A 55,958-nucleotide genomic window follows, 5' to 3' on the forward strand; every position below is an offset into this window, starting at 1 on the left:
ACGAGCCGTCGAATGGTATGTAACCATCTACTTACTATGACGAGCATCGAAGACATCGTCGTCCAGCCCCCGCACACCGCGACCTGGCTGGTGCACATCGACCGCTCCATGTGGATAGGCGGGGTCAGGGGCCTGATGCTCCAGGCCCTGCACCCCCTCGCCATGCGGGGCGTCTGGCAGAACTCCACCTTCCAGGAGGACCCGTTCGGGCGGCTGCGCCGTACCGCCGACTTCGTCGGCCGGGTCACCTTCGGCAGCCCGGCGGAGGCCGACGAGATCGGCCGCAGAGTCCGGGCCATCCACCGGACCCTGCGCATCGACGACCCCGACACCGGGAAGGTCCACCGCGTGGACGACCCGGAGCTGCTGCTCTGGGTGCACTGCGCCGAGGTCTCCTCCTACCTGTCCGTGGCGCGCCGGGCGGGCCTCGGGCTGACCGCCCGCCAGGCCGACCGCTACCTGGCCGAGCAGCGCCGCAGCGCGACCTACGTGGGCCTGCACGCCGAGGACGTGCCGGGTTCGCTGGCGGAGATGGGCGACTACTTCGCCGGGATGCGGACCAGGCTGAAGGTCACCCCCGAGGCCGCCGAGACCGTCCGATTCCTGCTCTGGCCCCGTCTGCCCGCCGAACTGCGCATGCTCAACCCCGGCAAGCCCGCCTACTTCCCTTTCGGCGCACTGTGCTACTACTCGCTGCCGCGCTGGGCCAGGCAGATGTACGGCGTGCTGCCCGAGGTGCCGCGCGCCACGGTGACCGCCGCACTGAAGGCGTTCCGGCTGGGCATGAACACACTCCCCGAGCCCGTCCACGACCGCGCGTTCATGCCGTACACCCGCGAGATGCTCACCGCGTCACGCGAACGGCTGGGCGCGGCCGGCTACGACGTGAGCCGGGGACTCAAGGGCCTGACCGATCCCCGCCGCTGGCCCTCGGGCGCCGTGGAGGCCGCCTGACCCGCCCGCGCCCGGAGCCGGCCCCGGCCTCGTGAACGGGCTCTACGGGCGGGGGCCCGGCGCCCCCGGCTCCTCAGCCGGCCAGACCGTCCCAGGGCTCCTTGTCCGGGGCCGCGGCCTGGCCGTCGGGGCAGTGGCGGCGGAAGTCGCACCAGGAGCAGAGCGGGCCGGTGTTCGGCGGGAAGATCGCGTCGATCTCCGGGGGGACGACCGGCGGCACGCGCTCGGCACCCGTGGCGCCCGCCGTACCGGATCGGGAGCGGGATCCGGCCGCTCCTCCGAAGGCCCGGCCCACGCCGCCCGCCCAGGCCTGGTAGCGCTCGTCCGCCTCGGCGGCCTCGCTCCCGATCTCCTCGGCGCGGCCCAGGTGGCGGGCGAGCGACTCGTCGGTGTGCTCCCATTCGACGACCGATCCGGTCGGCAGGTGGTGCAGCTCCACCTTCCGGCACGGCCGGCGCAGCATGCGGGAGGAGGCGATGGCGTAGACGGCCAGCGCCAGCGAGGACCGGGCGTCGTCGCCGGTCGGCGCGCGGCGGCCGGTCTTGTAGTCGACCACGACCAGCTCCTCACCCCGCCGGTCGAGCCGGTCGACGCGCCCGGACAGGGCCAGGACGGAGGTCCGCGTGGCCACGGTCCGCTCGACGCCGACGGGCTCGTCGGAGGGGTCGAGGGTCGTGGCGTACCCGGAGACCATCTCCCGCGCCCGGTCGCGCCAGGCGGACGACTGCTCGGCGTCCCGGAACCCGTCGCCGATCCACCCGTTCGCCAGCAGGACGCCCGCCATCGCCGGAGTGCGTCTGTCGTACGGCTCCCGCCACCAGGCGGCCAGGGCGTTGTGCACGCTCACGCCCACGCTGTTGTGGGCCCAGCGCGGCCCCCGCTGCGGGGTCGGCCGGTCCAGGTAGGTGAACCGGTAACGCCTGGGACAGTCCAGCCAGGTGTTCAGCCGCGACGGCGTGCATGTGTACAGCCGCCGCGGCATGCCCTCCAGGGGGAGCTGGTCCATCGAGGGCTAGTCGCCGTCGATGTTCAGGCGGATCCCGGCCGCGCGCGTCCCGTCGGTCAGCGGGCCCTCGTCGGCGGCCTCGGCGCCGCCGGTCAGCGAGCCGGACAGCCAGGCGTCGAACTTCGGCTCCAGCTCGCCGATGACCGTCTCCTCGCCGTGCGCGGGCAGCACGCGGGTGCTGTGGCGCAGGGTGAACAACCGCCCGCCGATCGTGGAGAGCTGGTCGGCCAGGGCGGGGTACTCGCCACCGATCTTGCCGGGGCCGTCGGCCAGCAGCGTCTTGCCGGTGAAGACCGCGTCCAGTTCCTCGCAGTAGAGCGAGATGGCGCCTTGGGTGACCCCGGGGGTGGTCATGACCTCCAGCTCGACGTCGGCGACGGCGAACACGCCCTCGTCCTCCAGCTCGATGTCCGGCCACGTGTCGGGCCAGGTCCGCCGCCACAGCGGCTTGTCCTTGGGATGCATGGCGACCACGGCCTCGTCCCGGGCGGCCACCTCGATGGCCGCGCCGACGTGGTCGGGCAGGCCGCCGGTGCAGATGACGGCGAGGACCTCCCGCTCACCGACCTGCTCCAGGATCTTCTCCGCGCCACGCGCGGGGTCGATGACGATGACCTCCTCATCGTCACCCACGATCCAGGTGTTGTTCTCGACCTTGTGCTCGACGCCGTCGACATCGACGACGCCTTCGGTCACCACTCGCTCGATACGCGCTGTCACGTCTCAGAACCTTACTGCCCTATCGATGGCGATGCTGCGCTGTGGTGATGGGCCGTGCTCCGCACGGCCGGCTCGGGGGCTGGTAACCGGCTCCCGCCCTCGTCACGTCCTCGCTCGTCCCTCACTGCGGGCGTTCCTCGGTCGGTTCACCGGCGCCCCCCTCTCGGGTCGGCGGAGACCGGTCATCCGGTCGCGAGGAGCGTGCGCACGGCGGTGATGATGAGCTGTACGGCGAGCGCCGACAGGAGCAGGCCCGCGATGCGGGCGGCGAGCTCGATGCCGTTCTCCTTGACGACCCGGACGATGACCACCGAGAACCGCATGAAGACCCAGAGCAGGATGTGCACGGCCGCGATGGCCAGCGCGAGGGCCAGGATGCCGCCGTTCTTGGACTCCGCCTGCCCGGAGAAGACGATCGTCGCGACGATCGCACCGGGCCCGGCGAGCAGAGGCGTGCCGAGCGGGACGAGCGCGACGTTGACGTTCGACTTCATGCTCCCGGCCGGCGGCTCGGTCTCCCCGGTCAGCAGTTGGAGGGCCACCAGCAGGAGCAGCAGGCCGCCGGCGATCTGCATGGCCGGCACCTCGACGTTCAGGTAGCCGAGGATCGCCTGGCCGAAGACCGCGAAGACCACGATGAGGCAGAACGCGACGATGGGCGCCTGCCAGGCGATGCGCCTGCGCTCCGCCGAGCTGCGCCCGCTGCTGTAGGCCAGGAAGAGAGGGATGACGCCGGGCGGGTCCATGATGACGAACATCGTGACGAACGCCTTGACGAAGAACTGGACATCGAACACGGGTCCCCCTGAGACCGTTCAGGGGGAGGCCGAGTGATGAGGTCAGCTTTCTCCTCCGACCAGGCGGGGGGAGAAGGCTCCGAACGGCAGGTCGAAGGCCTGGCCGTCGTCCCGCAGATCGCGCATGCAGAGCTCGGACAGCGCGATCATGCAGCCCGCCTCGGCAGGCCAGGCGATCGCCCACAGCCAGTCGCCCAGCGCCTCGCCCGCGTAGACAGCCCGGTCGGCCGGCGCCTCCACGCACCAGAGGGCGGCCGGATGCCCCTTCACCTCGATCTTCGCGTGCGGCGGGCCGGTGCCGAACCCGTCTCCCGGGTCGGGGCCGTCCAGCCCGGCGAACCCCGCGCCGAGCCCGACGCCGGGTTCCTCGGCGATGATCAGCAGATCGGCGGGGCCCCGGGTGACGGAGGGCCCGGAGAGCGCGACCACCGTGGCCCTGCCGCCCGTGCGCTCGTCGCCGGCCTCGGCGAAGCCGGTGACCAGCCACCCCTGCGGCAGCGGCCATGGCAGCCAGACCGGAACGCGTGCGCTCTGGCTGATCGCCTCCACAGCGGCGGACGACGGGTGTCTCGGCGGCTGCAGCGGCAGGACGTCACCGTGCGGGCCACACCGCCAGGCGCTTGACCAAGCACTCGGCGGACGGAGCGGCCCGAAGCAACGTGGACAGGTAGGCGAGGCTCTCACGACTACCCACGGTGCGCCTCCAGCCACCCTTGAGTCAAGAGTGCAACCCGTTATCCAGTCGTAATATTGTCCATGTGCGCGTAAATTGTGTGGGGGCAATCATTTTTAATGAATCCGGACAAATTCTCTTGGTTCGTCGCGGGCACCCGCCCGGGGAGGGGCTCTGGTCCGTTCCCGGCGGCCGGATCGAGCCCGGCGAGTCCGACGCCGAGGCGGTCGCCCGCGAGGTTCTGGAGGAGACCGGGCTGACGGTCTCGGTCGGCTCCCTGGCCGGCGTCGTGGACCGCCCCGGCCCCGGCCGCGTCGTCTACGAGATCCGCGACTACCTGGCCGAGGCCACCGGCGGCACGCTCGCCGCCGGTGACGACGCCGCCGACGCCCGCTGGTTCGACCCCGGCGAGCTGCCGGACCTGCCGCTGTCGCCCGGCCTCCTGGACGTCCTGGCCGGATGGGCGCTCATCGACCGGCCGCCAGGGTCGAGCGCCACAGGATGAGGTGGTCTGCGTCATAGGTGGTGGACCGTCCCAGGGCCACCACCCGGTCACCGGAGACCGCGACCGCGCCGAGTCCCTGGGCGCCCTCGCCGGCGAGCCGTCCCCGGGTGGGCGTGTGCCGCTGCCAGGACAGCCCGTCCTCGGAGGTCCAGGCCGCGCTGTCCCCCTCACCGGGCTCGCCCTGCCAGCCCACCGCCACCACGCCTTCCTGGGTCGCCGCCAGGTCCTGTACGGCGGCCGCCCGATCGGCCGGGAGCCAGGTCGTCCGCCACGTCGCCCCGTTGTCCCGGGAGACCGCGGCGAAGGCCCGGGGGCCGTCCTCGGTCTCCGCGCCGCCGGCCACGACCACCTGCCCGCCGTACGTGACCACGTGTCGCAGGATCGCCGCGCTCGCCCCCGCGGGCAGGACCGGTTCGCGCGCGCTCCAGTTGACCCCGTCGGCCGAGACCCACACCACGCCGGTCTCCCGCCCGGCCGTACCGGAGCCTCCGACGGCCATGTATCCGGAGGAGGTGGGCGAGACGTCGTGCAGACGCACACCGGCGCCGCCCGAGGGGAGCCTGCCCGCCCTGGTGTAGCGCTTCAGGTCGCTGGAGAACCACAGGACCGGGGTGGCCGAGGCCAGGTCGCGCTCCTCGCCGGCCAGCACGTATCCGGAACGGCCCGCCGCGACCGCGTGGGCGGCGAGGAAGGTGCGGCCGTCCCCCGGCGCGAGGGAGCCCATGACCGGGACCCTGCGCCAGTTCTGCCCGTCGGCGGAGGTGACGAGCAGGGGCTCGGTCGAGGCGACCCCGTTCATCGCGCCGCCCACGGCGAGCCAGCCCCGCCGGCCGTGCGCGACATCGTCGAGCGCCTGCCGGTACCGGCCGCCGAAGATCTGCGCGGGACCGCCGGCCCGCCATTCCTCGCCGTCCGCGCTCGTCCAGATCCCGGCGTCGCCGGAGGCCGTGCCGACGGCCACGAACACGCCGTCACCCGCGGCCACCCGCGCCGTCTCCCGCGCGACCCGGTTGAGCCCCGCGATCGCGTCCAGGGCGACCGGCCTCGCCTCGCCTCCCGGAGGGGCCGTGATGAGGACGAGCCGGTTGTCCTCCCCCACGGCCCGCCTGTCACCCCCGGCGACGAGCATGCCCTCGTCGGAGATCGCCAGCGCCCTCAGCGTGCCGGAGACCTCGCCGAGCTCGGTGGTCCTGGCCCAGTCGCGGCCGTCCTTGCTGGTGTAGACGGCGTAGCGCTCGGGGCCCGACTCCGCGACCGCGGCCACTCCCGCGGAGGAGGAGGCCAGGCGCTTCACCCCCGACCCCTGGGGATCCAGTCCGGTGATGGCGCCGCACGGGTCCCAGGTGCCGCCGTTGGCGGAGCAGTAGGCGCGGACCTCGCCCCTGGCGTCGCGCTGCTGGGTGGGAACGAGCACGAACCCCTTGCCCGCCGCGGCCAGGGAGCCCGTCCGCGGGGTCACCCCGTCCAGGACCTTCCCGGCCCGGAGCCAGGACCTCCCTCCGTCGCCGGAGCGCAGGACGACGGCGCCGGAGTCCTCGTCCGCCGGGTCGGCCAGCGCGACCACGGCGTCCCCCCGGGCCGCGACCGCCTGGAGGCCGCGCACGGACGGGCCGAGGTCGCGCGCCTCGACCCGGGTCCAGGCCCGCCCGTCCGCAGAGGTCCAGGCCGCGGCCCCGTAGGTGCCGTCGTCGAGGAAGGTGGCGCCGACCGCGACGAACCCGGAGGAGGTGCGGGCCAGATCCATGATCTGCCCCCCGGTCCCGAAGGCGGTCAGCCCCGCGGGGTTCTCCGCGCGCCACGACCGGCCGTCGACGCTGGTCCACAGCCCCGGCGCGGTGCTGAACGGCTCGTTCCCGGCGGCCAGCCAGCGGCCGTCACCGCCCGCCACCAGGCCGACGGTGGTCGGCGCGCCCTCCCGCCCCACCGGTCCGGCGACCTCGCCCAGTCGCCAGGTCGCGCCTCCGTCCGACGAGACCAGGAACAGCGGACGGGGCACGGGGCTGGTGGTGTCGCTGCCGACCGCGACCGTGGTGGAGCCGACCGAGACGACGTCGTTGAGCACCTGGTTGGCCCCGTCCCCGTGGCCGGCCGTCGGGGAGACGAAGGTCTCGTCCCCCAGCCGGAAGTCGTCCCCGACCAGGCTGAGGCCCGTGGCGAACGGGCTGCTCATCCAGCCCCACAGCACCAGGCCCCCGCCGACGGCGGCGGTCAGGACGAGGACCATCAGGAAGGGGATCACCAGCCCCCGGCCGCGCCTGCTCCGCGCCGGGCTGGAACGGCGCACGGCCGAGGGCGCCGTGGCCGAGCGGTGGTGCCGCCCTCCGTTGGGACCGCGCTTGCGGGGCGGGCCCTGGGCCACCAGGAGATCCGGCCGGGCCGGACGGCCTCCGGGCGGCCGCCCGACACGGCGCACCGGCTCGAAGTCGTCCTGCTCGTGCGGGTGAGGCTCGTCCTGCCCGTGCGGCGCGGGCGGATCGTCCTGCTCGTGCGGGGGTGGCGCGGGTGGCGTGCGCCCCTCCTCACGCGGCTCTTCCGGCTCTCCGGGAGCGGGGGCGGGGGCGGCGGGCGGCCCGGGCACCGGTTCCGGCTTCCGCACCGGCCATACCAGCTCGGAGTCCGCCGGACGCGCGGGCTCCCGCGCCGGGCCGGTGGGGGAGCCCCCCTCCCCGCGAGGTTCCCCCCGGGAGACGCGGGCGCGGGGTTCCCTGGGCGGCCCCGAGGCGACCAGCAGATCCGGCCGGTCGGCCCTCCTGCGGCGCGGCCCCGGTCCCGCTGCGGTCTCAGGAGGCTCGGACGACCCGGCCGGCGACGCTGCCGGCAGCCCTGCGGACGATTCTGCGGCGGGCGGACCGTCGGCGGAGGCGGTGCCGCCGGGGGCGGCGGGCGGCTCGGCGGGTGGCTCGGCGGGGGCCGGGGGGCGGGTGCCGTACGGCTGGCTGTAGGGGCGGCGGCGTTCACCGGAGGGCCGGGGAGGGTCCGCGTCGTCCGGGGAGGGAGCCGCGAAGGGCGGGGACACCCAGGGCGAGGACAGGGGCAGGCCCCGGGGGCGGTCGTCGGAGGGGCCGGGCGGGGTGTGCTGGATCGTCGGCGGGGACTGGTGGGGCTCCTGTGACCGGGACGGGTGTTCCGTGTCGTCGGGCACGCCGTCGTCGTCCGGCGGCCATTCTCGCGAGCGCGGGTCGTGAGGGCCCGAGGCCACGCTCAGCACCTCCTCGCAGGAAGCCTACGCGTCCGGATCCCCTGACTCCCGGACCGTTCCAGTTGTCCCATGGCGATCAACCGCCAACCCCTGCAGGAGCGGTGAATCCCAGGCGACCCTACTACTACCCGTCCCGTCGAAACGATCACCTCCGCCGCCCGGGCCCGCCGCGGCGGGCCGTACACCCTCCAGAGCAACACGTCAGGGCCGCTCTGGCGAGACCTCTCTAGGGAGATTCACCAACCAGACACCTGATTTGTCCCTCCTTACAGAGATAAATCCTGTTTCGTCTATCCAGGAGGCCACGATGAGCTCACCTGGATCTCCTGTCCCGGAGGGAACCGGATCGCGCCTCCTCCCGCGGAGGAGATCTCACCTGTGCGGATTACTTCACAGACACCCTCGCCGGTGGGACCTTTCATGGGGGGCAGGAAAACCCAACCCCAGGGAGCAGACCATGAAACGGCTGGGGCCCGTTCTCACGCTGGCCGTCGGCGCGGTGATGACCGTCGCGCTCGGCGTGCTCAGCGCGACCACTTCACCCACAACACAGAACGTCAACGCGCAGGGCGAGCCCGCCCCGGTGGCCGAGGCCACCTCGGAGGCCTCGGCGCCGCCCGCGCCCGTCAAGAGCGTCAAGCCCGTCCCGGCCAAGGCCGACTACGCGGGCCGGGTCCAGGGCAACGGCGGGCTCATCGCCGTCTCCATCCGCAACGGCAAGGCCGTCGGCTACTTCTGCGACGGCAGGATCGAGGCCTGGATGAAGGGGAAGGCCGCCGACGGCCGGGTCACCCTCTCCGGCCCCGGCAACGCCTCCGTCGTGGCGAAGCTCGGCGGCGGCAAGGCCTCCGGGACGCTGGAGTTCGGTTCCAGGAAGTGGGACTTCACCGCGCCCACCGTCAAGAAGCCCTCCGGCCTCTACCGGGCCAGCGCGATCGTCCGCGGCGCGCAGGTCCGGGCGGGATGGATCTATCTCGACGACGGCAGCAGGGTCGGCCTGACCCTCGTCGACGGCGAGCCCGCCGAGGTCGCGATCCCGGAGCCGGGTGAGAACGCCACCGTCAACGGCGAAGAGGTCGATCCCAAGGACGTCGACGAGTTCATCGGGGAGATCTCATGAGTGACACGAACGACACGCAGGTCTCCCGGCTTCCCGCGAGGCAGAACCTCGCCCCGCTGCTCGTCCCGCTCGTCGTGGGCGGACTGGTCGCGGTCGCGCTGGGCGTCTACGGGCGCGTCCACCCGCCCACGGGTTACGCGGTCGGTCCGGCCGGGTTCTCCGGGCCGCTGGCCATGAAGGCCTGGCTCACCACCGGCGCGTTCCTGCTCGCCGGAGTCCAGCTCTTCTCCGCCCTCGTGATGTGGGGCAAGATCAGGATGAACGCCCCGTGGATCGGCACACTGCACCGCTGGTCGGGCCGGGTCGCGTTCGTCCTGACGATCCCGGTGGCGTTCCACTGCCTGTACGCGCTCGGCACCCAGTTCGACGTGCCGCGCGTGATGATCCACTCGCTGCTGGGCTGCTTCTTCTACGGCGTCTTCACCGCGAAGATGCTGGCCCTGCCCAAGCGCGGACTGCCGGGCTGGACCCTCCCGCTGCTCGGCGGGCTGACGTTCACCGCCCTGACCGGGCTCTGGCTGACCTCGTCGCTGTGGTTCTTCACCACGATCGGGGTCAAGCTGTAGGCGGCGTGAAGGCGCTGGTGCGGGGGAACCCGGCCGCGCGGCCCTTGGCCGCCACCACCAGCGCCATCTTCCGGGACGCCTCGTCGATCATCTCGTCGCCGAGCATGACCGCGCCGCGCTTCTCCACCGTCGTGTAGTACTCGTACGCGTCAAGGATGAGCTCGGCTCGGTCGTAGTCCTCCTGGGAGGGAGAGAACACCTCGTTGGCCGCCTCGACCTGGCTCGGGTGCAGCACCCACTTGCCGTCGAACCCGAGCGCCGCCGCACGCCCGGCCACCTTGCGGTAGCCGTCCAGATCCCTGATCGCGAGGTACGGCCCGTCGACGGCCTGCAGGTCGTGCGAGCGGGCGGCCATCAGGATGCGCATCAGGATGTAGTGGTAGGCGTCGCCCTCGGTGTAGCCGGGCGGCTGCTCGCCCACCACGAGGGTCCGCATGTTGATCGAGGCCATGAAGTCGGCGGGGCCGAAGACCAGTGTCTCCAGGCGGGGCGACGCCCCCGCGATGGCGTCCACGTTGACCAGCCCGCGGGCGCTCTCGATCTGCGCCTCGATGCCGATCCGTCCCACCGGCAGCCCGTTGGCCTTCTCGATCTGGGTGAGCAGCGTGTCCAGCCAGACCACCTGGGTGGCGTCCTCGACCTTGGGCAGCATCAGGCAGTCGAGGAGCTCCCCCGCGCCCTCCACCACCTCGATGACGTCCCGGTAGGTCCACTGCGTGCCCAGGTCGTTGACCCGCACGACCCGGACCTTGCCCGACCAGTCGCCCTCGCGCAGGGCGGCCACGATGTTCTTGCGCGCGCCCTCCTTGGCCAGCGGCGCGACGGAGTCCTCCAGGTCGAGGAAGACCTCGTCGGCGGCCAGGCCCTGCGCCTTCTCCAGGAAGCGGGGGTTGCTGCCGGGGACCGCGAGACACGAACGTCGGGAGCGCATGGCCATACGGTAGCGGGCGCTCGGGCGTCCGCGGCAGGGCGGCCCCGTCCGCGAGACCGTCCGCGGCGGCGCTCTGCCCCGTGGCGGTGTCTATGGCGGTCATACAAAGTCTCACCACCGTTCTTGGCGCACCCCTTGAGCGGATTCCAGGAGGACTGTCCGAATAATGGGCACGACGCCTCGGTAAAGGGAGAGATACACGATGGCAAACGCCTCCTCGGTGGCCCGGCCCGCCGTACTGTCCGATCTGATCCCCGGTTCGCGGGTCCGCGACATCGCACTCGTCATCGGCGGTGCCGCCCTGACCGGCCTGGCCGCGCAGCTCACCTTCCCGATGTGGCCGGTTCCGGTCACCGGCCAGACCTTCGCCGTGGTGCTCGTCGGCGCGGCCCTCGGCATGAACCGCGCGGTGCTGAGCATGGCGCTCTACATGCTGGTCGGCATCGCGGGCGTGCCGTGGTTCGCGGGCGGCGCCTCCGGCTTCGGCGGTCCCACCTTCGGCTACGTCATCGGCTTCATCGCCGCCGCCGCCTTGGTCGGCAAGCTCGCCGAGCGCGGCGGCGACCGCACGGTGGCCCGCACGGTCGGCACGATGGTCCTGGGCAACCTGGTCATCTACGCCTTCGGTCTGCCTGTCCTCATCGCCGTCACCGGCCTCGGTCTCGGCAAGGCGCTCGCCGTCGGCGTGCTCCCCTTCCTGGTCGGCGACGCGGTCAAGATCGCTGTCGCCGCCGGGCTGCTCCCGGCGGCCTGGAAGCTCGCCCGCCGCTGATCCGGCGATCCCGTACGGCCTGCGCCCCGGACGTGAGGAGGCGCAGGCCGTACATTCATGCCATGAGCGTGATCGAAGAGGGCGCCAAGAAGTCGAGCATCCTGTGGCTGTCCCTGGACCGGCCCCGGCTGGCCTGGCACACCTGGCACGACGGCGCGATCTACGTGGTCACCGGCGGCGGCGAGCAGGAGCTCCCCGGGCTGGCCGGCGCGGACCGCGTGGAGGTGACGTTGCGGAGCAAGGACAACGGCGGACGGCTGGTCGTCTTCGACGCCTCGGTCGAGGTGGTGGACCAGGCCGCGGACGCCGACGCGGTGGCCGCGCTCGCCAAGGACCGGCTCAACGCCGCCGACGGCGCGGGCCTGACGGCACGCTGGGCCGCCGAGTCCCAGGTCGTACGGCTCACGCCCCGCAGCCCGGCCGCCTGACCCGCCTCACACCGCCGGGACCGGTTCCCTGACCTCCCGGACGGGCTCGGCCAGGCCGGTCGTGGCCCGCTGCGCGAGGTAGGCGCCGGTGAGCACGATGAGGCCGCCGATGATCTGGAAGACGCCCAGCGCCTCCCCGAGCAGCACCCAGGCGACCACCGCCCCGGCGATGACCTCCAGCGAGGCGACGGTGGAGCCGACCGCGGCAGAGAGACGGCGGACCGCGGTGACGCCGAGGATGTAGGCGATGACTGTGGCGATCAGGATCATCCAGAGCGCGGCCCCGAGCACCGGCAGGGTGTATCCCCCCTCGGGCGTGGCGGTCAGCGTGAACGCCGTCCACGGGATGTCCCACGGCCGGGAGATCGGGACGAGCACGGCGGCCGCGCCGAGCAGGCCCCAGGCGATGAGACCGAGCGGGTCCACGTCGTCGCCGAAGCCGTCGCTGAGCAGGAAGTATCCGGCGCAGCACGCCGCCGCGCCGAAGGCGAGCAGCAGGCCGAACGGGTCCAGGCTCAGGCCCGACCAGACCTCCACCACGATGCCGAGCCCCACGACGGCGACCACGGCCCCCGTGAACGCCGCGCGCGGCAGCCGTACCCGGCGGACGAAGCGCACCCAGAGCACGACGAGCACCGGCGAGGTGAACTCGATGAGCAGGGTGACGCCCACCGGCAACCTCGTGATCGCCGCGAAGTAGAGCGCCTGCACGCCCGCCACCGCGACCACCGCGTAGGCGAGGAAGAACAGCAGCCGCGAGCGCGGGATGCGCAGGGCTCGGGGCCTGACCACCGCCAGGATGCCGACGAGGAGCAGTCCCGCACCGGCCATCCTCGCCCAGACCGACTCGAGCGGCGCGAGCCCGGCGGCGGCGAGGTACTTGGCCATCGGCCCGGAGAAGGCGAAACACCAGGACGACGCGAACGCGACCAACAGGCCCGACTGCCTCATGCGACACCACCCATGTAACTACCGTTTAAGTCTTTTGATGCTGTCATGGTGGGGCAAGAACCGGCAAGAGGCGTCCGGCATATGGGCGTGCCATGGGGGCTCTGTCCGGGCATACGGCCTACGCTTCGAATGTGAGGATCTTCATCGCCCGGCTCGCCGGCACCCCGGTCTTCGACCCGGCGGGCGACCAGATCGGCCGGTTGCGCGACGTGGTGGTCGCCGTGGCAGGATCCGCGCCGCCGCCGGTGCACGGGCTGGTGGTGGAGGTCCAGCCGCGCCGCCGGGTCTTCGTGCCGATCACCCGCGTGCTCAACATCGAGGCGGGCTCGATCGTCTTCAGCGGCCGGATCAACATGCGCAGGTTCGAGCAGCGGGCCTCGGAGTCCCTGGTCATCGCCGAGATGCTCGACCTGTCGGTGGAGTCCGGCGGCGAGCGGATGACCGTGCTGGACCTGGCCATGGAGAAGGCCAGGAGCACGGAGTGGCTGATCACCAAGGTCGCCCTGGTCAAGGGCGGTCCCGGGCTGGGCCTGCGGCGGCGGGGCGCGAACCGGATCGTGGACTGGAGCGAGGTCAGCGGCTTCGGCGCGGTGCAGAAGGACCAGGGCGCGGCCGGCCTGCTGGCCGCCTTCGAGAGCGGACGCGCCGCCGACCTGGCCAGCGCCCTGCACACGCTGTCCGACAAGCGGCGGGCCGAGGTGGCCGCCGCACTGGACGACGTACGACTCGCCGAGGTCCTGGAGGAGCTCCCCGAGCCCGACCAGATCGGCATCCTCAGCCGCCTCGAACCGGAGCGGGCCGCCGACGTGCTGGAGGAGATGGACCCCGACGACGCGGCGGACCTGCTCCAGGACCTCCCCACGGAGCAGGCCGAGGCGCTGATGGCGCTGATGGAGCCCGAGGAGGCGGCCCCGGTCCGCAGGTTGCTGATCTACCCGGAGAACACCGCCGGCGGCATCATGACATCCGAGCCGATCATCCTCCCCCCCAACGCCACCGTCGCCGAGGCCCTGGCCCACATCCGCCAGCAGGACCACATCCCGGCCGTGGCCACCCAGGTCTACGTGTCCCGGGCGCCCGTCGAGACGCCGACCGGCAGGTTCCTCGGCCTCGTCCACTTCCAGCGCCTGCTGCGCGAGCCGCCGGCCACCCTGGTGGGAACGATCATGGACGACTCGCTCGATCCGATCAGGCCCGACTTCACCCTGAAGCAGGTGACCTCCTACCTGGCCAACTACGACCTGGTCGCGGTGCCCGTGGTGGACGGAGCGGGCCGCCTGGTCGGCGCGGTCACCGTGGACGACGTGCTCGACCACCTGCTCCCCGGCGACTGGCGGGAGCGGGAGATCGGCGGAGAAGGAGCATGAGCATGACCGACCGGCTCGACCAGCCCAGGGAACTGGGCCCGCGCCTGCGCCCGGCCTACGACCGCGAGGCGTTCGGACGGCTGTCGGAACGCATCGCCAGGTTCCTCGGCACCGCCAGGTTCCTCGTCTACATGACCGGGTTCGTCGCGCTCTGGATCCTGTGGAACATCTTCGCCCCCGGCGCCTGGCGCTTCGACCCCTACCCGTTCATCTTCCTCACGCTCATGCTCTCGCTCCAGGCCTCCTACGCCGCCCCGCTGATCCTCCTCGCCCAGAACCGCCAGGACGACCGGGACCGGGTCCAGAACGAGCACGACCGCCGGGCGGCCGAGCGCAACCAGGCCGACGTCGAGTACCTGACCCGCGAGATCGCGGCCCTGCGCATCGCTCTCGGCGAGGTGGCCACCCGCGACTACATCCGCTCGGAGCTCCAGCATCTCCAGGAGGAACTGCGAGAGGACCGCGACGCCGTCGCCTTCCGGCCGAACGGCGCCCCCTGAGACGCCCCCGTCGCGCTCCGGGGCTTCCGGCCGGAGCCCGCCGTGGCGAAGGACGGCGGGGCGGGCTCCGCCGGGTGGAGCCGCCCGCGCCCGAGTGACGAAGGCGGCTTCAGGCGGTCTCGGACTCCGGGAACAGCTTGGTGAGCATGGAGGCGCACTGGCGGAGCTCGTCACCGTCGAGGACGTCCAGGAAGCGGGTCCGGATGCCGCGCAGGTAGGTGGGAGTGGCCTCGGCCAGGCGCAGCGCACCGGCGTCGGTCAGCACCGCGAACAGCCCGCGGGCGTCACTGGTGCAGGCCTCGCGCTCGACCAGGCCGTCACGCTGGAGCCGGTCGATGAGCCGGGTCAGGCCGCTGCGCGAGAGCAGCACCCGCTCGGCCAGGTCGTTCATCCGCAGCCGCCGGTCAGGGGACTCGAACAGCTGGGTGAGCACGTCGTAGGAGGCCAGGGCCAGGTCGTGCTCTACCAGCAGATCCGCCTCCAGCAGCCGGGTGATGCGCACCTGGGCCCGCTGGAGCATGCGCCAGACCACCAGCTCCTCGGAGCTGATGGTCCCTCTTGACTCGCTCGCCGTCAGGGTCACGAAGTAACCTTAGGACGTTGCACGCGCATCTACACAATGAATTGTCCGGATCCAGCTCTTCTGGGCAGCTCCCGGAATTCATCGCACTCTCCCTGGGTTCGTACCATGGACTCACCCGTGGAACGCCTGGACGACAACAGACAAGGAGGGACGGCAACCCCCGTCGCCCTCAAGGTGGCGGTCTGATGCCGGCACTTTCGATGGCACCTACCCCGGAACTCGTGACGGCCGCCCTCGCAACCGTCAACGACCCTGAGATCCGTCGGCCGATCACCGAGCTCGACATGGTCAAGAGCATCGACATCTCCCCCGAAGGGGTGGTGCGCGTCGGCATCTTCCTCACCGTCTCGGGCTGTCCCATGAAGGACACCATCACCCGTGACGTCACCAGTGCGGTCTCCAAGATCGACGGCGTGACCGGCGTCCAGGTCGAGATGGACGTCATGAGCGCCGAGCAGCGCAAGACGCTCCAGACCAAATTGCGCGGCGACCGCGGGCCCGAGAAGGAGATCCCGTTCGCCCAGGCCGGCTCGCTGACCCGCGTCTTCGCGGTCGCCTCCGGCAAGGGCGGTGTCGGCAAGTCCTCCGTGACGGTGAACCTCGCCGCCGCCATGGCCTCCAGCGGCATGAAGGTCGGTGTCGTGGACGCCGACATCTACGGCCACAGCATCCCCCGCATGCTCGGCACCTCCGAGCGGCCCACCAAGGTCGAAGACATGATCATGCCCCCGGTGGCGCATGACATCAAGGTCATCTCGGTCGGCATGTTCAAGCCCGAGGGCAACACCCCGGTGGTCTGGCGCGGTCCCATGCTGGACCGCGCGCTGCACCAGTTCCTCGCCGACGTCTACTGGGGCGACCTCGACGTCCTGCTGATGGACCTGCCCCCGGGCACCGGCGACATCGCGATCTCGGTGGCGCAGCGCATGCCGTCCGCCGAGATCCTCGTGGTGACCACCCCGCAGCAGGCCGCCGCCGAGGTCGCCGAGCGCGCCGGATCCATCGCCGCCCAGACCCACCAGCAGATCGCCGGCGTCATCGAGAACATGGCCTGGATGTCGTGCCCGCACTGCGACGAGAGGATCTCGGTCTTCGGCGAGGGCGGCGGCCAGACCGTGGCCGACGCGCTCACCCGCACGCTCGGTGCCCGCGTGCCGCTGCTCGGCCAGGTCCCGATCGACATGCGGCTGCGCGAGGGCGGCGACGAGGGCAAGCCGCTCGTGCTCACCGACCCCGACGCCCCGGCCGCGGCCGAACTGCGCCGCATCGCGGCGGGCCTGAGCAAGAGGTCGGCCAGCCTCAAGGGCATGCAGCTCGGGATCTCCCCCACCCGGGGCCGCTAGTCCCGGCCCGCGAAAAGCGGAGAGGCGCCCCCGGAGGGGCGCCTCTTCCGTGTGTCTGCAGGCTCTTCGCCGGCCTCCGGGATCCCGTGGGGTTCAGGTGGCCTCGGGGTCGTACGGCGGGATCTCGCCGTAGCCGAGCTCGCCGGCCGCCTCGGCCACATAGGACGTGGCATAGGCCGGAGCGGCGATCGCGGCGGCGGACGAGGCGGCGTTCCAGTCGTCTTCCAGGTCGGCGGTCAGGTGCTTGCGGACGAAGTTCTTCGGGTGGAGATCCGCCGGATCGAAGTCGGCGAACTCGGGCCCCAGCCCCGTCCTCAGGTCCTCCTTGGCGCTGTTGGCCATCCGCCGCAGGTTGCGCAGAGTCCTGCCGGCCTGGGCGGCGGCCTGGGGCAGCTTCTCGGGACCGAAGACGAGCAGGGCGATGACCACCAGTGCCACGACCTCAAACCAGCCGAGTCCGAACACTGTGATCTCCTACGGGCTCAACGCCAAGGTCGGCGCTCCGGGACGTCTCCCGGAGCGGCTTCCAGACTAATGCCCCCAACGGCAAGCATGCACCCATAGCGCGCTGCTCAGGAAGGTTCAGGCGTCGGCGTGGCGACGTCGGCCTGAACGACCACGGTGGCCGTCTTCTCCTGGCCGCCGCGCTGGTACTTGACCTCCAGCTTGTCCCCGGGGGCCTTGCCCCGGACCAGGGCGATCAGCTCGTTGCCGTCCTGCAGCACGAGGCCGTTGACCTCCAGGATGACGTCACCCGGCTTGAGACCGGCCCTGTCGGCGGCGCCGCCGGGCGTGACCGGTTGGTTGCCCTCGACCGGCGAGCCCGCGATCCGGACCCCGACCCCCTGGTAGGCGGGGTCGATCATCACGCCGATCCGGGACTTGCTCGCCACCTTGTTGGTGACCAGTTCCTGGGCGACCCGGCGCGCGTGGTTGACGGGGATGGCGAAGCCGAGGCCGATGCTGCCGCTCTGCCCGCCGACCTCCCTGCCGAGGGTGGCGATCGCCGAGTTGACGCCGATGACCTCGCCGCTGGCGTTGACCAGCGGACCGCCGGAGTTTCCGGGGTTGATCGCGGCGTCGGTCTGGATCGCACTGAACCAGGTGGTGTCGGAGCTGTTCTCCTCACCCGCCTGGACCGGCCGGTTGAGAGAGCTGACGATGCCGGTGGTGACCGTGCCGGTCAGGCCGAGCGGGGAGCCGATCGCGATGACCGGGTCGCCCACCACCACGTTGTCGGAGTTGCCGAGGGTGATCTCCGGCATGCCGAAGGTCTCCTCGGGCCTGACCACGGCCAGGTCCGACTCGGGATCGCGGCCGATGATCTGGGCCGAGGTGGACTTGCGGTTGTTGAACTGGATCTGGATCTGACCGCCGTTCGCGGCGGCCGCGACCACGTGGTTGTTGGTCACCACGTAGCCGCCCTTGATCAGGAAACCGGAACCGGTGCCCGAGCTTCCCCCGCCCTCGACCGCCAGCGAGACCACGCTGGGCAGCACCTTGGCGGCCACGCCCGCCACCGACTCCGGGGGCCTGGCCTTGGCGCCGGAGTCGGCGGCCGGCAGGGTGTAGGACGGGTCGAACCCCGCACTGCTCGGGCGGGTCAGGAGGTAGGTGCCGACGCTGCCGAGCGTCGAGGCGATCAGCGCGATCACCACGGCGAGGACGACGAAGGCACCGGTGCCCAGTCCTCGCCGGCCGGGGGCCGCGCCGGGTCCGGGGAACCCGACGGGAGCCATGCCGTTTCCGGGGAGACCCGCGGGCGGCGGCGCCCAGCCCGGTCCCATGCCGAAGGCTCGGGAGGGCGGGGGCGGCGGGTCGCCGAAGACCGCGCCGTCGTTGCGGGGCTGCCCGTACGGCGAGACCATGATCGCGGTGTCCTGGCGCGGGCGGCCGGAGGGGTCGCCCCAGCCGCTCGCCTCGGGCGGGTCGATCCAGCCGTCCTGGCGGTGCTGCGCGGACGGGTCCGGACGGTCCTGGCCGCCCCACTGGCCCCGTGCCGGCTCACCCGGGGGGTTGTGGTCCCACCGGCCGGGGCCGGGCGGCGGGCCGAGCTGGCTCCAGCCGTCGTCGGGCCGGTCGCCCTGCGGCCCGGTCACGGCGTCGGCGGGCAGGAACTCCGGCCGGGAGAACTCCGGAGCCGGGCCTCTCGCGTCGGCGAGATCCGACGGCGAGCGCCCCTCGGCGTCGTTCCCCTCACGGCTACGGGGGTCGTCGGTCATCGAATACTCACTACTCCTCGCCTCGCATGAGGCCGCTCGCCGGCAGCAGCCAGACCATCTTCCCGGCACGGGCATACGAGAGACATAAAGCACGCTCATTCGGAGACACCGGCCCGGGACGGTGGACAACCCCGCCCCGGATCCAGATCGTATGCCCGTCGCACCGCTCCACATGCCGCCACGGGAGACGTTCCTCACCGAACACGCCAAGGGGGACAGAGACTGACATCACGGGCAGGCGATCCGAATACTCCGGATATAAGTATCACCGAGAATCACCGTGCGCGGGCTGCCCACCGGCTCGGCCCGCCGGGATGAGGCGGACGGGAGCACGGCGGCGGGCAGCCGGATCACGGGGCGGGCGTCAGCGGCGTCGGCGAGGGAGCGGGCGTCGCCGTACCGCTGGACGGCGCGATCCTGGGCTGGTTGGCGAACATGTCGGCGGGCGGGACGCGCGGGCCGGACTCCGCACCGCCCACGACGAACAGGGTGCCGAGCGCCACGGCCGCCGAGGCGAAGCCCACCGCGACGTAGCCCGCCCTGCGTGAGCGGCGAGGCGCGCCGACGGCGCGGCCTCGGGGCCGGTTGTCCGGCGGCGCGATGCTGTGCATGCTCGGGATGGGCGCCCCGCCGAAGGTCCGGGCGACCGGGAAGGGCCGCTCGCGCGGCGGCAGCGGGCCGCCGGGCTCGGCCATCCGCAGCAGCGACACCGTCAGGTCCGCCGGCATCGACGGCCCGTCCAGGGACCGCAGGCGGCTCTTCAGCGCGCGCATGGTGTCGACCTCGGCGCGGCAGTCCGCGCAGAAGGTCAGGTGGGCCAGGGCGCGGTCGCGCTCATGGTGGTTCAGTTCTCCGTCGACGAGCGCCGAAACACGCTCTCCAAGATGACTCATGCCGACTCCTTGCCAAGCGGCTCGTCGTGACATTCGCCCTTGATCGTGGTGCTCATTTCGGGCCTTCGCTCGTTTCTCATGCGAACTCCTCCCCGCGGGTGACGGTGGGGGGGAACCGTTCGCCGCGTGGCGCGCGGTGCTCGAGCGCATCACGCAGTTGTGCCCGGCCGCGGTGGATGCGGCTGCGGACGGTGCCGAGCTTCACGCCGAGCGTCGCGGCGATCTCCTCGTAGGACAGCTCTTCGATGTCGCACAGGACGACGGCGGCGCGGAACTCGGGCGCGAGGGCGTCGAGCGCCGCCTGGATGTCGGGCTCCATGTGACTGTCGTCATACGCCTGGGCGGGAGAGGGCTCACGCCCGCGCAGCCGCTCGGCGGCGTCGTCGGCGAGCCCCTCGAACCGGATGCGCTGCCTGCGCCGGGCCGTGTCGAGGAAGAGGTTGGTGGTGATGCGGTGCAACCAGCCCTCGAAGGTGCCCGGCGTGTAGTTCGACAGAGATCTGAAGACCCGGACGAAGACCTCCTGGGTGAGATCCTCGGCATCGTGGACGTTGCCGGTCAGCCGATAGGCCAGCCGGTACACGCGAGCCGAGTGGGTCCGGACCACCTCCTCCCAGGTGGGAGGCGTCCAGTCAGACACGGGAGTATCTGCCTGGTGGTCGGATTCGTCCACCGGCACTCCTCTCTCCGGGACCACCGCTATCGCCATAGTGCCTGGTTTCGTCCCTTCATGCGTACTCGCTGCCTTCACGACCGGCAAAGGCCGCTTAAACCGTGCAACGCACCGGCCATGACATGAGTTCCCGATCTGGCCCGACTCCCTTAGGCTGCGACCCAGCGTCATACGACTGTGTACGGAGAAAGCGGGAGGAGAGGCCGATGGCTGAGACGCCGACAAGTCCGTTGGAGGCCACTCTGGCCTATGCCGAGGATTTCCATCCCGAGGACGACGTCCTGCGCATCGCCCGGCAACGGGGCGCCGAGGTGGGGGCGCCGCCGATCGCGCCCAGCGGCGGGGCCGCCCTGTGCTTTCTCGCCACGGCCATCAACGCCCGCGCCGTCGTGGAGATCGGCACCGGCTGCGGCGTCTCCGGCCTGTGGCTGCTCCGCGGCATGCGCCAGGACGGCACGCTCACCAGCGTGGACGTCGAGCCCGAGCACCAGCGCCTGGCCCGGCAGAGCTTCGCCCAGGCCGGCTTCTCCGGCGGCCGGGTCAGGCTGATCACCGGCCGCGCCCTCGACGTGCTGCCGCGCCTGTCCGACGGCGGCTACGACCTGGTCTTCTGCGACGGCGCCAAGCAGGAGTACGGCGACTACCTGGCCGAGGCCGTACGGCTGCTCCGTCCGGGCGGCATCGTCGTATTCGACAACGCCCTGTGGCACCACCGGGTCGCCGACCCGACCCAGCGCGACCCGGACACCGTCGCCGTGCGGGAGCTGGGCAAGCTCGTCCGTTCCGACGAGCGGCTCCGCCCGCTCCTGCTTCCCCTCGGCGACGGCATCCTCGCCGCGATCAAGCTCTCCGGCTAGGACCGCCCGGCCCCACCGGCGGTCAGCCACTCCAGCAGCAGGCGGACGCCGAAGCCCGTGGCCCCCTTGGCGAGGATCCCCTCGTCGGCCGTGCTGCGCCCGACCCCCGCGATGTCCAGGTGCGCCCACGGCCGCTTGCCGGTGAACTCGCGCAGGAACAGCGCCGCGGTGATCGAGCCCGCGCCGTAGGCGGACCCGGCCTCGATGTTGGCCAGGTCGGCGACCGAGGACTCCAGGGCCGGGGTGTAGTCCTCGATCAGCGGCATCCGCCAGAGCCGCTCACCGCTCGTCTCCCCCGCGCGCGCCAGCTCGTCGGCCAGTTCGTCGTCGGAGGCGAAGACCGCGCCCAGGCTCTTGCCGAGCGCGATGCTGATCGCCCCGGTGAGCGTGGCGACGTCCACCATGACGTCCGGGTCCAGCTCGGCGTCGGCGTAGGCCAGCGCGTCGGCCATCACCAGGCGGCCCTCGGCGTCGGTGTTGAGCACCTCGACGGTGCGCCCGCCGTACTGCGTGATCACGTCGCCGGGACGCTGGGCCGCACCGGAGAAGGAGTTCTCCGCGGCGGCGATCAGGCCGGTGACGCGGACCGGCGCGCCGAGCGTGGCCAGCGCCCCCAGGACCGCGATGACCACCGCGCCGCCCGCCATGTCGGTCTTCATGAACTTCATGCCCTCGGTGGGCTTGAGTGAAAGACCGCCGGTGTCGTAGGTGATGCCCTTGCCGACCAGGACGACGTGCTTGAGCGGCACGCCCTCGGTACGGCGCGCCACGGCCTCCTCGGGCTCGTAGGAGAGCTGGATCAGCCTCGGAGGGCTCACCGAGCCCTGGCCGACGGCGAGGATGCCGCCGAAACGCCCGGTCCGCAGCGCGTCCTCGTCCCAGACCCGCGCGCTCATCCGCCCCGGGCCGGCCTCGGCCAGTTGCTCCAGTGCGCGCTCCGCGAGCCACTCGGGGGTCTTCACCGAGGCGGGCGTGTTGGCCAGGTCCCTGGCGAGCGCGACCGCCTCGGCGATCACCCGGCCCCTGTCCACCGCGGCCTCGACGCCCGCCGCGTCCCGGGGGTCCTCGCCCGCGAACTCGATCGCGGCCACCGGCCCGGAGCCCGCCTCGCCGATCCGGAAGGTGTAGGCGGCCAGCAGCGCGCCCTCCACGAACGCGGCCCTCTCCCCGGCGGACCCCGCCGGGAGCACCACGCTGAGCGCCTCACGGCCCCTGCCCCGGCGGACCACCGCCGCACCCGCCTTGCGCAGCGCGGTGGCCGAGCCGTCGCCGACCCCGTAGAGCAGCACCCGGCCGACCCCGTCGCCGCGCGTGACGGGCACCTCGACGATCTCGCCCGCCTCGCCCTTGGCCTGGTAGTGGTCGAGCAGCGCGGCAGCGGGCACGGGCAGCTCGACCCGTGGGTCCAGCTCCGCGCCGAAGGGGACCGCGAGCAGCTCGGCCCCGTCCGGCACCCGTGGTGCTGTGGTGATCGAAGTCTTTATCGGCACGTGGAAACTCCAGTCTCGAACCGGGAGAACACCGCGGCCCTGGCGCGAGCCGCCGTGGGGCGGTCCAGCGGCCAGGGCCGTGTCATCGGTCGCGGTCGTGCGGGCTGTCGCTGATGTCATGCTCCGGGTGAGCAGGGTGGGTGGTGCCCGCCACGCCGCCTCAGGATCATGCCGGGCTCAGCCGACGACCTTCTTCAGCTCCTCGCCCAGAGCACCGGCCTCGTCCGCCGACAGCTCGACGACAAGCCGGCCGCCGCCCTCCAGGGGGACCCGCATGACGATTCCCCTGCCTTCCTTGACGACCTCCAGCGGACCATCGCCGGTCCTCGGCTTCATCGCCGCCATGCGTGTATCCCTTCCTGCTTCGGGCTCCGGATCTCCGACTGACCCGAGGGTGGCCGACGCATTCACGTCTTCTGTGATGTCCTATTATCCCGCCTCCGCGCTCGGAATGGGAACGATCAGCTTCCCCCCGGCACCATCAGGGGCCCGATACCGTTGTCCGGGACCCCCCGGACGACCAAACTTGTCCTCGTGAACGCCCGCGCCGCGCTGTTCGATCTGTACGGGGACCACCTGCGGTCCCGGGGCGGCCGCGCGTCCGTCGCCGCCCTCGTCCGCCTGCTCGCCCCGCTGGAGATCGCCGCTCCCGCCGTGCGCACCGCCGTCTCCCGGATGGTCCGTCAGGGGTGGCTCGCCCCCGTCCGCCTGCCCGGCGGACCCGGCTACGAGGTCACCCCGAAGTGTGTGCGCCGCCTCGACGAGGCCGCACTGAGAATTTACCGAGCGGGAACGATCGCCTGGTCCGGCCGGTGGCATCTGGTCGTGATCGAGCCGGTCCGCGAGCGGCCCCGGCGGGAGCGGCTCAGGGCCGACCTGTCCTTCCTCGGGTACGCGCCGCTGTCGGAGACCACCTGGATCGGCCCGCACCCCTCCCCCGAGCTCGACTCGCTGCTCTCTGGCGAGCAGATCCGCGCGGAGCGGTTCGAGGCGGTGCTGGACGGCGACCCCCGGGCGCTGGTGGCTCGCACCTGGGATCTGGAGGCCATCGCGACGGCCTACGAAGACTGGCTGGCCCGGGCGGTGGAGCTGGTCGGAGGGATCCCCGGCGACGCGGACGACGACCGGGTGTTCGCCGTCCGCAGCAGACTGCTGCACGGCTGGCGCAATTTCCTGTTCCGCGACCCCGGCCTCCCCGCCGACCTGCTCCCTCCCGGCTGGCCCGGGGAGAAGGCCAGAGCCTACTTCGAGCAGGAGGCCACACGCCTGCTGCCCGCAGCCGTGGCGTTCGTCGAACGCCACCTGACCGAACGGTAAGGAGTTCTCCGTTGAACGATGTCCTCTACTCGGTGGACGAAGGCGTCGCCACCATCACGCTGGACCGCCCCGAGGCGATGAACGCGCTGACCGTCAGGATGAAGACCGAACTGCTCGAAGCGCTGACCATGGCCTCGCACGCCTACGCGGTGCGTGCGGTACTGCTGACGGGATCGGAGCGGGCGTTCTGCGCCGGCCAGGACCTGGGCGAGCACGCCGCCAACCTGGAGGCGGGCCGCGGCCTGGACGACACGGTGCGCACCCACTACAACCCGATCATCCGGGTGATCACCGAGATGGGCAAACCGGTCATCGCAGCGGTGAACGGCGTCGCGGCGGGGGCGGGCGCGTCCCTCGCCTTCGCCTGCGACCTGCGGATCGCCTCCGACAGAGCCAAGTTCACGATGGCCTTCACCGGGATCGGCCTGGCTCCCGACTCCGGCGCGTCCTGGACCCTCCAGCGCCTGGTCGGGCCGGCCCGCGCCGCCGAGCTGCTCCTGCTGAACGAGCCGCTCGGCGCGGCCCGCGCGCTGGAGCTCGGCGTCGTCTCCAAGGTCGTCCCCAGCGAGGAACTCCCCACCGCGGCGCGGGCGCTGGCCGTACGGCTGGCACAGGGGCCGACCAGCGCCTATGCCGCGACCAAGCGAGCTGTGGCGTTCGCGGCGGGCAGCACCCTGGACGACGCACTGGAACTGGAGGCCGACCTCCAGGACGCCTGCGCCAAGACAGACGACCACAACAACGCCACCCGGGCGTTCCTCAACAAGGAGCGCCCGGTCTTCGAGGGGCGTTAGGCGCCGTCAGACCCGGTCCCGGACCCAGCAGCCGGAGACGTGGTCGTTGACCAGGCCGATGGCCTGCATCAGCGCGTAGGCGGTGGTGGGACCGACGAAGCGGAAGCCGTGGCGCTTCAGCTCCTTGGCCAGGGCCCTGGAGCCCGGTGTCTGCGCCGGCACGTCGGCACCGGTCGCCGGCGCCGGGGAGCCGGGATCGGCGTGGCGCCAGACGAGGTCGGAGAGGCCGACGTCGAGCGCGGCGCGCGCGTTGGCGACGGCCGCCTCGATCTTGGCCCGGTTGCGGACGATGCCCGGGTCGGCGAGCAGGCGGTCCACGTCGGCCTGACCGAACGCGGCAACGGCCGGGATGGAGAACCCGGCGAAGGCCGCCCGGAAGTTCTCCCGCTTGCGCAGGATCGTGATCCACGACAGACCCGACTGGAAGGCCTCCAGCGTGAGCCGCTCGAACACCCGGTCATCACCCTCGACCCGGCGGCCCCACTCATCGTCGTGGTAGGCGATGTAGTCGGGAGCCGAGCTCACCCACCCGCACCGCACGAGATCGGTCAACCCGGCCGCTCCATGTCCGCTCTCCCCGATGCCGGAGCCTCGTCCGTCGTCCCGGACGCCGGGGCCCCGTCCGCCTTCTCCGCCGCCGGGGCCTCACCCGCGCCCCCGGACGGGGAGGGATCGCCCGCCTCGTCGGACGGCGCTCCCTCGGACGGCGCCCCGCCGGCCGACGGGGCCAGGGCCTTCCTCCACTCGGCCAGGGAGTCGTCTCCCCGCAGCTCCGCGGGGTCCTGCGCCGGGATCCCGGGCCGGTGCTCGGTGACCGGGCCGTACGACGGGCCGGCGTGCACCTCCTGACGGGCCTGGAGCCTGCTGGCGAGCAGCTCCGACACCCGCTGCTCCAGCACCGCGATCCTGGTGTCGCGCTCGCTCAGCGCGCTCGCGGCGCGCTGCAGCGTCTCGTCGACGCTCTGCGTGTGATAGCCGACCAGGCTCACCGGGAGCTGGAGGGCCACGAAGTCCACGGCACCGAGGTGGCCGGCGTCGGGCAGGGCGAGAGGGGGCACGTCGGGAGCGAACTCCGTCAGCTCGCCGCCCTTCCCCATGGCGACCAGCACCACTCCGGCGAGGATGGCGAGAGCGGCGAGGGAGAGTACGACCAGCACACTACGAATCGTGCCACAACTCTCCGGGCTTAGGATCGCGCCATGACGGCTCTCACGGTGATCGGACCGGACGACGACGGCGGACCCGGCTGGGTCGAGGCGCGCTCGCTTGCCGAGATCGAGCGTCTCGCCGCGGCGGGGCACACCGTCGCCGTCACCCCCGCCGAGCTGGCCGGAGACGGCGACGAGGCCGCGGAACTGGCCGCGGCCTCGATCTGCGCCTGGCTCGGCGCCCGGGTCTTCCGCACCGCCCGTCCCGACCGGGTACGGCTCGCGGTGGAGATGACCGACTCCCTGGCCGGTCGGCGGCCTCCCGCCCTGGCCCGCCGCGGCCTCGCCTGACAGCGCGTCCGGTTCACCGCTAGTTCACCGCGGCCTCGCCCAGCTCCTCCGGGCTGGGAGCCAGGTGCCTGGTGGCCTTCTCCAGGTGCTCGAAGGCCTCCTCGACCGTGGTCGTCCAGGAGATCGCGTCGAAGACGCCCGGCCGGGTGAAGCCCGCCTCGTGCATGCCCTCCACCAGCTCCCGCAGCGGCGCGTACAGGCCCCACGGGTCCAGGATGACCAGCGGCTTGTCGTGCAGGCCCAGGGTGCGCGCGGTCCAGATCTCGAACAGCTCCTCCAGCGTGCCGATGCCGCCGGGAAGCACCAGGAAGGCGTCGGAGCGGGCGTCCATGGTCCCCTTGCGCTCGCGCATGTCGGCGGTGACGACCAGCTCGTCCGAGTCCTCGTCGGCGACCTCGATGTCCACCAGGGCCTGCGGGATCACCCCCACCGTACGGCCGCCGCCCGCGCGGGCCGCCCGGGCCACCGCCCCCATGCACGACACCTTGGCACCCCCGCTGACCAGCGTGTGCCCACGTCTGGCCAGTTCGGTGCCCACCTCCTCGGCCAGCACCAAGTACTTCTGATCGATCTTCTGGCTTGATGCGAGAAACACACAGATGAACACGGATCAACCCTATTGGGCGTCGGAGACCGTCTGCCTGACCGACTCCTTCTCCTCCTCGCGTTGCGGGGAGCGGGAGCGATCCGCCTCGACGATGATCCGGACGGCCTCGTCGGGGTCGTCGGTGACGTGGATGAGGTTCAGGTCGGCAGCGGAGATCTTCCCGGTGCCCGCGAGCGTGGACTTGATCCAGTCGATCAGCCCGCCCCAGAACTCGGTGCCCATCAACACCACGGGGAAGGAGGTGACCTTCTGGGTCTGGACGAGCGTCAACGCCTCGAACAGCTCGTCCAGCGTGCCGAACCCGCCGGGAAGCGTGACGAACCCGCAGGAGTACTTCACGAACATGGTCTTGCGGACGAAGAAGTACCGGAACTCGATGCCGAGGTCCACGTACTCGTTCATGTTCTGCTCGAAGGGGAGCTCGATGCCGAGCCCGACCGAGACGCCGCCCGCCTCGGCGGTCCCCTTGTTCGCCGCCTCCATGCAGCCCGGGCCGCCGCCGGTGATCACGGCGTAGCCCGCCTCCGAGAGCTTGCGGCCCAGCTCCACACCCATCTCGTACTCGGGCGTGCCCGCGGGCGTGCGGGCCGAGCCGAAGACCGTGACCGCCTGGGGCAGCTCGGCGAGCTGGCCGAAGCCCTCGACGAACTCCGCCTGGATGCGCAGCACCCGCCAGGGGTCCATGTGCAGCCAGTCGGCGGGCCCCCTCCGGTCGAGAAGCCGCTGGTCATAGGTGGAGTCGGGGACGAGTTCGCCGCGGACCACAGCGGATCCCTGACGGCGCTCCGGACGTGTTCTCTTCATGCCGATCACGCTAGCGCCCGCTTGGAAAAAATCTTGAAAATTCCCTCTGAAAACACGGAACCGGATTTCGAGGAGGCTGCGTCTAACTGCCGAGGGTGCTGCTCGGGACTGAAAGTGGCTTTCCCCGCCAAATGGCCGGCGAGGAAAGCCACTTTCTTTTTGCGTGCCCGCCTGGACGCCCCCGTACGGCCCGTCAGCCCGCTCGGGGGCGCCGGTGAACCAACCGGGGAACGCCCGCAGCGCAGCGAGGACGTGACGAGGGCGGGGGCTGGTGACCGGCCTCCCGAGCCGGCCGTGCGGAGCACGGCCCATGGACACAGCCGTCAACGCAACCAGGCGAGCATGCGGCGCTCGCATTCGGCGATCTTCTCCAGGGAGACGAACTCACCGCGCTGGTGCGCCAGGTTCGGGTCGCCGGGGCCGTAGTTGACGGCCGGGATGCCGAGCCCCGCGAAGAGGGAGACGTCGGTCCAGCCGAGCTTGGCCCTCGGCACACCGCCCACGGCCGTCACGAACGCGGCCGCCGCCGGGTGGGTCAGGCCGGGCCGCGCGGCCGGAGCCCCGTCGGTGAAGCGGACCTCGAACCCGTCGAACACCTCGCGCACGTGCTCGCGCGCCGCCTCCAGCGACAGATCGGGGGCGAAGCGGTAGTTGACCGTCACCACGCACTCGTCGGGGATCACGTTGCCCGCCACCCCGCCGGCGATTCCCACCGCGTTCAGGCCCTCGTGGTACTCCAGCCCGTCGACCACCGGCAGCCGCGCCTCGTAGCCCTCCAGGATCTCCAGCACCGGCCGGGCGGCGTGGATCGCGTTGACGCCGAGCCAGGACCTGGCGCTGTGCGCGCGCCGGCCGTGGGTGACGACCTGCGCCCGCAGGGTGCCCTGGCAGCCGCCCTCGATGGCGCCGTCGGTGGGCTCCATGAGCACCGCGAAGTCGCCGGCCAGCCAGTCGGGGCGGTTCCGGCTGAGCCGGAGCAGCCCGTTGCGCTCGGCCTCGATCTCCTCGCAGTCGTAGAAGACGTAGGTCACGTCCCGGCTCGGCGCCTCCAGCGCGGCGGCGAGCTTCAGCGCGACCGCGACGCCGCTCTTCATGTCGGAGGTGCCGCAGCCGTACAGCAGGTCGCCCTCGACCCGGCTGGGCAGGTTGCCGGCGACCGGGACGGTGTCGAGGTGCCCCGCGATCACCACCCGCTCGCCCCGGCCGAGGCGGGTGCGGGCCACGACCGACTCGCCGTCACGCTCCACGCTCAGGTGCGGCAGGGCGCGCAGCGCCTCCTCCACCGCGTCGGCGAGCGCCTTCTCGCCCCCGCTCACCGACTCGATGTCCACGACGTGTGCGGTGAGCGCCCCGACGTCCTGAGTGAGATCCAGCCGCGTACTCATGCCCGCGACCCTACCGCCGTCGCCGGGCCCCGCCGGAAGGCGCGTCGGGGACCGGCCGCGTGGTCGCGGTCTCCTGCGCGTACGGCCTTTGCGAACCGCGTACCTGCCGGAGGCATGTAGGTTCTTCACCGTGCGGCGGCGGTTCTCCAGAGGGGTCATCGCGATCATCGCGATCGTGACCGTGCTCGCGGTGGCCATCACCGTGGGCGTCTTCGTGCTGATCAACCGGATCGGGACGCTGACCGACGCCGGTGACGGCTGTACGGTCACCACCCCGGACGGCACCCTCGACCTGGAGATCGAGCAGGCCCAGGTGTCCGCGGCGATCGCCGGCGTGGCCCACCGCCGCAAGCTCCCCGAGCGGGCCGTCGTGATCGCCTACGCCACGGGCATCCAGGAGTCCAAGCTGTACAACCTGCCGTTCGGCGACCGCGACTCCGTCGGGGTGTTCCAGCAGCGCCCCTCGCAGGGCTGGGGCACGCCGGAGCAGCTGCTCGACCCTGTCTACGCCGCCGGCAAGTTCTTCTCCGCGCTGGTGAAGGTGAAGGACTACCGGAAGATCCCGCTGCACGAGGCGGCCCAGGAGGTGCAGCGCTCGGCCGACGGCTCGCTGTACGCCCAGCACGAGGAGAACGCGAAGATCCTGGCCGCGGCCTTCACCGGCCGGGTGCCGCATGCGGTGCACTGCTGGTTCCCTCCGGAGGGCAGCGAGGAGACGCCCGCGCCCAGCCCCGCGCCGGGCAAGGCCGAGCGGGAGCTGGCCCGCACCCTGGGCGCCGGGACCACCCTCGCCGCCTCCTCCCGCAGGCGCGGCTGGCTGATCACCACCTGGTCCCTCGCCCACGCCCAGAAGTACGGCCTGCGCACGATCCGCTACGACGGCCGGGCCTGGAGCGTGACAGGGGGCAAGGAGGGCGGCTGGCAGCCCGACGCCGGAGCCTCCGCCGACCGGGTCCGGATCTCCTGACCCGGCCGATCCTCCGCGGGCGGGCAACCGGTGCTCAGGGGGTCCTCGGCGAGGACCCCGCGGCCCCCTCCCCCTTCTTCTCGATGGTGATCGAGCCCGGCGGGAGCGGCTGGGCGTAGGAGGAGCTCCACGGCTCACCCTGGAGCCGCTCGAAGGAGAGCAGGCGGCCGTCGGCGGCGCGGTAGTCGGCGAAGTCCAGCAGGCCCCGGTCGGGCATCCCGGTGAACCCCTCCGAGCGGAAGGCCGCGGTGCCCCGGTCTCCCGGGAAGAACTCCACGCCCTCGACGATGATCATCGTCTTGGCCGGGATCATCCCCTCGGCGGGCACCGGCGTCCACAGCAGCACCTCGAGGTGGGGCACCTCACCGGGGGACCGTCCGGGGCGGGTCTCGATCGACAGCCAGCGGTGGCGGCGGCTGCCGTCGTCGAGCAGGTGCTCGGTCCACTGCACGCCCTGGCACGACAGGTACAACGCGCCGAGGACGCGGGCCCGCGTCCCCTGGCAGTCGATCGTGTCGCCCACCCTGATCGTGCGGGGGTCGGGGTAGTCGATGCCGACGTGGCCGGTGTCCGGCACCGGCGGGGGCGACGGCTCGGCCTCGACCGGCGGGGAAGTCTTCTCGCCGGGCACCTCGGCCTCGCGCGTCCTGCGGTCCTGGCGCGTGGTCGCGTAGAACGCGCCCAGCAGCAGGACCACGGTGATCACGCTCAGTCCGAGTATCACGGCGACCGCAGGGGTCATGCCGCGGGATCCTACTGGAGGCGGCGCACCGCCGCACCGACGCGTTCGTCGGTGGCGGTCACCGCGATCCGGACGTGCCTGCTCCCGGCCTCCCCGTAGAAGTCGCCCGGGGCGACGAGAACGCCCTTCTCCGCCAGGGCTCGTACCTGGTCCCAGCAGCCCTCTCCGTTGGACGCCCAGAGGTACAGGCCCGCGGTGGAGTGCTCGATCCGCCAGCCGGCCGCCTCCAGCGCGGGGCGGAGCGCCGCCCGCCGCGCGGCGTAGCGGGCCCGCTGCTCCTCCGCGTGCACGTCGTCGTCGAACGCGGCGGCCATGGCCGCCTGGACCGGAGCGGGAACGATCATGCCCGCGTGCTTGCGGACCTCCAGCAGCCGCCGGATCAGCGCGGGGTCTCCGGCGACGAAGCCCGCGCGGTAGCCCGCCAGGTTGGAGCGCTTGGAGAGGGAGTGCACCGCGAGCAGCCCCTCGTGCGAGCCCCCGCAGACGTCCGGGTGCAGGATCGAGATCGGCTCCTCCTCCCAGCCCAGCTCGATGTAGCACTCGTCGGAGGCCACGATCGCGCCGTGCTCGCGCGCCCAGGAGACGACCTTGCGCAGGTGCTCGGCGGGCAGCACCCGGCCGGTCGGGTTGGACGGGGAGTTCACCCAGACCAGCGGCACCCGCTCGGGCCCGAGGGCGACCAGCCCGTCGGTGGCGTACGGTTCCGCGCCGGCCAGGCGCGCGCCCACGTCGTAGGTGGGGTAGGCCAGCTCGGGGAAGACCACCCGCTGGCCCGAGCCGATGCCGAGCAGCGTCGGCAGCCAGGCCACGAACTCCTTGGAGCCGATCAGCGGCAGCACGTCCGCCTGGTCGAGGACGACGCCGTGCCTGCGCCGGAGCCACCCGGCCGCGGCGGCGCGGAGCCGCTCGGTGCCGTAGGTCAGCGGGTATCCCGGGCTGTCGGAGGCGTCGGCCAGCGCCCGCCGTACGACCTCGGGCACCGGATCGACGGGCGTGCCCACCGACAGGTCCACGATCCCGCCGTCATGCGCCTGCGCCAGTTCCTTGTACGGCGTGAGCCGATCCCATGGAAAGTCCGGCAGCCCGATCACGGTTCTCCCCGCTGGCGTGCCCCGCCCGGCAGGGACGGGGGAAGTCGTCGATGGAACACGCGGGCGGGGACGGCGCGGTGCGCGCCGGGCCGCCGCCCGCGTCGGCTCTCCAGCGGCCCTGGCGGGCCGGTGGGCCCGGCGGGCGGGGTGAGCCCGCCGGGTGCCCTGGTGGAACTCGTGGATCCGCCGGGCCTAGTGGCCCTCGGCCTGCGGAGGCAGGGCCGCGACGACCGGGTGGTCCTTCTCGATCTTGCCGACCTTGGAGGCGCCGCCGGGCGACCCCAGGTCCTCGAAGAAGTCCACGTTGGCCTTGTAGAAGTCCTTCCACTGCTCGGGAAGGTCGTCTTCGTAGAAGATCGCCTCAACGGGACAGACGGGTTCGCACGCACCGCAGTCCACGCACTCGTCGGGGTGGATGTAGAGCATACGCTCGCCCTCGTAGATGCAATCGACGGGGCACTCCTCGATGCACGCCTTGTCCAGGACGTCCACGCAAGGCTGCGCGATGACGTAGGTCACCTCGGGCTCCTTCTTCTTTACGCACCTAGGCACGACTTCGACCGCGGGTTGCTACGCCCTAGTATTGCCGTGCCCGCCACATCTCTGAAACGGGAGGGGGTGCTACGGGGTGTCTCCCGCCTTCGGAGCTCGGCTGAGTATCACCATAACCCCTGCTGACGTGGGGAAAAGAGTCACCACCCGGCGACGGGTCCCAGAGGGCTTCCGCGACGCCGTGGGCGAGCTGGAGTTCTGGCGAAACGGCGTGCTCGGCGTGCGGAAGCGCGACGGCAGCCTCGTCGAGATCCCCGAGGAGACCCTCGCGGCGGCCAAGGTTGTCATGAAACCGGCGTAAGCCGTTCACCAAGAAAGCTCGCGCCTCCTCGACCGTTCCGGCCGCCGGGAGAAGTATCCGGGACGTGACTGTACGCAGCATCGCCGCCGCCGCGTTCCTTCTCGCCACGATCGCCGGATGCAGCGCTCCGGCCGTTCCCCGTGGCGAGACGCTTCCGCCGGTGAAGCTCCAGGCCGCCTCCCTCGCGGAGGGTTTCACGAGCATGGAGCGTCTCGTCGAGGCGGCCCGGAAGGAGGGCTCGCTCACCGTGATCGCGCTGGCGCGCGACTGGGTGAACTACGGCGAGATCATCGACGCCTTCTCCGAGGAGTACGGGATCAAGGTCACCGAGCTCGAGCCCGGGGCCAGCAGCCAGCGGCAGATCGAGGCCGCCTCCACGCTCCGGCCGGACGTGTTCGACCTGAGCCTGGAAGTGGCGGTGGCCAACACCGACTCCTTCGCGCCCTACAAGGTGCGGGGCTGGCAGGACATCCCGGACGACCTCAAGGACCCCGAGGGGACCTGGTACGCCGCCTACGGCGGTTACATGTCCATCGGCTACGACTCCCGCAGGGTCGCGGCCCCGGCCTCCTACGCCGACCTGCTCGAGCCCGGCCACAGCGTCTGGCTGCCCGGCGACCCCCGGCGGAGCGCGGCGGCCTTCGGCGCCGTGATGGGGGCCTCGCTCGACGAGAGCGTCGGGGAGGACGGGGAAGACGAGAGCCGGGACGCAGACGGGCCCGACGCGGAGCGGGGCGTGGAGTTCTTCGCCCGGCTGAAGGAGGCCGGAAACCTCGCCGAAGCCGGGCAGCAGCCCTCGGTCGTGCTCGACTGGGACTTCCTCAACGCCGCGCGCGCCGCCCGGGGAACGGACAGCGGGCCGGGCTGGAAGGTCGCGATCCCGGGTGAGAGCGTGCTCGCCTCCTACTACGTCCAGGCCGTCAGCAAGGACGCCCCGCACCCGGCCGCGGCACGGCTCTGGCAGGAGTTCCTGCTCTCCGACCGGGGCCAGAACCTGTTCCTGAAGGGCTATGCCCGGCCCGTGCGCACGGAGGCCATGCGGATGCGCGGCACGCTGGACCCCGAGCTCGCCCGGAGGCTCCCGGCGACCACCGCCGAGCCGGTGATCCTGACCGTTCCGAAGACGGATGCCGCCAAGGCCTACCTCCAGCGTGAGTGGGCGGGGGCCGTTGAGGAGTCGTGAGGTTGGCGGGACTCTCGTGACTGATATGTCGGGACATGCCAGAGGCTTTAAAGTGTCTGGTGAGTACCGGCACGAGGCCGCGTCGTATCAGAATGTGAGCTGATCGTCTTGCGATACGATACACCGAGCTTGATGAGGTGGAACGCTCGCACCTATGACAGCAGCTTCGGGTACGTCTCCGCGCACGGCGCGCCTCTGCTCGACCTCCTCGATCCGCAGCCCGGCGAGCGCATCGTGGACCTCGGCTGCGGCACCGGCGTGCTGACCGCCGAGATCGCCTCCCGGGGCGCCCACGTCCTGGGGATCGACGGCTCCCAGGCGATGATCGAGAAGGCTCTGGCCCAGTACCCCGGGGTGGACTTCATCGTCGGCGACGGGCACGACTTCGTACTCGCCCAGCCGTACGACGCGGTCTTCTCCAACGCGGCCCTGCACTGGATGGGACGGCAGCCGGACGCGGTGATCGCCAGCGTCCGCGAGGCGCTGGCCCCGGGCGGCCGGTTCGTGGCCGAGATGGGCGGCGCGGGCAACTGCGCCGCGCTGATCGCGGCGGTCTCCACCGCGTGGCGGGAGCACGGGCTGCGCGAGCCCGACCTGCCGTGGTACTTCCCCACCCCGGCCGAGTACGCCACCCGGCTGGAGAAGGGCGGGTTCACCGTCCGCATTCTGGAGTACTTCGACCGGCCGACTCCACTTGACGAGTGCCCCAACGGAGCGGCGGACTGGGTACGGATGTTCGCCGGTTCACTGCTCCGGGGAGTCTCCCCGGAGCTGGCCGAATCACTGCTCCGGCGGGTGAATGAGCTGGCAGCACCCGCCCTGCGGCGGGAGACCGGCTGGATGGCCGACTATGTCCGGCTGAGGTTCGCCGCCGTCCGCCGCTGACCTGACCCGTGCGCTGGGGTGATTTGCCAGACTATGGTCTGTTCCATAAGTCTCGTTATCCAGCGGCGAGGAGTGGATGGGCGGCTTGAGGGGCTGGTGAAGGGAACGGATGAACTTCTGTCTGAGTGACCTCGTGCCGCCGCTGCGCTGGAGCGACGCGGCCGAGATCCCACTGCTGCGCGAGCAGCCCGGACTGCCGGATGCCTGGTGGCGGAGCCTGCCGCTCTCCCGGGTGCTCGCCGTGCTGCCACCGGCGGCGCTCGCCGAGATGCTCGCGGAGATCGCCCTGGCGCACTGGCCCGCGGCGGCGGTGGGCGACGTCCTGCCCGCCCTGTACGTCCTGGACCCGGACGAGGCCGACGAGCCCTGCACGGCCATCGCGCTCGACCGCGCCGGCTCGTGGCCCGGGATGCTCTCCCTCACCGGCCACGACCTCCGGGACCAGCCCTTCCTCCAGGCGCGCCCGCTCCTGCACGCCCTCTTCTCCGCGGTCTTCGCCCACCTCGCCCCGGACCCCGCCTCCGCCGCCCCCGCCTTCGGGCTCGGCGCCCCCGCGCTCGCCGAGGCCCGCGGCGAGGTCACGCCGGCCATCACACCGGTCGCCGCGGCGGCCGGGAAGGCGGACGGTACGGCCGAGCCGGAGACGCCGCAAGCACGACTGCCCGAGACGGACCGGGAGGCCGAAGCGCCGCGGGAACCCGGGACGGTACAGGAACCCGCGACGGCGGGACGACTGCCCGGGACGGAGCGGGAGGCCGAAGCGGCCCGGGAACCCGAAGCACCTCAGGAACCCGAAGCAGCCCAGGAACCGGAGACGACCCCGGAGCCCGAGACGGCTCAGGAACCGGAGACGACCTCGGAGCCCGAGACGGCTCAGGAGCCCGAGACGACCCGAGGGGACGAGCCGGTCCGGGACTCCGAGGATCTGCACGCGCTGCTCGACGGGGTGTTCGCCGGGCTGGAGGACACGAGCTGGGCCGTCGCGCAGAACCGGGTGTTCAGCGACGAACCGGCGACCGTGGACGCGCTGGCCAAGCTCTTCGCGGTCCAGCCCGAGGCCATCCGCGACATCGAGGCCGAGCTGCGCCGGCGGCTGAGGGAGTGGCTCGCCTCCGACGAGGCGGCGCCGTACCGGGAGCACCTCGCCGGGCTGCGGGCGGTCCTCGGCAAGGCGGCCCCCAGGAACCGGCTGATCGGCGCAGCCGACTGGCACGCGTTCGAACTCCGCTCCCTCGACGTGCCCGCCTGGCAGTTCGTGCTCGCGACCCTGTCCGACTACTACCTGGTCGACGGCTGGCTGGTCGACGGCGACATCGCCGACCTCCAGCACCGCACGCGCGACCTCATCAGCGGCGCCGAGCGCCCGACCGTCGGCCGGGCCCTGGAGCTGATCTCCTCCCTCGGCATCCACCCCGAGGTCGCCAAGGAGTGGCTGGAGAACGTCCCGCAGCTCCGCATCCTCGGTGCGAACGACCCCGCGCCCCCGCACCGGGGCAACGGCACGACCGCCGCGCAGACGACGGCCCTGGCCGGGCGACCGGTCCAGGAACCCGCCCCGGAGCCGATCCGGAAATCGATCTGGGAGCCGGCCGGGCAGCCGGTCCGGGAACCCGCGGAGCGCGGGGCGGACGGGGAGCCGGAGCCGGCCAGGTCCCCGTTCCGGCCGCTCAAGGACGTGGCGCTCACCCGGCGCTGCTTCCGGCAGCCGGACGGCCGCTGGTGGCTGCGGATCGACGTCACCGCCGAGCACATCGAGGGCGCCGAGTGCCCGCTGCCCACGGGGTTCGCCTCCTACCTGGGCATGTCCCCGGGCAGCAGCCGCACGGTCAGCAGCGCGGTGGGCGAGCTGATGCTGAGCTGGCAGGACCGGCCGGTCCTCGACTCGCTCGGCCCGCTGCTGCGGGACGCGGGCGCCAAGGAGGGAAGCCACCTGTTCCTGACGCTGTCCGACGAAGGGGTCCTGCGCGCCAGACACCTGCCCGCCGCGGGATCCGGAGTGGAACCGGCCGTGCGGGCGCTGCGCCTGGTGGGCTACACCGCGCCGTGCGAGACCCCCGAGCACGCCGCGCGGGTCATCGCCACCCGGGTCGGGATGAGCGGACCGGTGATCCTGCCCGACCTCCTCACCCGCCTGCGCGAGCGCGGGGACCGCGACCTGCAGTCCCTCCTGGCGTAGCCGATGCCCCGACTCGCCCTCTCCCCCGAGTTCCCCGCCGAGCTCGACGCCCTGGCCCAGCCGGTGCGCCGGGACACGGTGGTCGCGGTGCGCCGCTTCCTGCAGAACACCTCGGGGGCGCCGCATCCCGAACGGGTCAGGGGGGCCAGGGACGACCGGGTGGCGACGCTCCGGCTCGCCGACCGGCATCGCGGCGTCGTGATCAGGCAGCGGGACGTCTACTGGCTGCTGACCGTCCTGCCGGACGCCGACGCCTGGGCCTACGCCCAGCGCCTCCGCTTCGGGATCAACCCCGCGCTCGGCGTGGCCGAGCTGTGGGACGCCGCGGCGCTGGAGCGGGTGGAGCCGGCGATCCGCAGGTCGGCCAGGTCGTCCCGGGCCCGGCTGTTCGCCCAGATCTGCGACACCGACCTGGGCGAGCTGGGGATCGACCACCGGTTCCTCCCCCTGCTCCGGCAGATCACCGATGAGCTGACCCTCGAGGCGCTGGAGCCGCTGCTGCCCCCCACCCAGTACGCGCCCCTGGCCGCGCTGGCCCGGGGCGAGTCGGTGGCCGGGGCCTGGCGGGAGCTGGAGACCCACCGGGCGGTCGCCGGCGTCGGCCCGATCGACCCCGCGGAGCTCGACGACCTGGCCTCCGCACTCCTGCGCAGCCCGGACCGCGCCGTCTTCGTCGACGACCCGCGCCAGCTGAACCACGTGCTGGACGCCCCCGACTGGTGCGTGTTCCTGCACCCGCCGCAGCACCGGCTGGCCTACTGGGACTCCTACGACCGGCCGCTCCTGGTCACCGGCGGAGCGGGCACCGGCAAGACCCTCGTCGCCCTGCACCGCGCCGCCCACCTGGCCAGGACCGGCTCCGGGCCTGTCCTGCTGGTGACGTTCTCCCAAGGGCTGAGCGCCGACCTGTCGGCCAGGCTCGACCTGCTGATCGAGAGCGAGGCGGTACGCAAGCGGGTCGAGGTCGGGAACGTGGACCGGCTGGCCCATCGCATCGTCTCCGAGGCCGAGGGGCGCCCGCCCTCGCTGGTGGGCGCGGGTGAACTGACCGCGCTCTGGCGGGAGGCGGACAGCGAGCACGGCCCGGCGTTCCTGCTGCGCGAGTGGGAGCAGGTGATCCTGGCGCAGAACCTCCGCACCCTCGACGAGTATCTGGTGGCGCCGCGCCCGGGCCGCGCCGTCGAGCTCTCCGCCGAGCAGCGCACCGCCGTCTGGCGGGCGATCGGGCACGTCACGGGGCGGCTGGCCGAGCGCGGCAAGCGCACCCTGCTCCAGCTCGCCGCCGAGGCGGCGACCCTGCTCGGCCAGACCACGGGAGACCTGCTGGAGGAGGCGGAGCCCCGGCGGGAGCCGTACCGGCACATCGTGGTGGACGAGGCCCAGGACCTGCACCCCACGCAGTGGCGGCTGCTGCGCGCGGCGGTGCCGTACGCGCCGGACGATCTGTTCATCGTGGGCGATCCGCACCAGCGCGTCTTCGACACCAGGGTGGCGCTGGGCGCGGTGGGGATCGACGCGAGCCACCGGTTGCTCCAGGTGTCGTACCGGCTTCCCCAGGAGATCCTCTCCTGGGGAGTACGGCTGCGCGGAGGCGGACCGGCGGACGGGCTGGTGGCGGGGGTCCAGGAGTTGTACGGTTTCCGCGCCACGCGGCACGGCCCACGCCCGACGGTCCGTGCCTACGACTCACCGGAGGACGAGCTGAGCGGTCTGGTCGCGCACGTCTCACAGTGGCTGGAGGACGGTGTCCCGCCGGGTGAGATCGGCGTCGCCGCGAGGACCGCCGGGCTCGTCCGGGACGCCAGAACCGTTCTGCGCGAGTCGGGGGTGCGGGTGACCACGCTGCACGGCATGAAGGGCCTGGAGTTCCAGCGGGTCGCCGTGATCGGTGTCGCCGACGGGATCGTGCCCGCCCCGGAGTCGCTCACCCCGGCCGAGGAGGACCCCGCGGCCAGGGCGCACGACCTCCAGCGTGAGCGCGGTCTGCTCTATGTGGCCTGCACTCGGGCCAGGGAGGTGCTCTATGTGTCCTATTCCGGACGGGCCAGCCCCTTCCTGCCTACCTGACCACATACTCTGAACTGCGGATACATTCCCCTTTGCCGGTTGGACCCCAATGAACCTCAGCCTGAGCGACATCGCGCCACCCCTGCGCTGGACCTCTCCCGGCCAGGTAGCGCCGATCGCAACCGACACCCGTCTTCCCGAGGCGTGGTGGCAGGCAATTCCGCTGGAGCGGGCCTGCTCCACCATCGGGACCTCCGAGGTCGCCGGGCGGCTCGCCGACCTGGCCCTGGCGTGCTGGGGACATCTGGTGCTCGGCGACGTCCTGCCCCTGCTCAGGTTCGCCGATCCGGCCGCGAGCGCGCAGACCCCCGAGGCGCTCGGCCGCGAGGCGGTGCACAAGCTCTTCACCGGGGTCCTGGAACGGCTGCTCGAACCCGTCAGCGAGGACAGCGTCGCCCCGGCCCGCTCCTCCCGGCCCGACCGGCCGTTGCCCGAGCTGATCGACGAGGTCTTCTCCTCCCTGGACGACCGCCAGCGGGCGATCGCCAGGGACCGGCTCTACGCCTCGCAGCGGGTGACCCTGGACGAGCTGGCCCAGCGGTTCTCGGTGACGCGGGAACGCATCCGGCAGATCGAACGCGACCTGCGCGACCACGTCGAGGCCTGGCTGGCGAGCCCGGAGGCGGCTCCGCTGGCGGCCCACGTGTCGTGGCTGCGCGGCCGGCTCGGCTCCGCCGTACCGGCCGACGACCTGGCCGCCGCGGTGCCGTGGCACCGTACCGACCTGGCCACGCTGTCCATCCCGGCCTGGCGGTTCGTGCGGACCCTGCTGACCGGCTACGACCAGGTGGACGGGTGGCTGGTCGCGGGCGGGGCCGACGAGCTGCGGGAGAAGACCCGGCAGCTTTTCACCGACGGGCCGCGCCCCCTGGCGGAGGCCGTCACGCTGGTCAGCCAGCTCGGCATCCGCGAGGACGTGGCCGAGCGCTGGCTGGTCTCGGTGCCCCAGCTGCGGGTGCTGGAGGACCACGTGGTGCCCTGGCCCCGCAGTGTCAACGACAAGGCCGAGGCCGTGCTCGCGGTGGCCGGGAACGCGCTGACGCCCGAGGAGATCCAGGAGCGCATCGGAGAGGACTACAGCCTGGTCGGCATCCGCAACCAGCTCACCGCCGACGACCGGTTCCTGCGCCTGGACCGCAACAAGTACGGTCTGACCCGCTGGGGCGGGGAGCAGTACCTGGGCATCCGCGAGATGATCGTCCGGGAGATCGAGCGGGCCGGGGGCGAGGCCTCGGTCAACACGATCGTCGCCAACCTGACCGGCCGCTACGACGTGAGCGAGAGCTCGGTGCGCGCCTACGCGGGCGGGCCCGGCTTCGAGCGCACCCAGCGCGGGTGGATCCGGGTGGCCGGGACCGAGCAGGCCGACTACCAGCCGCGCCGGGACGTCTCGGCGACCCGGCGCTGCTTTCGCAGCCGGGACGGCCGCTGGTGGCATCGGGTGGACGTCAACGCCGAGCACCTGCGCGGCTCCGGCTCCCCGCTGCCCACCGGTTTCGCCGCGCACCTCGGCATGGCCCCGGGAGGCCAGCTCACCGCCTCGACCCCCTCGGGCGACGTGGTGATCAGCTGGCACAACCAGCCGACCATGGGCTCCATCCGCCCGGTCCTGGTCGCCTCCAACGCCTCCGAGGGCGACCACGTCTTCCTGACGGTCTCCGACGGCGGTGAGCTGCTCACCCGCTACCTTCCCGCGGCGATGCCCGGCATCCCCGCGCTGAACCGGGCTCTGCACCTGATCGGCTACACCGCCCCGGTGGCCTCGGAGGCGGAGGGCCTGCGCCTGATCGGAGCCCGCATCGGCCTGCCCGACGGCGCCACCCGGGAGGAGGTCCTGGCCCGCCTGCGCGAGCGCGGCGACCGCGACATCCTCACCTTCCTGGAGGGCGTCGCCTGACCCGGACCCCGTGCCCGTCCCGCCCCGTGTCCCGCCCTGCATCCCGCCCTGCGTCCACCGCGTGACGGGCACGGGGCGGGACGCGAGCGCGGGCGAATCAGGCCACGGGACGGGTCGCCGGGCTAGTCTCGATCCATGCTCCGGCTCCATGACACGCACAGCCGCCAGGCCGAGCCGATCGTGCCCGAGGGCGCGCGTTCCCTGCGGTTGTACGCCTTCGGCCCGCCCGTCCATCGCCCGGCCCACCTGGGAGACCTCCGCTCCTGGCTGCTGGCCGACCTGATCCGGCGGACCGCCGAGCGGTACCGGTTGCGGGTCCTGGCCTGCCGCGTGGCCGTCGCCGGCCCGCCGCCGGCCGTCGGGGACGCGCCCGGCCCGTCCCACGAGGAGGCCTTCCTGTCCGACTCCGTGGCGCTGAACGTCCGGCCGACGGACTACCCGCTCGGCGCGGACCAGGCGGCGGACGTGGTGGCCGGCCTCGCCGCCACGGACGGGAACGGCCGGGACCACCTGACCCCCACCGACGCGATCGCCCTCGAAGCGGGTGCGCGGGACGGCACGGTCCGATGGGTCCGCGGCGGGCGCCTGCTCTTCGAGGGCCGGGAACTCCCCGCGGGGCGGGACGAGCCCGGAGACGCCGTACGGCTCGGGGAGGTGGCGGCGGCCGGTCTCGATCCGCTGGCCGTACGGCTGGCGCTGCTGGGGCACCACTACCGCCGGGAGGCGGACCTCACCTGGGACGCCCTGCGCTCCGCCGACGGGACCCTGCGGTTCTGGCGTTCCCGGGTCGCGACGTGGTCGGAGGCGCCGAGCGCCCCGATGCCCGCCGACCGGGTCGCCCGGATCGAGGACGCCCTCACCGACGACCTCGGCACCCCGCAGGCCCTTCGCCTCATGGACGAGCTGGAGAGGGACGAGACGATCGCCCCCGGCTCCCGCTTCGAGGCCTTCCTCCACCTCGACCAGATCCTCGCCCTGGACCTGCCCGCGGAGATCGGCAGAGGCTGAGCCCCCGCCGCTCCGCGCGACGCCCGGTCCGCCCGGAATGTCGGTGCCGCCGGATAGCGTCGCGATCATGACTGAGATCGGTGTCGCGGTACGGCTCGCGGAGACGCGGGATCTTGACGGTGTGGTGGCCTGCAGTTCGGCGCTGTTCGCCGAGGACGCGGGGACCCGCGACCCGGCGCTGAACGTGAACTGGCCGAAGGAGTACGGCGCGGCCACGTTCGCCGGCGCGATGGAGGACCCCGACCGCCTGGTGCTGGTCGCCGACGACGGCGGCCGGATCGTCGGCCATCTGACCGGCTCGCTGTCCGGCCCCACCCCGATGCGCCCGGTCATGGTGGCCACGCTCGGCAGCATGTACGTCCAGCCGCACTACCGCGGCCGGAAGATCGGCGCCCGCCTGGTGGAGGAGTTCAGGGCCTGGGCCCGCGGCCACGGCGCGCAGTACGCCGGGGTGACCGCCTATGCGGGCAACGAGGGGGCGGGCCGCTTCTTCGAGCGCAACGGCTTCGCCCCGCACTCGGTGGTCCGGGAGACGATGCTTTGACGCGCTCCCCGGTCCGAAGGCCGGGGATTCAGCCCGTGCCGCGGGTGCGGCACCTCTGAGGCTTCCTGCGGGGATGCAGGTTCAGCTCACATCCGACGGATCGTTGTCGATGAGCTCCATGCACCCACCGTTTTAGAAGTCTAAGGAGGCTCTCATGGGTGATAGGCGTTCGCGCAAGCTGAAACTGACAGCGGTGATGACGGCGGCGGCAGTGTGTTTCGCGGTGCTGTCGGCACTGCTGGGATGGGCCGCCGTCAGCGGCAAGTCCACCATCGAAAGCGAGCAGCAGGCGCGGGATCGGCAGATCGAGCTGCGGGAACTGGCGATGCGGCTGGGCAACGCCTCGGACTTGCTGACCAACGAGGCCCGCATGTATGCCGTCACCGGTGACAACCGTCACCTGGAGGCCTATTGGGACGAGATCGACCAGACTCGTACCCGCGACAAGGTGATCACCAGGCTGCAGCAGCTGGGCATCCCCGCACAGCTGTTCGACCTGCTGGCCACCGCCAAGAAGAACTCCGACGCGCTGGTGGGCACCGAGACCCGCTCGATGCGGCTGGTGCTGGAGGCCACCGACGTCCCGCAGGCCCAGATGCCCGGCCCGGTGGCCGACTACCAGCTGGATGCCGCCGATGCGGCGCTGGACGCACGCGCCAAGATGACCAAGGCCGCCGAGATCATGTTCGACGACCAGTACGCCCGCGACAAGGCTCTGATCATGGATCCGGTCGCGCAGTTCCAGCAGGAGCTGACCGATGGCGCGGCCGGTCAGGTGAGCGACGCGCGTGCCTCCACCCAGCGCTCCATCAACTTCATGCTGGTGCTGGCGGTGTGCATCCCGGTGGCCATGGCACTGGTGCTGCTGGTACTGCACCGTACGGTCACCCGTACCATCGGCAACTACGTGGCCGCGCTGCGTGCACGCCACTCGCACGATCTGGACTTCGCCCTGCAGCCGGACGGCATCGCGGAGCTGCGCGAGCTGGCCGAAGGGTTCAACACGCAGTTCGGGCAGGTCCGGGATCTGGTCACCGCGGTGCGCGCCAACGCCGATCAGATGAACTCCTCAGCCGACCAGCTCGCCGTGCTCAGCGCCCAGCTGGTCGACTCCAGTGGCCAGACCTCCACGCACACCTCTTCGGTGTCGCAGGTGGCCGCCGGGGTGTCCGAAAGCGTCGGATCGGTCTCGGCCGGTGTGCAGCAGATGACCGCCTCGATCGAGGAGATCTCCCGCGGCGCCACCGGCGCGGTCGAGGTGGCCAACTCCGCCGTCACGATGGCCGAGACCACCCGCGCCACCGTCGCCCGGCTGGAAGACAGCTCCGCCGCGATCGGCAGCGTGGTCAAACTGATCACCACGATCGCCGAGCAGACCAACCTGCTGGCGCTCAACGCCACCATCGAGGCCGCCCGCGCCGGCGACGCCGGCAAGGGCTTCGCCGTCGTCGCCTCCGAGGTCAAGGACCTGGCCCAGGAGACCGCCAAGGCCACCGGCGACATCAGCGCCCGCATGGACGCCATCCAGGCCGACACCGCCGCCGTCATCGAGTCCATCGGTGAGATCAGCGCGATCATCGGGCGCATCAACGAGTCGCAGACGACCATCGCCGCCGCGGTGGAGGAGCAGACCGCCACCACCGGCGAGATCGGCCGCAGCCTTTCCCAGGCCGCCAGCGGCTCCCAGCAGATCGCCACCGCCACCGTCAACGCGCAGTACACCGCCGATCAGGCCCGTAATGCCGCTGCGACCACCCAGCAGGCTTGCACCGACATGGCCTCCCTGGCCACCCGCCTGCACGACCTGGTGCGCGACTACCGCACCTCCGGCACCGCCTGAGTGCCCCTTCCCGCAGGCCTCCTGCGGGAAGGAGCAGGGCAGTGCAGGGCAAGGGACCTGACCGGACCTCGCCCTGATCGAGGCAACGGTTTCCGGCCCCGCCTGGGCGACCCCGGCGGGGCCGGAAACGTGTCCGGAACCTGTCCGGGGCTCTCGCGGAGGCGTTCGGCCCGTCCACCGCCTTCGCCGTGGCGGGCGGGTTCGCGTTCGCCGCCGCCGGGCTGGCCCTCTCTCCCTTCCTCCGCTCTTCCGAGGGCCCTCCTTGATCGGGGAAGAGACGAGCCTCGCTGGGCGGGGCCGCACTCCCCGATCACGAGGCGGCGCGGCTCAGAGGGCGTGGGGGCTGGCGACGATGCCGTCCTCGTCGCTGTAGAGCCAGGCTCCCGGCGTGAAGACGACCTCGCCGAAGGTGACCGGGACGTCGGACTCGCCGGCGCCGTCCTTGGCGCTCTTGCGGGGGTTCGAGCCGAGGGCCTTGATGCCCAGGTCCAGCGTGGCGAAGGCGGCCGTGTCGCGGACGGCGCCGTTGATCACGACGCCGGACCAGCCGGCGGCGACGGCGGAGGCGGCGATCAGGTCGCCCATCAGCGCGGTGCGCAGTGAGCCTCCCCCGTCCACGACCAGGACCCGGCCCTCGCCGGGGGTGGCCAGGACCTGCTTGACCAGGGCGTTGTCCTCCAGGCAGCGGACGGTGGCGATGGCTCCCGAGAAGCGGGGACGCAGGCCGTACGAGCGGAACTGCGTCACGCAACTGGCCAGGATGTCACCGTGGGCGTCGATCAGATCGGCGGTCGTGAAGTCCATGCGCCGCATTCTGTCCGACGAGGAGAGGGTGCCCGCATGCCGGGGGGCTGCCAAACTTGCTGGGACATGTCATGGAGGAGGTCTTTGTGAGGTTCCGGCCGTATGCCTGGATGCCCCGGCCGCTGACCTGGCTCGCGCGGGTGCTCACCGTTCTCGTGGTGCTCGGGCTGGCCCTCGGCGGGGTGGTCGTGTGGAACGTGCGCGCGTCGTTCCCGCAGCTCGCGGGTGAGCTCAAGGTGGACGGCCTGGTCGGAAAAGTCACTGTGTATCGCGACAAAACAGGGATTCCTCATATCTATGCGGATTCTCCGGAGGACCTGTTCCTCGCCCAGGGATACGTGCACGCGCAGGACAGGTTCTTCGAGATGGACTTCCGCCGGCATGTGACCGCCGGGCGGCTCTCCGAGATGTTCGGCGCGGCGACGCTCACCGAGGACAAGGTCATCCGGACCATGGGCTGGCGGAGGGTGGCCGAGGAAGAACTGCCGCTGCTGGCCGAGAAGACCCGGCACTACCTCGACGCCTACGCCAAGGGCGTGAACTCCTGGATGGACCGGAATCGGGGTGCCGCCGCCAGGAGCCTGGAGTACGCGGTCATGCAGCTCACCAACTCCGGCTACGAGCCCGAGCCCTGGACTCCGGTCGACTCCCTGGCCTGGCTCAAGGCGATGGCCTGGGACCTGCGCTCCAACATGAGCGACGAGATCGGCCGGGCGCTCGCGGCGACGCGGCTGCCGCGCGGGCGGGTCGAGCAGCTCTGGCCCGGCTACCCGTTCGCCGAGCACCAGCCGATCGTGACCCGGGGCTCGGTCGCCAGGGGGCGGTTCGACCAGGACGGGGAACCGAGGAGCAGCGTCACCCGGCAGCCGGACGCCCCGCCCGCCGCCGGGGCTCTGGCCCGGGCCGCGGCGGCCGTGCGGGCGGTGCCGAGCCTGATGGGCGACCCCGCGGGCGGCAGCGGCATCGGCTCCAACTCCTGGGTGGTGAGCGGCGAGCACACCGTCTCGGGCAAACCGCTGCTGGCCAACGATCCGCACCTGTCGGCCGCCCTGCCCTCGGTCTGGTACCAGGCCGGGCTGCACTGCCGCAAGAAGAGCGCCGCGTGCCCGTTCGACGTCACCGGGTTCACCTTCTCCGGCGTGCCCGGTGTGGTCATCGGGCGCAACGACAGGATCGCGTGGGGCTTCACCAATCTCGGTCCCGACGTCGCCGACCTGTACATGGAGAAGGTCAAGGACGACTCCTACCTGCTGATGGGCCAGTGGAAGCCGCTGGCCGTACGGACCGAGACGATCGAGGTGGCCGGAGGCGGGCCGGTCCGGCTGCGGGTCCGGGACACCATGCACGGGCCGATCATCTCCGACGTCATGGAGGGCGTGCGGAAGGCGCTGCCCGGCGCGATCGAGACCGCGGAAGACCTCTCGGGGGACGCCACCGGAAACATCCCGGAGGAGGCGGCCGACGCGGTCGCGCTCAAGTGGACCGCGCTGGAGCCGGGCCGGAGCGCCGACGCGATCTTCGCTCTCGACGCCGCGCAGAACTGGCAGGAGTTCCGCACGGCCGCCGCCAGCTTCGACGTGCCCTCGCAGAACCTGGTCTACGCCGACGTCGACGGCAACATCGGCTACCAGGCCCCCGGCAGGATCCCGGTCAGGGCCAAGGGCGACGGCACCTGGCCGGTCCCCGGCTGGAGCGGCGAGTACGCCTGGCAGGGCACGATCCCCTTCGACGAGCTGCCCAGCCTCTACAATCCGCCGGAGGGCTACATCGTGACCGCGAACAACGCGGTCGCCGATCCCGAGCGCTACCCGCACCTGCTCACCAGGGACTGGGCGTACGGCTACCGCTCCCAACGCATCCTGGACCTGCTGCGGGATGCGCTGAAGGACGGCGGAAAGGTCGACGTCGAGGCCATGAGCGGGCTGCAGCAGGACAGCCGCAACGGCTTCGCCGGGTTCCTGGTGCCCCGGCTGATGGAGCTCGACCTGGCCGGACCCGCGAAGGACGCCCGTGAGCTGCTGCGCGGCTGGGACGGCTCCCAGGGCCTGGAGTCGGCCCCGGCGATGTACTTCAACGCCGTCTGGCGGCACCTGTTGATCGAGACGTTCAACGACGACCTGCCCGAGGGCGCCCGGCCTGGCGGCGGCGACCGCTGGTTCGAGGTGGTCCGCGTCATGCTGGATCGGGAGGCCGACCCGTTCTGGGACGACGCCGGGACGGCCGGCCGCGCGGAGACCAGGGACGACATGCTGCGCCGGGCCCTGGCCCTGGCCTACGACGAGCTGAGCGCCCGCCTCGGACCGGACGTGGCGGCATGGCGCTGGGGCGACCTGCACTCCCTGACGCTGACCCACCAGTCACTGGGCACCTCGGGGATCGGCCCGGTCGAGTGGCTGTTCAACCGGGGCCCCTTCCCGGTGAGCGGCAACGACGACGCGGTCAACGCGGCCGGCTGGGACGTCCAGGAGGACTACGCGGTGGGCTGGCTGCCCTCCATGCGGATGGTCGTCGACCTGGCCGATCCCGACCGGTCCCGGTGGGTCAACCTGACCGGCGCCTCCGGCCACGCCTTCCACGACAACTACGCCGACCAGGCGCCGCTGTGGGCGAGCGGGCAGACCACGCCCATGCTCTCCCGCGAGGAGTCGGTCAGGAAGGCGGCGGCGAACACGCTCACGCTCCTGCCGGGCGCGGCCCCGGTCCAGGCTCCGGCCCCGTAGGCGGCCGTCACCCCGGCGGCGGGCCCGTCCGGCCGCCGGGTCCGGTCCGGGCCCACCAGGGCGGCGTGCGGAGGTAGTTGCCGTCCTCCAGGTCGGCCAGCCGCTCGAAGACGTTCCACGAGGCAGGGTTTCCGCAGACCAGCACCGAGACGACCACCGCGACGGCGTAGAGCGGGAGCATCGGCAGGCCGGCGCAGGCCGCGTACTGCGAGGCGTGCCGGTCCTCGTGGCGGAGCAGGCGGCCGGTGAGGAAGCCCTCCCCGTGCTTGGTGAGGACCACGTTGCCGATGGTGAAGGCCCCGGCGATCGGGAAGGGGAGGCGGTAGCCGTACCCCAGCACGAGGCCGTCGGGGCCGGGCGCCAGGCGCGCGCGGCCGAGGCGGGCCACCAGCAGGCCCAGCGGTGTGGAGAGGTTCGCGTAGTTGAGGACCCGCCGCATCCGATGCCACCGCCGCATACCGGTGATTGTGCGTTATCCGGGCAACCTGCGGTAGCGGCCCTCGTGGTAGAGCAGGGGTGAGCCGTCGGCCGGGGTCGCCACCGCGACCACCTCTCCGACCACGATGGAGTGATCGCCGCCGTCGTGGACCGCGGTGGTGCGGCACTCGACGGTGGCCAGGGCGTCGTCGAACAGCGCGACGCCCAGCTCGCCGTGGTGGTGCGGGTGACCGGCGAGCTGGCCCTCCAGCGGGCGGCCCCGGTGGGCGAAGAAGCGGGAGGCGTCCTCGGCGGTGTCGCGCAGGACCGACACGCCCCACACCCCCGCCTCGAGCACGGCGCCGTGGAAGCGGGCGACCTTCTCCACGCAGAACAGCGCGAGCAGCGGGTCGAGGGAGACCGAGGCGAAGGAGTTGACGGTCATCGCGTAGTCGGCGCCGTCGCGGCGGGTGGTGACGATGGCGATGCCGGTCGCGAAGCGCCCCACGGCCCTGCGGTAGGCGTCCCGGTCGGCTCGATGCTCTGTCTGCACGGAGACCACTTTAGGTAATCAGGACGGGTCCGGACGGACCGGGGCACGGCCGTACGAATGCTGGGCGAGCAGCCATGACCCGCCGCCCTTCGAGGGGGCGAGCAGGACTCCTGCCATGACGGCGAGCATGCCCCCGTAGAGGTAGACGTAGCCGGACAGGTCGTCGGCGACGATGAGGTCGCCCTCCGGGCGCTGGGAGAGCCAGAGCATCGTGACCAGGATCCAGCCGACCGCGGGCGCCAGGGCGGCCGGCTTGCCGCGCAGCATCCGACCCGCGCCGTAGCAGAGCCCGAAGAGCAGCGCGATCCACCCGATGGCCGAGACCGGGACGGGCCGGAGATACCACGAATGGTGGAAACCGCCCAGCACACCCGAGACGAGGCCGGGGACGGCGAGCACGGCGTACGTCACCGCGGTGAGCGCCGCCGAAGGCCGCTCCACTCCGGGGACCTGCTCCGTCATGACCACCGAGGCTATCCGATGCCCGCGAAGAGATCGTTCTCACGGTCGTACGGCTCGCCGATGCCGCCCGCGTCGACCGGCGCTCCCGGCCCCGCGGGACCGGGCACGCCGGCGCGCAGGATGAAGTGCTCGACCCCGGACGCCTCCTGGCCGATGTCGTTGGACAGGGCGAACCAGGGCGCGTCCACGCTGATCTGGGTGGCGTGCGCGCGCATCGCGTCGAGCTTGGCGCCGACGTACGCGCGGGCGTCCACCTCGGTGGTGACGTCGCGGTCCGCGCAGCCGTACGGCAGGTCGTCGACGTCCTCGACCAGGAACCCGGTACCCGCCTCGCGCATGGCCTCGGCCGCCCGGCGCATCGACGACCTGGTCGTCGCGGTGAGGTAGAACTTGGCGACCCGCCACGGCTCGCCCGTGCCGAAGGCGGGGTCGGCGGCCAGCTCGAGGGCCCGCCGGGAGACGCGGTGGGCCTGGATGTGGTCGGGGTGACCGTAGAAGCCGTTCTCGTCGTAGGTGACGAGGACCTGGGGGCGGACCTCGCGGATCACTGCGACCAGCTCCCCGGCCGCCTCGTCGAGGTCCGCCTGCCAGAAGGCGTCGGCCCGGTGGTTGGAGGCCGCGCCCATCATCCCGGAGTCGCGCCAGCGGCCGGGGCCGCCCAGGAAGCGGTGGTCGGTGACGCCGAGGGCCTTGCAGGCCGCGGCGAGCTCGCCGACGCGGTACTCGCCCAGGGAGTCGTCGCGGTCGGCGGCCAGGTGGGCGAGATCCGGCGGGATGACCTCCCCTTCCTCGCCCCGCGTGCAGGTGACGAGGGTGACGCGGGCGCCCTCGGCGGCGTACCTGGCCATGGTGGCCCCGGTTCCGATCGTCTCGTCGTCGGGATGGGCGTGCACGAGCAGCAGGCGCCGGTCATTCATGCATCCGAGGGTAGCCGGGCCCGGACACGACGGCCGTACCGGGAGGAGCGGGGAGGGGGCTGCGCGGCGGGCGCCGCCCACCCCGATCCCTCCCGTCCGGCCCCCTCCCGCGGGACCGTCCCGGTGCCCGAGGACCGCCTGGAATGCGCGCCGGAGCTGGCAGGATGGACCGCATGAGTGAGAGCTTCCCTCGTCTGCACGCCAGGACCCGCCGTTTCACCCTCGGAGTCCCGCGCGCCTTCGCGATCGCGCCCGACGGGTCCCGGGTCGTCTTCCTGCGGACGAAGGGCGGCTCCGACCCGATCACCTGCCTGTGGGAGTTCGACGTCGCGAGCGGCGAGGAGCGGCTGGTCGTCGACCCCCGCACGCTGGCCGTGGACGAGGACGACCTTCCGCCCGAGGAGCGCGCGCGCCGCGAGCGCAGCCGGGAGCAGGCCGGCGGCGTCGTCGCCTACAGCACCGACACCGCGGTGACCACGGCTGCGTTCACTCTGGCCGGCGGCCTCTACGTGGCGGAGCTGAGGACCGGCGGGGTGCGCCGCCTCGCCACGCCGGGCCCGGTGATCGACCCGCGTCTCTCTCCCGACGGCGCCCGCGTCGGTTACGTGACCGGCGGCGCGTTCCACGTCCAGGACCTCGACGACGGGGCGGACCGCGCGCTGGCCCGCCCGGAGGCGCCCGAGGTGACGTACGGCCTGGCGGAGTTCGTCGCGGCCGAGGAGATGGACCGCATGCGGGGCTACTGGTGGGCCCCCTCCGGCGACGCCGTGCTGGTCGAGCGGGCCGACGTCGCCCCGGTGTGCACGTGGTTCGTCGCCGACCCGGCCAACCCGGACCGGCCCGCCGTCGAGCAGCGCTACCCCGCCGCGGGCACGCCGAACGCCGCGGTCGAACTCTTCGTCCTCGGCCTGGACGGCTCACGCGTCCCCGTCCCCTTCACCGACGAATACCTCGTCAACGCCCACTGGGACGCCCACGGCCTGGCGATCGTCACCCTCTCGCGCGACCAGCGGTCGATGAGCCTGCTGAAGGTCGACCCCGCGACCGGGGCGACCACCCTCGTCCGCCGGGACACCGATCCCGCCTGGGTGGAGATCGTCACCGGCGTGCCCCGGCACCTGTCCGACGGCGCCCTCGTCTGGGTCGCCGACGCGGAGGGCGGCCGACGGCTGGTCATCGGCGACGCGCCGGCCACCCCGCCCACCCTCCAGGTCCGCGAGGTCCTCGACGTCGAGGGCGACACCGTGCTCTTCCGGGCCAGCGGCGGCGATCCCGCCGAGATCGCCCTGTGGGCCTACCGCGACGGTGGCATCACCCTGGTCAGCCCTTCCGAGAGCGGCGTCTACAGCGGCCGCACCGCGGGCGGCACCCTCGTCATCACCGGCCAGACGCTCGGCAGCGAGGGCCCGGTGACCCGCGTCCTCCACCACAACAAGGCGCGCGGCCACATCACCTCGCACGCCGAGCGCCCCGGCCTGGACCTGCGGGTCTCCCTGATCCGCGCGGGCGAGCGCGCCCTGTCCACCGCGGTGCTCCTGCCCTCCGGCCACGAGCCGGGCTCGGCGAAGCTGCCGGTCCTCATGGACCCGTACGGCGGGCCGCACGCCCAGCGCGTCCTGGCCGCCTCGAGAGCCTTCCTGACCAGCCAGTGGTTCGCCGACCAGGGCTTCGCCGTGGTCGTGGCCGACGGCCGGGGAACCCCGGGCCGCGGCCCCGCCTTCGAGCGGGCGATCCTGCACGACCTGGCCGGCCCGGTCCTCGACGACCAGGTCGACGCCCTGCACGGAGCCGCCGCCGAGCACCCCGACCTCGACCTGTCGCGGGTCGCGATCCGCGGCTGGTCCTTCGGCGGCTACCTGGCGGCCCTGGCCGTGATGCGCCGTCCCGACGTGTTCCACGCGGCCGTGGCCGGGGCCCCGGTGACCGACTGGCGCCTCTACGACACCTGCTACACCGAGCGCTACCTCGGCCACCCGGACGAGGGCCACTACGACGGCTCGTCGCTGTTCGCCGACGCCGAGAAGCTCGAGCGCCCGCTGCTGCTGGTCCACGGCATGGCCGACGACAACGTGGTCGCCGCGCACACGCTGCGGCTGTCGTCCGCGCTGCTGGCGGCCGGCCGCCCGCACAGCGTGCTCCCGCTGTCCGGCGTGACCCACATGACCCCGCAGGAGGTCGTGGCCGAGAACCTGCTCCTGCTCCAGGTCGACTTCCTCAAGAAGTCCCTCGGGATCGGCTGAAGACCGCCCGCCCGGCCGATCAGGCGGCATCCGCCGAGGAGCCGCCTGATCGGATGGACGTCCGAGGCCGATGGGCACGCCGGGGTCTTCAACGGCCGCGGCCGGGAAGACGGCAAAACCGAGGGCGCAGACGAAGTGGACCTCTGACGAGACTTCGATCCCAGCACACTCGCGCCGTGTCCTACCGGGTCGCTCCGTGCCCCACCGGAGTGCCGTGCCAGCTGCTCCACAGCGCGGCGTAGGAACCGCCGGCGGCGACGAGCTCGTCGTGGGAGCCGAGCTCGCTGATCCGGCCGTCCTCGACCACCGCGACCCGGTCGGCGTCGTGCGCCGTGTAGAGGCGGTGCGCGATGGCGATCACGGTCCGGCCGTCGAGGACCGCCGCCAGGGAGCGCTCCAGGTCGCGGGCTGCCCGGGGATCGATCAGCGAGGTCGCCTCGTCGAGGACCAGGGTGTGCGGGTCGGCCAGGACCAGGCGGGCGAGCGCGAGCTGCTGCGCCTGGGCCGGGGAGATCGTCTCGCCTCCCGACCCGACGGCGGTGTCCAGGCCGTCGGGCAGCGCCTCGACCCACTCCCAGGCGTCCACCGCCTCCAGGCACTCCCTGACCCGGGCGTCATCGGCGTCCGGGCGGGCGATCAGCACGTTGTCGCGGAGCGTGCCCCGGAACACATGGTGCTCCTGGGTCACCAGGGCGACGTGGCCGCGCAGGTCGTCCAGGGGAAGCTCGACCAGCGGGGTGCCGCCGACCGTGACGGAGCCCTCGCGGGGACCGTGGACGCCGGCCAGCAGACGGCCCAGCGTGGACTTGCCCGCGCCGGACGGGCCGACCATCGCCAGCCGCTCCCCCGGCCGGACCGTCAGGTCGATGCCGTGCAGCACGTCGTGGCCCTCGCGGTAGGCGTAACGCACGCCGCCGGCCCGGAGCTCCTCCCCGTCCGGGACGCCCGAGCCCGGCTCGCGGTCGTCGGGCACCTCGGCGACGCCCAGCAACCGGGCCATCGAGGCCCCGCCGACCTGGAGCTCGTCGATCCACATGAGCAGCCGGTCGACCGGGTCGGCGAGCTGCTGCACGTAGAGCGTGGCCATCACGACCTGGTTCAGCGAGACCCGGCCCTCGATGTAGAACAGACCGCCGACCACCAGCGCCACGGCGACGGGGAGGACGAAGCTGAAGTCCACCGCCGGGAACCAGACCGTGCGCAGGCCGAGGGTGTAGCGCTCGGCCGCCCAGGAGCGGGCGATGTCGTCGTCGGTGCGCCGGTGGCGGCGCTCCTGCAGGCCCAGCGCCTCGACCGCGCGGGCGCCGTTGACCGTCTCGGCCAGCCCGTCGGTCATGTCGGCGTAGGCGGCGCTCTCGCGGAGGTAGCCGTCCCTGGCCCGCTTGAGGTACCACCTGGTGGTGATCCACAGCAGCGGGACGGAGGAGAGCGCGGGCAGCATCAGCAGCGGCCCGGCCAGCAGCAGCGCGCCGACGCTGATCGCGATGGTGACCACCGCGATCAGCGTCTCGGGGACGGCGTGCCGCACGGTGCGCGAGAGCGAGTCCACGTCCCGCGAGGTCCGGCTGATCAGGTCGCCCGACCCGGCGCGCTCGACCGTGGAGAGCGGCAGGCCGAGCACCCGGCCGACGAAGTCCTCACGCAGCTCGGCGAGAACCTTCTCGCCGAGCCTGGAGGAGGTCAGGACCGCGTATCTCACCAGCACGGCCTGGACGGCCAGGAAGCCCGCGACGGCCAGGGCGACGGCGGTGGGGTCGACCCCGGCGCCGGCCTCGATGTCCTCGACGAGCCCGCCCAGCAGCCACGGCACCGCCAGACCGGCGACGGCGGCCAGCCCGTGCAGGGCCAGCGCCGCCGTCAGCTCCCGCGGGTACTTCAGCGTGAGCCGCCGGGCGTAGGCCCGGACCTGTGCCTGGTCGGCGACCGGCAGGATCTCCCTGCTCATCCGGCTCAGTCCTCCCCTCGGGTGACGGCGGCGGTGTAGGCGGGCGCGGTGGCCAGCAGCTCCCGGTGGGTGCCCTGGGCCCGCACGACGCCTTCCTCGATGTAGATCACGTGGTCGGCGCGGTCGAGCACCAGCGGGCTGGTCGTGCAGATCAGAGTGGCCCTGCCCGCCCGGGCCTCGGCCAGCCGGTCGGCGATGCGGGCCTCGCTGTGCGCGTCGACGGCGCTGGTGGGCTCGACCAGGATGAGCACCTCCGGGTCGGCCGTCAGGGCGCGGGCGAGCCGGAGCCGCTGCTGCTGGCCGCCGGAGAACTCCCGGCCCGCCTCGGCGACCCGGCCGTCCAGGCCGTCCGGCAGCGCCTCGACGATGTCCTCGGCGCACGCGGCGTGCAGCGCGGCGGCGAGGTCGTCGTCCGAGGCCTGCCCGGTGACGTCCAGCTCGTCCCTGAGCCGCCCGGCGAACAGCGCGGCGCCGTTGTCCGCCACCAGGATCCGGCGGCGGACCTCGGCCAGCGGCAGCGTGTCCAGCGGCACGTCGCCGAAGTCCACGTCGCCGTCGGCGTAGCGGCCGAGCCGGTCGGCGACGGCGATGGCCTCCTCGGGGGTGGCCGCCGCCAGGGCGGTGAAGACACCGGGGCGGACCGCGACTCCGGAGGCCACGTCGCGCAGCAGGCCCCCGGGGTGAGTGGCGCCGGAGCGGTCGGAGCCGCCGGTCACCTCGGGTTCCAGGCTCAGGATCCGGACCACCCGGCCGGCGGCGACGTGGCCCTTGGCCAGCTTGTCGGCCGCCTCGGTGAGGGTCCGCATCGGGGCGATCAGGAAGACGGCGGAGCCGTAGAAGGCGACGAGCTCGCCGGGGGAGATCCGCTCCTGGAGCGCGAAGGTCGCGCCCAGCCAGGTCACCCCGGCGATCAGCACGCCGGGGAGCAGGATCTGCGCGCCCTCCAGCACCGACTCGGTCGCGGCCACGCGCACCCCCGCGTGCCGCACCTTCTGCGACTCGGCGGCGTAGCGGCCGGCGAAGACCTGCTCGCCGCCGACGCCGCGCAGCACGCGCAGACCGGCGACGATGTCGGCGGCCCGGGTGGACAGCTCGCCCTGCAGCTCGCGGTGGGCACGCTGGCGCCGGTGGAGCGGGCGCAGCAGCGGAGCGACGGCGACCGTCATGACCGGCACGCCGACCAGCACCATCAGGCCCAGCGGCGGGGAGGTCCTGATCAGGATGACGGTCACCGTGACGACGGCGAACAGCGAGCCGACGGCGCGGAGCAGGATGTCCAGCGCGTTGCCGATGTGGGCGATGTCGGAGTTGCCGACGCTGACCACCTCGCCGGTGGACACGCGTTTGGGCAGCGTCGCCCCCAGCCGGGTCGCCTGCCTGGCGGTGACCTGGACGGTCCGGTAGGCGGCGCTCAGCCAGTTGAAGACAGCCATCCGGTGCCGCAGGGTGCCCGTGACCGCCTGCACGGCGCCCAGGGCCAGCACCACCGCACCGCAGGTCAGCAGTGCCGGGGCGTCCTTTGTCCTGACGGCGTCGATGCCCGCGCCCACTGCGATGGGCACCAGCGCCATCGCGATCCACCACACGATGGCGTAGCCGATGCCGACGGCCAGGGAGCCCGCCTGGCAGCGGGCGACCCAGAGCAGGTAGCGCAGCGGCGAGCGGGCGTCGGGGATGCCGGGATCGGCGGC

54 protein-coding genes (1 of these 54 running past the window's edge) are annotated in these 55,958 nt (G+C 72.5%); 25 read left to right on the plus strand and 29 right to left on the minus strand.

Annotated elements, in window-relative coordinates; genetic code table 11:
• Nucleotides 1-36: 36 nt before the first annotated feature.
• Nucleotides 37-954 carry an oxygenase MpaB family protein gene (locus HS041_RS37630; RefSeq protein WP_196445697.1) on the plus strand — a complete coding sequence of 306 codons (918 nt, stop codon included), beginning with the start codon at nucleotides 37-39 and terminating at the stop codon, nucleotides 952-954.
• A gap of 73 nt (nucleotides 955-1,027) precedes the next feature.
• Here HS041_RS37630 and HS041_RS37635 read toward each other — a convergent pair whose 3' ends face one another.
• The 4 genes from HS041_RS37635 to HS041_RS37650 form a co-directional block, all read right to left on the minus strand.
• Nucleotides 1,028-1,960, minus strand: a complete 933-nt coding sequence (locus HS041_RS37635) for a RecB family exonuclease (RefSeq protein ID WP_196445698.1) — start codon at nucleotides 1,958-1,960, stop codon at nucleotides 1,028-1,030.
• A gap of 6 nt (nucleotides 1,961-1,966) precedes the next feature.
• Nucleotides 1,967-2,680: an MBL fold metallo-hydrolase gene (locus tag HS041_RS37640; protein ID WP_196445699.1), complete on the minus strand. Its 714-nt coding sequence runs from the start codon at nucleotides 2,678-2,680 to the stop codon at nucleotides 1,967-1,969.
• Between the two features lie 182 nt (nucleotides 2,681-2,862).
• Nucleotides 2,863-3,477, minus strand: coding sequence for a MarC family protein (locus HS041_RS37645; protein WP_196445700.1), 615 nt, complete (start codon nucleotides 3,475-3,477; stop codon nucleotides 2,863-2,865).
• A 42-nt stretch (nucleotides 3,478-3,519) separates the two neighbouring features.
• Nucleotides 3,520-4,188, minus strand: coding sequence for a DUF6758 family protein (locus HS041_RS37650; protein WP_374058929.1), 669 nt, complete (start codon nucleotides 4,186-4,188; stop codon nucleotides 3,520-3,522).
• A gap of 62 nt (nucleotides 4,189-4,250) precedes the next feature.
• Between HS041_RS37650 and HS041_RS37655 the strand changes: the two genes are divergently transcribed.
• Nucleotides 4,251-4,655, plus strand: coding sequence for an NUDIX hydrolase (locus HS041_RS37655; RefSeq protein WP_307845644.1), 405 nt, complete (start codon nucleotides 4,251-4,253; stop codon nucleotides 4,653-4,655).
• Here the strand turns inward: HS041_RS37655 and HS041_RS37660 are convergent.
• The gene (locus tag HS041_RS37660) at nucleotides 4,618-7,854 is read right to left on the minus strand and encodes a hypothetical protein (RefSeq protein WP_196445703.1); all 3,237 of its coding nucleotides are present in this window, start codon (nucleotides 7,852-7,854) and stop codon (nucleotides 4,618-4,620) included. The genes HS041_RS37655 and HS041_RS37660 overlap by 38 nt on opposite strands.
• A gap of 457 nt (nucleotides 7,855-8,311) precedes the next feature.
• Here HS041_RS37660 and HS041_RS37665 point away from each other — a divergent pair, with 457 nt between their 5' ends.
• Entirely contained in the window at nucleotides 8,312-8,974 is a 663-nt protein-coding gene (locus HS041_RS37665) for a hypothetical protein (protein WP_196445704.1), read from the plus strand.
• Nucleotides 8,971-9,540 carry a DUF6529 family protein gene (locus HS041_RS37670; protein ID WP_196445705.1) on the plus strand — a complete coding sequence of 190 codons (570 nt, stop codon included), beginning with the start codon at nucleotides 8,971-8,973 and terminating at the stop codon, nucleotides 9,538-9,540. The genes HS041_RS37665 and HS041_RS37670 overlap by 4 nt, the downstream gene beginning before the upstream one ends.
• On the opposite strand, the gene HS041_RS37675 is transcribed toward HS041_RS37670, so the two are convergent.
• Nucleotides 9,530-10,471, minus strand: coding sequence for an HpcH/HpaI aldolase/citrate lyase family protein (locus HS041_RS37675; RefSeq protein WP_230880406.1), 942 nt, complete (start codon nucleotides 10,469-10,471; stop codon nucleotides 9,530-9,532). The two genes, HS041_RS37670 and HS041_RS37675, sit on opposite strands and share 11 nt — an antisense overlap.
• 202 nt (nucleotides 10,472-10,673) lie before the next feature.
• Here HS041_RS37675 and HS041_RS37680 point away from each other — a divergent pair, with 202 nt between their 5' ends.
• Together HS041_RS37680 and HS041_RS37685 are read left to right on the plus strand one after the other, a co-directional pair.
• Nucleotides 10,674-11,243: a biotin transporter BioY gene (locus HS041_RS37680; RefSeq protein ID WP_196445707.1), complete on the plus strand. Its 570-nt coding sequence runs from the start codon at nucleotides 10,674-10,676 to the stop codon at nucleotides 11,241-11,243.
• A gap of 62 nt (nucleotides 11,244-11,305) precedes the next feature.
• Nucleotides 11,306-11,671 carry a hypothetical protein gene (locus tag HS041_RS37685; RefSeq protein ID WP_196445708.1) on the plus strand — a complete coding sequence of 122 codons (366 nt, stop codon included), beginning with the start codon at nucleotides 11,306-11,308 and terminating at the stop codon, nucleotides 11,669-11,671.
• Between the two features lie 6 nt (nucleotides 11,672-11,677).
• Here the strand turns inward: HS041_RS37685 and HS041_RS37690 are convergent, their stop codons facing one another.
• Entirely contained in the window at nucleotides 11,678-12,622 is a 945-nt protein-coding gene (locus tag HS041_RS37690) for an EamA family transporter (RefSeq protein ID WP_196445709.1), read from the minus strand.
• A 131-nt stretch (nucleotides 12,623-12,753) separates the two neighbouring features.
• Here HS041_RS37690 and HS041_RS37695 point away from each other — a divergent pair, with 131 nt between their 5' ends.
• Both HS041_RS37695 and HS041_RS37700 read left to right on the plus strand, forming a co-directional pair.
• Nucleotides 12,754-13,989 (plus strand): magnesium transporter MgtE N-terminal domain-containing protein, encoded by a 1,236-nt coding sequence (locus tag HS041_RS37695; RefSeq protein WP_501224842.1) that lies wholly within the window; start codon nucleotides 12,754-12,756, stop codon nucleotides 13,987-13,989.
• A complete protein-coding gene (locus HS041_RS37700; RefSeq protein ID WP_374058930.1) occupies nucleotides 13,986-14,489 on the plus strand; it encodes a DUF1003 domain-containing protein in 504 nt (167 codons plus the stop codon). Before HS041_RS37695 ends, HS041_RS37700 begins: the two co-directional genes overlap by 4 nt.
• A 109-nt stretch (nucleotides 14,490-14,598) precedes the next feature.
• Here HS041_RS37700 and HS041_RS37705 read toward each other — a convergent pair whose 3' ends face one another.
• Entirely contained in the window at nucleotides 14,599-15,072 is a 474-nt protein-coding gene (locus HS041_RS37705) for a MarR family winged helix-turn-helix transcriptional regulator (RefSeq protein ID WP_307845645.1), read from the minus strand.
• 185 nt (nucleotides 15,073-15,257) lie between these two features.
• Between HS041_RS37705 and HS041_RS37710 the strand changes: the two genes are divergently transcribed.
• Nucleotides 15,258-16,415 carry an Mrp/NBP35 family ATP-binding protein gene (locus tag HS041_RS37710; RefSeq protein WP_196445711.1) on the plus strand — a complete coding sequence of 386 codons (1,158 nt, stop codon included), beginning with the start codon at nucleotides 15,258-15,260 and terminating at the stop codon, nucleotides 16,413-16,415.
• Between the two features lie 93 nt (nucleotides 16,416-16,508).
• Here the strand turns inward: HS041_RS37710 and HS041_RS37715 are convergent, their stop codons facing one another.
• The 4 genes from HS041_RS37715 to sigE all read right to left on the minus strand — a co-directional run bounded on the left by HS041_RS37715 (nucleotide 16,509) and on the right by sigE (nucleotide 20,239).
• On the minus strand, nucleotides 16,509-16,880 hold the full coding sequence (locus tag HS041_RS37715) for a sec-independent translocase (protein WP_196445712.1): 372 nt from the start codon (nucleotides 16,878-16,880) through the stop codon (nucleotides 16,509-16,511).
• Nucleotides 16,881-16,987: 107 nt separating this feature from the next.
• Nucleotides 16,988-18,637 (minus strand): trypsin-like peptidase domain-containing protein, encoded by a 1,650-nt coding sequence (locus HS041_RS37720; RefSeq protein WP_196445713.1) that lies wholly within the window; start codon nucleotides 18,635-18,637, stop codon nucleotides 16,988-16,990.
• Between the two features lie 350 nt (nucleotides 18,638-18,987).
• Nucleotides 18,988-19,530 carry an anti-sigma factor family protein gene (locus tag HS041_RS37725; protein WP_196445714.1) on the minus strand — a complete coding sequence of 181 codons (543 nt, stop codon included), beginning with the start codon at nucleotides 19,528-19,530 and terminating at the stop codon, nucleotides 18,988-18,990.
• Between the two features lie 76 nt (nucleotides 19,531-19,606).
• A complete protein-coding gene (gene sigE, locus HS041_RS37730) occupies nucleotides 19,607-20,239 on the minus strand; it encodes an RNA polymerase sigma factor SigE (RefSeq protein WP_196445715.1) in 633 nt (210 codons plus the stop codon).
• Nucleotides 20,240-20,409: 170 nt separating this feature from the next.
• Between sigE and HS041_RS37735 the strand changes: the two genes are divergently transcribed.
• Nucleotides 20,410-21,060 (plus strand): O-methyltransferase, encoded by a 651-nt coding sequence (locus HS041_RS37735; RefSeq protein ID WP_196445716.1) that lies wholly within the window; start codon nucleotides 20,410-20,412, stop codon nucleotides 21,058-21,060.
• On the opposite strand, the gene HS041_RS37740 is transcribed toward HS041_RS37735, so the two are convergent.
• Together HS041_RS37740 and HS041_RS37745 are read right to left on the minus strand one after the other, a co-directional pair.
• Nucleotides 21,057-22,550: a leucyl aminopeptidase gene (locus HS041_RS37740; RefSeq protein WP_307845646.1), complete on the minus strand. Its 1,494-nt coding sequence runs from the start codon at nucleotides 22,548-22,550 to the stop codon at nucleotides 21,057-21,059. The two genes, HS041_RS37735 and HS041_RS37740, sit on opposite strands and share 4 nt — an antisense overlap.
• Nucleotides 22,551-22,727: 177 nt before the next feature.
• Nucleotides 22,728-22,895 (minus strand): DUF3117 domain-containing protein, encoded by a 168-nt coding sequence (locus HS041_RS37745; RefSeq protein ID WP_068901342.1) that lies wholly within the window; start codon nucleotides 22,893-22,895, stop codon nucleotides 22,728-22,730.
• Nucleotides 22,896-23,084: 189 nt separating this feature from the next.
• Between HS041_RS37745 and HS041_RS37750 the strand changes: the two genes are divergently transcribed.
• A complete protein-coding gene (locus HS041_RS37750; protein ID WP_196445718.1) occupies nucleotides 23,085-23,867 on the plus strand; it encodes a PaaX family transcriptional regulator in 783 nt (260 codons plus the stop codon).
• Nucleotides 23,868-23,878: 11 nt separating this feature from the next.
• Nucleotides 23,879-24,661 carry an enoyl-CoA hydratase-related protein gene (locus tag HS041_RS37755; RefSeq protein ID WP_196445719.1) on the plus strand — a complete coding sequence of 261 codons (783 nt, stop codon included), beginning with the start codon at nucleotides 23,879-23,881 and terminating at the stop codon, nucleotides 24,659-24,661.
• A 6-nt stretch (nucleotides 24,662-24,667) separates the two neighbouring features.
• On the opposite strand, the gene HS041_RS37760 is transcribed toward HS041_RS37755, so the two are convergent.
• On the minus strand, nucleotides 24,668-25,213 hold the full coding sequence (locus tag HS041_RS37760) for a DNA-3-methyladenine glycosylase I (protein WP_196445720.1): 546 nt from the start codon (nucleotides 25,211-25,213) through the stop codon (nucleotides 24,668-24,670).
• Nucleotides 25,210-25,818, minus strand: coding sequence for a hypothetical protein (locus HS041_RS37765; RefSeq protein WP_196445721.1), 609 nt, complete (start codon nucleotides 25,816-25,818; stop codon nucleotides 25,210-25,212). Before HS041_RS37765 ends, HS041_RS37760 begins: the two co-directional genes overlap by 4 nt.
• Before the next feature lie 42 nt (nucleotides 25,819-25,860).
• On the opposite strand from HS041_RS37765, the gene HS041_RS37770 reads away from it, so the two are divergent.
• Nucleotides 25,861-26,160: a hypothetical protein gene (locus HS041_RS37770; protein WP_196445722.1), complete on the plus strand. Its 300-nt coding sequence runs from the start codon at nucleotides 25,861-25,863 to the stop codon at nucleotides 26,158-26,160.
• 19 nt (nucleotides 26,161-26,179) lie between these two features.
• On the opposite strand, the gene HS041_RS37775 is transcribed toward HS041_RS37770, so the two are convergent.
• The 3 genes from HS041_RS37775 to dapE all read right to left on the minus strand — a co-directional run bounded on the left by HS041_RS37775 (nucleotide 26,180) and on the right by dapE (nucleotide 28,956).
• Entirely contained in the window at nucleotides 26,180-26,767 is a 588-nt protein-coding gene (locus HS041_RS37775) for an LOG family protein (protein ID WP_196445723.1), read from the minus strand.
• Nucleotides 26,768-26,776: 9 nt separating this feature from the next.
• Entirely contained in the window at nucleotides 26,777-27,571 is a 795-nt protein-coding gene (locus HS041_RS37780; RefSeq protein ID WP_196445724.1) for an LOG family protein, read from the minus strand.
• A 323-nt stretch (nucleotides 27,572-27,894) separates the two neighbouring features.
• Nucleotides 27,895-28,956: a succinyl-diaminopimelate desuccinylase gene (dapE, locus tag HS041_RS37785; protein ID WP_196445725.1), complete on the minus strand. Its 1,062-nt coding sequence runs from the start codon at nucleotides 28,954-28,956 to the stop codon at nucleotides 27,895-27,897.
• 130 nt (nucleotides 28,957-29,086) lie between these two features.
• On the opposite strand from dapE, the gene HS041_RS37790 reads away from it, so the two are divergent.
• Nucleotides 29,087-29,923 carry a hypothetical protein gene (locus tag HS041_RS37790; protein WP_196445726.1) on the plus strand — a complete coding sequence of 279 codons (837 nt, stop codon included), beginning with the start codon at nucleotides 29,087-29,089 and terminating at the stop codon, nucleotides 29,921-29,923.
• A 34-nt stretch (nucleotides 29,924-29,957) separates the two neighbouring features.
• On the opposite strand, the gene HS041_RS37795 is transcribed toward HS041_RS37790, so the two are convergent.
• The 3 genes from HS041_RS37795 to fdxA all read right to left on the minus strand — a co-directional run bounded on the left by HS041_RS37795 (nucleotide 29,958) and on the right by fdxA (nucleotide 32,275).
• On the minus strand, nucleotides 29,958-30,665 hold the full coding sequence (locus HS041_RS37795; protein ID WP_196445727.1) for a DUF4178 domain-containing protein: 708 nt from the start codon (nucleotides 30,663-30,665) through the stop codon (nucleotides 29,958-29,960).
• Between the two features lie 11 nt (nucleotides 30,666-30,676).
• Nucleotides 30,677-31,756, minus strand: coding sequence for a succinyldiaminopimelate transaminase (dapC, locus tag HS041_RS37800; protein WP_196445728.1), 1,080 nt, complete (start codon nucleotides 31,754-31,756; stop codon nucleotides 30,677-30,679).
• 192 nt (nucleotides 31,757-31,948) lie between these two features.
• Complete coding sequence (gene fdxA / locus HS041_RS37805; RefSeq protein ID WP_184940603.1) at nucleotides 31,949-32,275, minus strand: ferredoxin; 327 nt, start codon at nucleotides 32,273-32,275, stop codon at nucleotides 31,949-31,951.
• Between the two features lie 160 nt (nucleotides 32,276-32,435).
• Here fdxA and HS041_RS37810 point away from each other — a divergent pair, with 160 nt between their 5' ends.
• The 9 genes from HS041_RS37810 to HS041_RS37850 all read left to right on the plus strand — a co-directional run bounded on the left by HS041_RS37810 (nucleotide 32,436) and on the right by HS041_RS37850 (nucleotide 44,209).
• On the plus strand, nucleotides 32,436-32,609 hold the full coding sequence (locus tag HS041_RS37810; RefSeq protein WP_307845647.1) for a putative acetyltransferase: 174 nt from the start codon (nucleotides 32,436-32,438) through the stop codon (nucleotides 32,607-32,609).
• Between the two features lie 64 nt (nucleotides 32,610-32,673).
• Entirely contained in the window at nucleotides 32,674-33,792 is a 1,119-nt protein-coding gene (locus HS041_RS37815; RefSeq protein WP_196445730.1) for an ABC transporter substrate-binding protein, read from the plus strand.
• Nucleotides 33,793-33,924: 132 nt separating this feature from the next.
• A complete protein-coding gene (locus tag HS041_RS37820; RefSeq protein WP_196445731.1) occupies nucleotides 33,925-34,677 on the plus strand; it encodes a class I SAM-dependent methyltransferase in 753 nt (250 codons plus the stop codon).
• Between the two features lie 109 nt (nucleotides 34,678-34,786).
• A complete protein-coding gene (locus HS041_RS37825) occupies nucleotides 34,787-36,853 on the plus strand; it encodes a hypothetical protein (protein WP_196445732.1) in 2,067 nt (688 codons plus the stop codon).
• 3 nt (nucleotides 36,854-36,856) lie between these two features.
• A complete protein-coding gene (locus tag HS041_RS37830; protein ID WP_196445733.1) occupies nucleotides 36,857-38,920 on the plus strand; it encodes a UvrD-helicase domain-containing protein in 2,064 nt (687 codons plus the stop codon).
• Nucleotides 38,921-38,969: 49 nt separating this feature from the next.
• A complete protein-coding gene (locus tag HS041_RS37835) occupies nucleotides 38,970-40,817 on the plus strand; it encodes a sigma factor-like helix-turn-helix DNA-binding protein (protein ID WP_196445734.1) in 1,848 nt (615 codons plus the stop codon).
• A gap of 135 nt (nucleotides 40,818-40,952) precedes the next feature.
• Nucleotides 40,953-41,825 (plus strand): cysteine--tRNA ligase, encoded by an 873-nt coding sequence (locus tag HS041_RS37840; protein WP_196445735.1) that lies wholly within the window; start codon nucleotides 40,953-40,955, stop codon nucleotides 41,823-41,825.
• Nucleotides 41,826-41,892: 67 nt separating this feature from the next.
• On the plus strand, nucleotides 41,893-42,369 hold the full coding sequence (locus HS041_RS37845) for a GNAT family N-acetyltransferase (RefSeq protein ID WP_230880409.1): 477 nt from the start codon (nucleotides 41,893-41,895) through the stop codon (nucleotides 42,367-42,369).
• A 154-nt stretch (nucleotides 42,370-42,523) separates the two neighbouring features.
• Nucleotides 42,524-44,209 (plus strand): methyl-accepting chemotaxis protein, encoded by a 1,686-nt coding sequence (locus HS041_RS37850; protein WP_196445736.1) that lies wholly within the window; start codon nucleotides 42,524-42,526, stop codon nucleotides 44,207-44,209.
• 327 nt (nucleotides 44,210-44,536) lie between these two features.
• On the opposite strand, the gene rraA is transcribed toward HS041_RS37850, so the two are convergent.
• On the minus strand, nucleotides 44,537-45,013 hold the full coding sequence (gene rraA / locus HS041_RS37855; RefSeq protein WP_196445737.1) for a ribonuclease E activity regulator RraA: 477 nt from the start codon (nucleotides 45,011-45,013) through the stop codon (nucleotides 44,537-44,539).
• A 110-nt stretch (nucleotides 45,014-45,123) separates the two neighbouring features.
• Between rraA and HS041_RS37860 the strand changes: the two genes are divergently transcribed.
• Nucleotides 45,124-47,733, plus strand: a complete 2,610-nt coding sequence (locus tag HS041_RS37860; RefSeq protein WP_196445764.1) for a penicillin acylase family protein — start codon at nucleotides 45,124-45,126, stop codon at nucleotides 47,731-47,733.
• Between the two features lie 7 nt (nucleotides 47,734-47,740).
• Here HS041_RS37860 and HS041_RS37865 read toward each other — a convergent pair whose 3' ends face one another.
• Genes HS041_RS37865 through mshB form a run of 4 tightly spaced genes read right to left on the minus strand, consistent with a single transcriptional unit; the run spans nucleotide 47,741 to nucleotide 50,082 of the window.
• A complete protein-coding gene (locus HS041_RS37865) occupies nucleotides 47,741-48,190 on the minus strand; it encodes a hypothetical protein (protein ID WP_196445738.1) in 450 nt (149 codons plus the stop codon).
• A 15-nt stretch (nucleotides 48,191-48,205) separates the two neighbouring features.
• On the minus strand, nucleotides 48,206-48,703 hold the full coding sequence (locus tag HS041_RS37870) for a flavin reductase family protein (protein WP_307845648.1): 498 nt from the start codon (nucleotides 48,701-48,703) through the stop codon (nucleotides 48,206-48,208).
• Between the two features lie 18 nt (nucleotides 48,704-48,721).
• A complete protein-coding gene (locus HS041_RS37875; protein WP_196445740.1) occupies nucleotides 48,722-49,165 on the minus strand; it encodes a DUF6113 family protein in 444 nt (147 codons plus the stop codon).
• Nucleotides 49,166-49,176: 11 nt separating this feature from the next.
• On the minus strand, nucleotides 49,177-50,082 hold the full coding sequence (mshB, locus tag HS041_RS37880; RefSeq protein WP_196445741.1) for an N-acetyl-1-D-myo-inositol-2-amino-2-deoxy-alpha-D-glucopyranoside deacetylase: 906 nt from the start codon (nucleotides 50,080-50,082) through the stop codon (nucleotides 49,177-49,179).
• A 173-nt stretch (nucleotides 50,083-50,255) separates the two neighbouring features.
• On the opposite strand from mshB, the gene HS041_RS37885 reads away from it, so the two are divergent.
• Nucleotides 50,256-52,322 (plus strand): S9 family peptidase, encoded by a 2,067-nt coding sequence (locus HS041_RS37885; RefSeq protein WP_196445742.1) that lies wholly within the window; start codon nucleotides 50,256-50,258, stop codon nucleotides 52,320-52,322.
• A gap of 181 nt (nucleotides 52,323-52,503) precedes the next feature.
• On the opposite strand, the gene HS041_RS37890 is transcribed toward HS041_RS37885, so the two are convergent.
• The gene (locus HS041_RS37890) at nucleotides 52,504-54,267 is read right to left on the minus strand and encodes an ABC transporter ATP-binding protein (protein WP_196445743.1); all 1,764 of its coding nucleotides are present in this window, start codon (nucleotides 54,265-54,267) and stop codon (nucleotides 52,504-52,506) included.
• A 5-nt stretch (nucleotides 54,268-54,272) separates the two neighbouring features.
• Nucleotides 54,273-55,958 carry the 3' portion of an ABC transporter transmembrane domain-containing protein gene (locus HS041_RS37895; RefSeq protein ID WP_196445744.1) on the minus strand. The gene runs 15 nt beyond the window's last position, so the window shows 1,686 of its 1,701 coding nt (coding positions 16-1,701); its start codon lies off the right edge, out of view; the stop codon is at nucleotides 54,273-54,275.

The organism is Planomonospora sp. ID67723 (genome assembly GCF_015711605.1).
GTDB lineage: Bacteria > Actinomycetota > Actinomycetes > Streptosporangiales > Streptosporangiaceae > Planomonospora_A.

Excerpts from the sequence above, each read along its gene's own strand:
- HS041_RS37630 (WP_196445697.1), top strand. The coding sequence starts at position 37 with ATGACGAGCATCGAAGACATCGTCGTCCAGCCCCCGCACACCGCGACC.
- HS041_RS37635 (WP_196445698.1), bottom strand. The coding sequence starts at position 1,960 with ATGGACCAGCTCCCCCTGGAGGGCATGCCGCGGCGGCTGTACACATGC.
- HS041_RS37665 (WP_196445704.1), top strand. The coding sequence starts at position 8,312 with ATGAAACGGCTGGGGCCCGTTCTCACGCTGGCCGTCGGCGCGGTGATG.
- HS041_RS37670 (WP_196445705.1), top strand. The coding sequence starts at position 8,971 with ATGAGTGACACGAACGACACGCAGGTCTCCCGGCTTCCCGCGAGGCAG.
- HS041_RS37675 (WP_230880406.1), bottom strand. The coding sequence starts at position 10,471 with ATGCGCTCCCGACGTTCGTGTCTCGCGGTCCCCGGCAGCAACCCCCGC.
- HS041_RS37680 (WP_196445707.1), top strand. The coding sequence starts at position 10,674 with ATGGCAAACGCCTCCTCGGTGGCCCGGCCCGCCGTACTGTCCGATCTG.
- HS041_RS37685 (WP_196445708.1), top strand. The coding sequence starts at position 11,306 with ATGAGCGTGATCGAAGAGGGCGCCAAGAAGTCGAGCATCCTGTGGCTG.
- HS041_RS37690 (WP_196445709.1), bottom strand. The coding sequence starts at position 12,622 with ATGAGGCAGTCGGGCCTGTTGGTCGCGTTCGCGTCGTCCTGGTGTTTC.
- HS041_RS37700 (WP_374058930.1), top strand. The coding sequence starts at position 13,986 with ATGAGCATGACCGACCGGCTCGACCAGCCCAGGGAACTGGGCCCGCGC.
- HS041_RS37710 (WP_196445711.1), top strand. The coding sequence starts at position 15,258 with ATGCCGGCACTTTCGATGGCACCTACCCCGGAACTCGTGACGGCCGCC.
- HS041_RS37720 (WP_196445713.1), bottom strand. The coding sequence starts at position 18,637 with ATGACCGACGACCCCCGTAGCCGTGAGGGGAACGACGCCGAGGGGCGC.
- HS041_RS37725 (WP_196445714.1), bottom strand. The coding sequence starts at position 19,530 with ATGAGTCATCTTGGAGAGCGTGTTTCGGCGCTCGTCGACGGAGAACTG.
- sigE (WP_196445715.1), bottom strand. The coding sequence starts at position 20,239 with ATGGCGATAGCGGTGGTCCCGGAGAGAGGAGTGCCGGTGGACGAATCC.
- HS041_RS37735 (WP_196445716.1), top strand. The coding sequence starts at position 20,410 with ATGGCTGAGACGCCGACAAGTCCGTTGGAGGCCACTCTGGCCTATGCC.
- HS041_RS37745 (WP_068901342.1), bottom strand. The coding sequence starts at position 22,895 with ATGGCGGCGATGAAGCCGAGGACCGGCGATGGTCCGCTGGAGGTCGTC.
- HS041_RS37770 (WP_196445722.1), top strand. The coding sequence starts at position 25,861 with ATGACGGCTCTCACGGTGATCGGACCGGACGACGACGGCGGACCCGGC.
- HS041_RS37780 (WP_196445724.1), bottom strand. The coding sequence starts at position 27,571 with ATGAAGAGAACACGTCCGGAGCGCCGTCAGGGATCCGCTGTGGTCCGC.
- dapE (WP_196445725.1), bottom strand. The coding sequence starts at position 28,956 with ATGAGTACGCGGCTGGATCTCACTCAGGACGTCGGGGCGCTCACCGCA.
- HS041_RS37795 (WP_196445727.1), bottom strand. The coding sequence starts at position 30,665 with ATGACCCCTGCGGTCGCCGTGATACTCGGACTGAGCGTGATCACCGTG.
- HS041_RS37820 (WP_196445731.1), top strand. The coding sequence starts at position 33,925 with ATGAGGTGGAACGCTCGCACCTATGACAGCAGCTTCGGGTACGTCTCC.
- HS041_RS37825 (WP_196445732.1), top strand. The coding sequence starts at position 34,787 with ATGAACTTCTGTCTGAGTGACCTCGTGCCGCCGCTGCGCTGGAGCGAC.
- HS041_RS37830 (WP_196445733.1), top strand. The coding sequence starts at position 36,857 with ATGCCCCGACTCGCCCTCTCCCCCGAGTTCCCCGCCGAGCTCGACGCC.
- HS041_RS37835 (WP_196445734.1), top strand. The coding sequence starts at position 38,970 with ATGAACCTCAGCCTGAGCGACATCGCGCCACCCCTGCGCTGGACCTCT.
- HS041_RS37840 (WP_196445735.1), top strand. The coding sequence starts at position 40,953 with ATGCTCCGGCTCCATGACACGCACAGCCGCCAGGCCGAGCCGATCGTG.
- HS041_RS37845 (WP_230880409.1), top strand. The coding sequence starts at position 41,893 with ATGACTGAGATCGGTGTCGCGGTACGGCTCGCGGAGACGCGGGATCTT.
- HS041_RS37850 (WP_196445736.1), top strand. The coding sequence starts at position 42,524 with ATGGGTGATAGGCGTTCGCGCAAGCTGAAACTGACAGCGGTGATGACG.
- rraA (WP_196445737.1), bottom strand. The coding sequence starts at position 45,013 with ATGGACTTCACGACCGCCGATCTGATCGACGCCCACGGTGACATCCTG.
- HS041_RS37860 (WP_196445764.1), top strand. The coding sequence starts at position 45,124 with ATGCCCCGGCCGCTGACCTGGCTCGCGCGGGTGCTCACCGTTCTCGTG.
- HS041_RS37865 (WP_196445738.1), bottom strand. The coding sequence starts at position 48,190 with ATGCGGCGGTGGCATCGGATGCGGCGGGTCCTCAACTACGCGAACCTC.
- HS041_RS37875 (WP_196445740.1), bottom strand. The coding sequence starts at position 49,165 with ATGACGGAGCAGGTCCCCGGAGTGGAGCGGCCTTCGGCGGCGCTCACC.
- mshB (WP_196445741.1), bottom strand. The coding sequence starts at position 50,082 with ATGAATGACCGGCGCCTGCTGCTCGTGCACGCCCATCCCGACGACGAG.
- HS041_RS37885 (WP_196445742.1), top strand. The coding sequence starts at position 50,256 with ATGAGTGAGAGCTTCCCTCGTCTGCACGCCAGGACCCGCCGTTTCACC.
- HS041_RS37890 (WP_196445743.1), bottom strand. The coding sequence starts at position 54,267 with ATGAGCAGGGAGATCCTGCCGGTCGCCGACCAGGCACAGGTCCGGGCC.